We start from the raw sequence: 41,657 nt of genomic DNA on the forward strand, positions 1-41,657 counted from the left end.
GGGCGCTTTGCGGCCGCCCTGGAGCAGACGCCCCGGCAAACTCAGGTCGCGGCCGAAAACGACGCGACCAGCAGCCCGGTGTCCGGTAGCGAAGCCTATTGGCTGGCGAAGCGGCGCGCAGATACGAACGGCGCAGCGCTTGAGCCTGCGGCCTGGGCCCCCCTCGTTTCCGGCCTCTCTGTCGGCGATCGCATCACAATCTCCGGCGGCAAAGCCGAACGGATGCTCGAAGTCGTAGCCATCGCCAACGTCGAGCCGACGGCGGACTCCCAGAAACTGGCTGGCCACGTCGCGGTGACCTGCCGGGATCTGAGCACCCCCGATCACGCATTGACCACGTTTCTGGTCCCGGCCGGCTCCTCCCTGGGCGGCCTGAAGACCGCGCGCGCCCTCTGATCGATACCTGATCGGCAAGGAAGTCCACGGCCCGAGCCTTTTCGGGCCGTTGGCACGTCGCGTGGGCCCTCGTTGTTGCGTCCTGAACGCAGCCCCATGCCTAGCTGGTGCCGAACACTGAACGCCCGTTGCGCCCGGGTTCGCGCTGCCTATTATGGCGCGGCGACGACGGGGCGCAGCGTGCCCCGCGCATCGGGCACGCATAGGCCAGCGGCACGCACCGGTCAGCAGTGCGGCACGCACAGGCCAAAAAGGGAGTTCGCGGTATGAGGCTCAATCCCCCGACAATCGTGATCTTCCTGATCTCGTTCGTCCTCGCGACCTTGGCCCTGATCACCAAGCTCGGCTTCATTCCCGTGCCGCGCTACCTTCCGCACCAGGAATTCTGGCTGGCCATCACCGCCTATTTCACGCTGATGGTCGGCAATCTCGTCCGCGGCCTCTGAGCGCGCGATTTTCGCAACCGGTCAGGCCTTAGCCTCGGCTACCAGGCAATCGGCTTCCGGTCGCGGAAAAAGCCGCCCGTCGGCCCGTCGTCCGGCAGCGTCGCCAGCCATACCGCCGTATCCGCGCCCTCTTCCGGCGACCGGTCCGCATCGGCGCCGCCCATGTCGGTCCGCACCCAGCCGGGGCACATCGCGTTGACCTTGATGGGGCCGTTGCCGAGCTCGGCGGCCGTAATCCGCGTCAGCGCGTTGAGCGCCGTCTTCGACATCCGGTAGGCCGGATAGCCGCTGCTCATGTCGGAGAGTTGCCCCGCCCCGGACGACATGTTGACGATCCGCCCATAGCCTTGCTCGCGCATCAGCGGCACCGCGGCCTGGATCAGACGCACCGGCCCGAGCAGATTGGTCTCCATCGTCCGCCGCAACGTCTCCGGCTTGAGATCGAACAGGCTGGCTTTGAACCCGCCCGGCGCGTCGATCAGGATCGCCGCATTGTTCACGAGCACGTCGAGGCGGCCATAGAGGCGCTTGACTTCCGCAACGGCATCCGCCGCGCTGCCCTCCTGGTCGACGTCGAGAGCGACCACGGGAACGTCGAGACCTTCAGGCTGAAGCTTGGCCGCGGCCGCCATCCCGTCCTTGAGATCGCGCGCCCCGATCACCGCGACGATGCCGAGCCGCGCCAGCTGGCGGACGATTTCGAACCCGATTCCCCGGTTCGCGCCCGTGACAAGCGCGGTTCGTGTAACGCTCATATCGTGTCTCCGGAAGTCTCTCGGGCCGTTGTAACGCGCCGACTATACTGGTGTTCCGCTCAAGTCATACCGCAGATCCGGCCTGCCGCGCCCGGACTCAGGCACAAAAAAACGCGCCCCCGCCAGGAAGCGCGTTTCGATCTTGGACCGCCTGAAGCGATCAGCGCGGATAGAGCCAGCTCGGCCCTACGGATTCGGCGCGGCTCGGCGGCGAAGCCAGCCCGTTGTTGAACGCGCCCGGGCCGAAATCGAACTTGTTGCCCTGGATCGAGTTGCCGATCGGCGGCAGCACGGACGACGGATCCATCTCACCGAACCCGGCCTTCGGATCCGAAGCGTTCGCGGACGGCTGGGACGTGCCCTGATTTTCATACGTGAAGGCCAAGGCGCCGTGCGCGCCAATGATGGCCATGGCGCCGGCTACGGCGGCCGCGATCAATGATTTCATTGCCAATCCATCCCAAGTGTTCGGCTATGCCCCGAAGATGGTACATGAATCGAGGCAATCAAAGGGCAACGTTCCCGTTTCGCCGGCCTCGCGCCTGCAAAATTCCGCCCTGTTGCCGCACTGCAACGCGAAAGCCCCCGCAGGCGTGCTCAATGGGCTATTGGCGTGTGCCGCTTGGCTGCAATTTAAGCAGAACGTACCAGCATACCAGAACCCAGCACGAGCCGACTGCCCACCCCGCCAGCACGTCCGTGGGCCAATGAACGCCGAGGTAGATCCGGCTCAGGCCGACCGCGAGGGTGATCAGCGCGCACATGGCGAAAATGAACACCTTGGCCGGGTAGCTTGTCTCGACGCGCGCCAGCATCATGCCAAGCATCAGGTAGACGATGGCAGAATTGGCGGAATGGCCGGACGGGAAGCTTTCCGTCGAGACATAAGCCCCGTGCGCCACGATGTCCGGCCGGGGACGAGCGAAGCCGAACTTGAGCAGCCGGTTGATCAGCGCGCCAAGCGAAACCGCCGCGATCAGAAACACCGCCTTCTGCGGCCTGTCCTTGATCCAGAGATAGCCCGCCACGGCCACGACGGCGAAGGTCAGCACCACGGTGCTTCCCAGCGCCGTGATATCGCGCACCAGCTCCTCGAACCAGCGCGGCCCGATCGGGTCCGCCGGATCGGTGCTCACTCGCAAAGCCTGCAGCAGCCACGTGTCGAAGCCGCGCGTGTCGCCATCCATCACGGCGCCGGCGAACATCGCGAAGGCGAGCACCGCCCCCGCCAGAGCCGCAACGACAATCAGCGGCTTCAGTTCGAAGCGCCGCGCGTCCGACGAAACCCCGGAGCCCCCGCGCCCGGCATCGCTGCCTCCGCCCTGCCCGCCGCGGCCTTGATCGTCCGATGGTCCCGTCACGAACAGCGCTCCCCTAAGGCGGCAAGTCGGCGCCGCAGCCCCTGATAACGCCCGGACGCGCAACTATTTCCACGCCCGGCGGTTACCCCAACAGATCCGTATTATGCCCGGGAAGCCCGCCTTGAACAGCGATGCAATCGTTGCCAGCACCAGTACCGATACGGACGGGAACCGCCTGTCGGCCAAGCCGTCGCTGAAGGTCCGCGCCCTCGTCAACATGCGCGCCGGTGCCGCCATGGGCCTCGCGCACGACGCAATGCGCGATCTCATAGCCAATGCGTTCACGGCCGAGGGGCACCGAATCGAGGTCGACATCCTCCCGCCGGAAAACCTCGATCAGGCCATCGCCGATGCCGCCAGGAGCGACATCGACGTGCTCGTCATCGGCGGCGGCGACGGCACCATCCGCACCGCCGCGACGCATCTGATGGGCACCGGCAAAGCCCTCGGCATCCTCCCCCTCGGCACGATGAACCGTTTGGCCAAGGACCTCGAAATCCCGCTGGATCTCGCGTCCGCCGCCGCTTACCTCGCCACCGCCACCCCGAGCCGCATCGACGTCGCAAAGGTCAACGGCAGCATCTTCATGTGCAATTCGCTGATGGGTCTCACGCTGCGCTATTCGGTGGCCCGCGCACGCCTCCGCGGCAAACCGGCGGCCCAGCGCCTGCCGAAATACCTCGCCACTCTTCGCGATATCCTGTCGAGCAAGGACAAGATTTCGATCACCGTCGACAACGGCGAGGACCGCATGCGCCTGCGGGTGCTCTCCGTAGCCGTCACCAATAACGGCTATGACGAAAACCTCACGTTGCTGCGCCGCCCGCGGCTCGATGGCGGCAAGCTCACGATGTATGTCTCGAAGCACCGCAGCGGCTGGGGCTTGGCGGTGGCGGTCGGGCGCGCGCTTCTCGGCCGATGGGACGGCGACCCCGAAATGGCGAAGTTCACGGGCCAGAGTTTCGTGATCAATTCTCCGCGCCGCCTGAAGCGGCTCGCCAACGACGGCGAGATCAGCAAGTTCGAAACGCCGCTGCGCTATGAAATCTGCCCACGCGCGCTCGCCGTGATGACCCACGACACCCAGCCGCAATCCGCGCCGGCGTAGGGGTTCCGCAAAGCTTCCGCTTTTTTTGTGCTGGCCATCGACTCCGCTAGCTGTCGCCCGAACGACATACGTTCGACGCTATGACACAATGACTCACAACTGTTTCTTGCGGAACGGCGCGAAGCACTTGACAATGCAAGTCTCAATTCATCGCAAACCTCGTAGTCAATCGAGCACAGCGGAGCTATGTCATGATCGATCGCCGCTCCATCGCCCTCGATGCGACGTTCACGATTCTCTACATCGGCTATCTCGCCGCGATGGCGAGTCTCTCGCTGGTGCTGATCGTGTTCGCCGCACTCGATATCGAGCTCGGCTCGATCCAGGGCCACGCCACCGCATTCAATCTGTTGGGCTGGGCGGCACTGCCGCTTGCCCCGCTGCTCTACCGCCGTCTCGTCGGTTATCCGTTCTCCTGGCGCACCAATGGCGCGCTCGGCGGAGGGCTCGACGCCTGAAACCGGGACAGCAACGCCTGACGCAACGGCAAAGCGTGACGCCGCGGCAGCGGCAATGCTTGACGGCTAACAAGCCGGCTCAGCCGAGCAGCTTGGCGACGCGCGGCGCGAAGTAGGTGAACACACCCGACGCGCCCGCGCGCTTGAATGCCAGCAGGCTTTCGAGAATCGTCTTCTCCTCGTCGAGCCACCCGCGCTCGGCGGCCGCCATGATCATCGCGTATTCGCCCGAGACCTGGTAGGCGAGCGTCGGCACCTTGAAGGTCTCCGAAACCCGCCGCACGATGTCGAGATACGGCATTCCCGGCTTCACCATCACCATGTCCGCGCCTTCCGCCAGATCGAGCGCCACTTCGCGCAGCGCTTCGTCGCCGTTGGCGGCATCCATCTGGTAGGTGCGCTTGTCACCCTTCAGCAGCCCGCCGGAACCGACCGCATCGCGGAACGGCCCGTAGAATGCGCTCGCATACTTGGCCGCATAGGACATGATCTGCGTGTCCGTGTGCCCGCCGGCTTCGAGCGCGCGACGGATCGCGCCGATACGCCCGTCCATCATGTCGGACGGCGCGAGGATATCTGCCCCCGCCTCCGTCTGCACGAGAGCTTGCCGCACGAGCATGTCGATCGTCGCATCGTTGACGATTTCATTCGCGATCAGCAGGCCGTCATGGCCATGGCTCGTGTAAGGATCGAGCGCGACATCGAGAATGACGCCGACGTCGAGCCCCGCAGCCTTCACCGCCCGCGTTGCCCGGCACACGAGATTGTCCGGATTGACCGCTTCGCGCGCGTCGTCCGTGCGCAGCGCGACCTCCGTATTCGGGAACAACGCTATCGCCGGGATGCCCAGCGCCTCGGCATCGCGCGCGGCCTCGACAATGAGATCGACCGACAGCCGCTCGACGCCCGGCATCGAGGCGACCGGTTCACGCTGGCTTTTGCCCTCGATCACGAACAGGGGCCACACCAGATCGGCGGCCGAAAGCGTCGTCTCCGAAACGAGACGGCGCGACCACGGCGCACGCCGGTTACGGCGAAGCCGCACGGCCGGAAAGGCCCCGGCGGCGAGATGGGCGGCCTCTCGCCCGGTTTCGGACGATGGCCCGGTTTCGGAAGATGGTGTCTTGGGTCGTGTCACGCGGAGAGCCTCGAATTGAGCGCGCCCCGGCTCGTCGCGGCTGGGGCGGCGCGAACATCCCGCCTCCGGCGCCCGCACGCAAGCCCTTCGACGCTGTTGAGTGAACGGAGGCGTAAAGCCGGAAGAAACCCGGTCAGTCGCAGATCTTGCGCACCTTGCGCTCCGCCATATCGACGTGGAAATGGTTGCGGTGCGCTTCGTTGGCCTCTGGCCCGAGCGTGGTCCCGAAAATCCGGCAGCCGGCGGCATGCACGTCGTGCAGGAAGCGGGCATTCGCGGTCGATGGCGGCGGCGCGACCACATCGTCCAGCGCCTGGCCGCCCGGCAACGCCGCGACCGTCTCGTCGCCCTTCGACTTCTTCTTGGCGTCCTTCCGGTTCTTCTTGCCGGAGGCCTTATCGTCTCCCTCGTGCAGGGGACCGCCGAGACGCGTCGCGGCCACTTCCGCGAGCGGGCCGGTCTGATTGACCGACGCCGGCACCGCGAGGGGCGATACGTCCTTGCGTGGCGGCAGCCCCTCGACCAGCGACTTGCGCGGCAGCGGCGTGCCTGTGGTCTCCGCCTTGGCCGCGTACTCGGCCGCGTCGGCGCGCTCCATGGCTGCCTTCTCGGCGGCCACCTTCACCGCCTCCGCCTTTTCGGCCGCCGCTTTCGCCGCCGCGATCTGCTTGCGCACGTCGCGTTTCGTCTGCCCCCAATCGGAGAGCACGACCGCCTCATCGCCCTTCCGGGTCGTGAAGCTGCGAATATCGAGCGCATTGGCCTTGCCGTGCTCGGAGAGCTTGTTGCCGACGCGGCCGTACGCCATGCGGCACGAATAGTCGCTCATCGAGTCGACACGGATGACCTCCGCCTTGAGGTACTTGCGCGCCGCGGGCTGCACCTCGTCCTTCATCCACTTGACGAGACCCAGCACCAGATCGCAGGTCACGACCGGTTGCGGCGAGAACGTGATTTCCGGCGACTTTCCGATCGAGACCAATCTCACCGGCGCCATCGTTCCGCAGTCGCCCTTGCGGAACGGCGCTTCGGGAACAGTCACCGCATCGACGCCCTTGAGCAATTGCGTGCATCGCGCGCGTGCGAGTTCCACCTCGACGGCCGGCCATTCCGTCGGCGGACCGGCGTTCTTTGCCTTGGGGTCCGCCGCCTTGCCGTCCGCGGCTTTCGCCGCCGGGTCGGCGGGCGCTGCTCCGGGCTGCTGCTTGTCTTTGTCCGCGGCGTCGGCAGCAGCAGGCGCGCCACCCGCTTTGCCCTTATCGCCGTCGGTCTTTGCGTTCCCGGATTTGTCCGTGTCGGATTTCGCAGCGCCAGCCTTCGCTTTCGCGGCGTCAGCCTTCGCGGCTTCCTCTTTGCCCGTATCGGCGTCCTTGCGGGCCTTCTTCGATTTCTTGACCGTCTTCGGCGCCATCGCGTCTTGGGCGGCCGCCGTCGCCTTGGAGGCTGCGGCTGCGGCATCGATCACGATGGTCTCGAACGCCGTCGTCACCGACTGCGAAACGGACGCGTCGGCGCGCACGGAGGACATGGGCGTTGCGGCGAACAGAACCCCGAGGCCAGCCCAGCGCAGGGCGGCCCAAAACTGAATTGCACGCACGGGGTTGAGACTCATCGGGTTTCTTAACCTGCTGGCTGCGATGAATTGCCAGTCCTTCGGCGCCAGTCCTCAAATGAGAATGCGCGAAGGCGAGTGCGAATCACCGGCAGTTGTCTCACCGGGACCACTTGTATAGCCGCGAAATGTGGCTCAACAAAGCGGCCATCCCCACTTATCACATTGGTGGACCAAGGACGTTTTTCAATCCGGAGCACGCAACGAATGGCCGAGCCGACCGCCGAGACCGAACCGCTGAAGCTCGAGATCCGTGGCTCGGCTGCCATCCTGACGCTCGCGCGCACCAAGGCGCTCAACGCGCTGACCGCCGGCATGCGCGCCAGCCTGTCCACCCACCTCTGGTCCTTTGCGCGCGACCCGCAGGTCTACGCCGTCGTCATGCAGTCGGAGAGCCCGCGCGCCTTCTCGGCCGGCTCCGACGTCCGCGAAGTGATTGGCCTCGCGCGCGAAGACCTCGCCGCCGGACGCAAGACCTTCGCCGACGAGTACGCGCTTAACTGGCAATGCGAGTGCTTTTCGAAGCCGACGGTGCCTCTGATGAACGGCATGGTGATGGGCGGTGGCGTGGGCATCACGCAGTACGGCACGCATCGCGTCGCCGGCGAGAATTATACCTTCGCGATGCCCGAGACGGCGATCGGTCTCTTTCCCGACATCGGCGCCGCCCACGTGCTCGCGCGCCTCCCCGGTCATACCGGCCAGTATCTCGGCCTGACAGGACGCAGCATCGGCCGCGCCGACGCCTACGCGCTCGGCCTGGTCACGCACTGCATCGACGCCGAGCACTTCGACGCCATCATCGCCGACGTCGCCGACACGTGGCCGGTCGATCCCGCCCTCGACAACAGGCACAAGAACTGCGGACCGGGCGACCTCGCGCCCTACCGCGATGTCATCGACCGCTGCTTCTCCGCCCCGCACGTCGAGGAGATCGTCGTGCGGCTCCTGGCCGTCACCGGTGACGCCAAGGAGTGGGCGCAAGGCGTCGCCGCCGATCTCGCGCGCCGCTCGCCGCTGGCCCTCAAGATCACGCACCGCCACATCCACGAAGCAGCAGCGCTCGATCTGCGCCAGACGCTGCAGGTCGATTACCGGCTGGCGTCGCGCATCCTCGAAGCCAATGGCGATTTCTACGAAGGCGTGCGCGCGGCGCTTGTCGATAAGGATAACGCGCCCAAGTGGCAGCCGGCCCGCCTCGAAGACGTGACCTACGCGATGCTGGACGCCTATTTCAAGACGCTCGGCTCAGGCGAACTGGTGCTTCCGACCCGGGAAAACATGCAGGAAGCACGCGCGTAGGCCCGCAAAAAGCCCTCGGCGCACGCCCTGTCGCGAAACGCATTTTTACCCGCGGTTTACCCAACAGATTGAGCTAATTTTTATGGGTTTCCCGTAGCCTGTCCTCAGAACCGGAAAACGGTCGCGTCAAACAGGTTGTTGAGTAGGCAGGGTAATCATGAACACCGCTATCAAGACGGAGCGCCCCCGTGCGCCCGCTAATCAGGATCTCACACTAAGCTCCGAATATGTCCAAAGCCTTCACATGATCGAGCGGCTGCATCACCTGCTGCTCGACGTGATCAAGGACGAGTTCGACCGCACCGGCAGCTCGGATCTCAATGCCGTGCAGGCGCTGCTTCTGTACAATATGGGCGACAACGAGCTGACGGCCGGCGAGCTGAAATCGCGCGGCTACTATCTCGGCTCGAACGTCTCGTACAATCTGAAGAAGCTCGTCGAGATGGGCTACGTCGATTACGAGCGCAGCGAAACCGACAAGCGCAGCGTGCGCGTGTCGCTGTCGGCCAAGGGCCGCCAGGCCGCCGCCGTCGTCAACCGCCTCTACCAGCGCCAGCTTGGCTCGGTGGAAACGGTCGCTCAGGTCTCGGGCGAAGAGCTCAAGGGCCTCAACAAGGCGCTCGCACGCCTCGAACGGTTCTGGATCGATCAGATCCGCTTCCGCCTCTAGAAAATCACCGGCAGCTCTCGGGGGAGGGCTGTCGGCAAAATCAAGAAACGAAAGCGAAGGGCGCGGGGGATCGCGCCCTTTTGCTGTTGCGGCGGCCATCGCGCCGGCGAATTGTCCTGCGCCGGAATGCGCGGCCCGGAACCGTTCGCCCCGGAGGCCCGTTTTCGACCTGTCCCGAAAGCAACGACAGGAGGCCACATGCCTAAGATATCGAAAGCGAAAATTCTCATCCTGGCCACCGATGGCTTCGAGCAGTCCGAACTCGAGGTGCCGCGCGCCAAGCTCAAGGAAGCGGGCGCCCTGGTGCACGTCGTCGCCCCCAAGGAGCGCAAGGACAAAAAGGAAATCCGCGGCTGGAAGAACAAGGAATGGGGCCCCGGCGTGCCCATTGACCGCGAGCTGGCCGATGCCTCGGAAGGCTTCTACGACGCCCTCGTCCTGCCGGGCGGACAGATGAACCCCGATAGTCTCCGCGCCTCCCCCGAGGCGATGGCGCTGATCCGAAGCTTCGTCAATTCCGGCAAGCCGGTCGCCGCCATCTGCCATGCGCCGTGGCTGCTCATCGAAGCCAATGCGATCCGCGGCCGCAAGGCCACGTCGTACAAGTCGATCAAGACGGACCTCGTCAACGCCGGCGCCGATTGGCGCGACGAAGCGGTGGTGACGGACCAGGGCATCATCACGAGCCGAAACCCCGGCGACCTCGACGCCTTCGTCGCGAAGATCATCGAGGAGGTCGAGGAAGGCAAACACGACCGGCCGGAACTCGCCGCCTAGCCAACGCTCGGCTCGCCGCTTAGCCAACGCTCGCCACCTAGACCGCACGCGATCCGCACGGTGTCAACCGCCAGCGCCAAGCAACGGTGCTGGCGGTTTTGTTTTGAGGCCGATTAGCTCCCGCGCGGCAGCCGGACATGCATCTCCGCAATCGCGTCCGCGAGCGTCTGGTAATCCTCGCATTCCACTCCGCAGCGCTTTTCGATTTCGCGCAGCTGCACACGCGCATTCGGAAAATCGCCGTGCTGAAGATAGGCCTCGCCCATATACTGGCGCGTGCGCGTATCGGCCGGATCGATCGAGAGCGCCTTGCGATAGAACGGCATGGCGGCGTCCACGTCGCCCATCTTGCGTGTCGCGAAGCCCTTGACCCGCAGGATGCGCGGATCGTTCTCATTCTGCGCCTGGCCCGCGACGGCAAGCGCGTCGGCATAGGCCCCGCTCTTCGCGCTCCAGTACGCCTTTTCGTAAATCTGATCGTCTGTCATGGCGCCATTTTGCGGCGCACAGGCCGGCTTCCCGGCATTGGCCGGATCGGCGCAATCGATCGCCGGCCGCGGTGCCGGTTCGTCCATGGCTGCGAGGCTCGCATTCGACAGCGCACTGCTCGCGGCGGCAAACACCAGCGCCGCCGTCAAAAGTCTCTTCGGCATGAATAAGTCTCCATTCTGATAGAGCGCAACACGAAGCAGCGGAAATCGCGCCGCCGCCTGTGACGCCACCTTTTGCCCCATGCGCCGGCGGCCCGCTGTTCCCCGCGGTGCAAACGCGCCATGCGGAACACTGTCCAAAAGTTCAATACCCGGCGCGCCGATGTTGTCGTCTGATGAAATGGGGCCAGGTCCGCCTGGTCGAGGCCAATCAAAGCAAAATCAGCGCGTCTCGAAATGCGCGATCCTGGGGAAACGACAACGATGGAGCAACTCGGACCGGAAGTCCTGCTGGCGTTAGCGCTTGTGGGTGTGGCCCTGATTTTGGTCACGCTCTTCGTCACGCGCATGATGCGCGGGGCCGGCCGCACGACTGGCCCAGCCGAACAAAGAGTTGGCCAAGCCGAACAAAGAGCTGGCCAGGCCGGACAGGCGGCTTCCATGACCGTACCCGCTGCGCAGGTCACAGCCACGCCATCGGCGCCCACGGCAACGCCCAGTCCAGCGCATCACAAAGCGCCTGCAAATTTCAACGCACCCGCACCACCGGCTCCACAAGCGCACGCCGCCAAGCCTGCCCGCGAGCCGTCTTACACCGAGGTTGCGGTTGCGGCGGGAGGCCCGCGGCCCAGCACCCCCGCATCCACCCAAAAGCCCGTCGATTATTCGGACGCGGCGACCGGCGTCGGCACCGGGGCATCGTACACCGCCATCGCGGTGGCCGAAGTCGCGCGCGCAGCCCGAAACATGCCGCCACTCGCATCGGCAGCGCCGTCCAGAGAGTCCTCGCCATCGTCGACGGCCAACGACAACGCGCCGGTTCCCACGGGCCGCAATGGCGTCGGCCAATCCTATACCGCCGTCGCCCTTGCAACCGTCGGCGCGTTCACGCCGAAGCACACCGGCGCCGCGTCCCCGTCGCGCATCGACTACACGGGCGCGGCGGCGGAGACGACGGCGGCGTCGTCATACACCGCCATCGCCGTCGCCTTGGCGGCGCGCACCGCTTGACCCAAGCTTTAGCGGAAGAAGCCCATCACGCCGCCGACTTGGCGAGCGCGCCAAGCTCGGCGACTTCGGCGGCGCTGAGCTGAATGTTCACCGCGGCGACATTCTCTTCGAGATGCTTGACCTTGCCGGTACCGGGAATGGGCAGCATGACCGGGCTGCGCGCCAACAGCCACGCGAGCGCGATCTGGCTTGGCTGCGCGTTGTGCTTTTTCGCAATGGTGTCGAGCACGGAGCCCGGCTTCGCCAGCGATCCGGCCGCAAGCGGGAACCACGGAATGAACCCGATGCCCTCCTGCGCACAGTAGTCGAGCACGTCCTCGCTGCTGCGATCGGAGAGATTATAGAGGTTCTGCACGGTCGCGACTTTGAACACCGCCCCAGCCGCTTTGATCTCGTCGACGCTGACCTGGCTCAGTCCGACATGGCGGATCAAGCCTTCTTTCTGCATCGTCGCGATCGCCTCGAATTGCTCCGTACGCGGCACCGTCGGATCGATGCGATGCAACTGCCAGAGATCGATCCGCTCCACGCCGAGCCGCCGGAGGCTGAGCACGACCTGCTGACGCAGATATTCCGGCCGCCCGCACGGGATCCACTGGCTCGGCCCCGGACGCACGAGACCGCCCTTGGTGGCAATGACCACGCCTTTGTAGGGATGCAGCGCGTCCCGGATCAACCGCTCGCTGACCTCCGGGCCATAGCTGTCTGCCGTGTCGATGAAGTCGATGCCGAGTTCGGGAACGCGCCGCAGCGTCCGCAACGCCTCGGCCGGATCGGCTGGCTCGCCCCAGATGCCGTCACCCGTAATTCGCATCGCCCCGAAACCGAGACGCCGCACCTTGAGGTCGCCGCCGATGGCAAACTGGCCCGATTTTTTCGCTGAAACGTCCGTCATGCGTCGATCCTCATTGGCATAGGCGTCTTGGCCCAGGCGATATGTAGGCCGTAAGACGGGAACGACAATGCGGCGATCGATTTTGCCAGTCTGGCCAGGCTGATATTGCCCGGCCAAGCCGCCGCCGATCGAATATGCGACGAGGCCCGCGCGCTTACGTTCGCATGGGGCGGGCGTCTCCATAGCGACGCTGCAGCAGCGCATCGAGCGAAACAGCGCCAGGCCCCGCCACAGCCAGCCATCCGAACAGGGCCATGTAGGCGACCTCCTCGAAGCCGAGCAGCGTCTCGAGGCTATCGACCTGACCCCACTTGGCGGAAATGATCGCGACAATCATCACGACCACCAGCGGCGCGGCGGCAAGGCGCGTGAACAGCCCGAGCAGCAGCAAAAGTCCGCCGAGAAACTCGACGCCCGACACGAACGGCGTCGTGAATGCCGGGAACGGAATACCCCATTCGGTGAAATTCTGGATCATCTGCGGGAGGTTGTTAAGCTTCGCCCAGCCCGTCCAGAGGAACACCCAGCCCACGACGAGGCGCGCGAACAGCGGCGGCAGCCAGGCAAACACGGCCGACAGGCGCTCCGGCATGTCGATCATCCAATGAACGATTTTTTCCATGAAATCCTCGCGTTGATGAAATCGCCCGGCGCTGATGAAATCAGGCCGAAACACGGCCGCCCCGACGACGGCCCGTCCCAACCTTACGATTTTTCAATGCGCCAAGTTTCACGGCGCACGCGAGCCCGGCTGCACCACCCGGCTATTGCAATGCAACCAGTCGCCCCCCTTATGAATTGAGGGGGCTGGCACTGACTCGCGATCTGGAGATCATCACATGTTCGGGCCGCTTCGCTTCGTCATGATGTTGCAGAAGCTTTATCCGTTCTGGCGCAACCCGTCTCAAGTCGAGGCGAGCCAGCAGAAGCGGCTGCGGGCGATTCTCGCCCATGCTGCCGAAAACTCCCCGTACTATCGCCGCCGGTTCGCAGGTCTCGATGTCTCGCGCTGCGCGCTTTCCGAGCTGCCGACGCTCTCAAAAGCCGAGATGATGGAGAACTTCGACGAGCTGGTCACCGACCCCCGCCTTCGGAAAGCCGACCTCGCCGCCTTCGTCGACAACCCCGACAACCTTGGCCGCTATTACCTCGGCGACTACAGCGTCAGCCACACCTCGGGCAGCCAGGGCCAGCCGGCGCTGATCGTGCAGGATCGGGAAGCCGTCTATCTTGTCTTTGCGACGCAGTTCGCGCGCGGCACGAAGCTCAAGCGCCGCTTTCTCCCGCACCTCGGCCGTTTAATCAATCCGGCGCGCATGGCGGTGCTCACGGTCCAGCCGGGCTTCTACCCGAGCGCATCGGCCTTCGCCTATCTGCCGGCGTTCCTGAAACCTGTGTTCAAGGTTCTGCACCTCACCGTGTCGGATCCCATGCCGAGCAACATCAGAAAGCTCGAGGAATTTCGCCCCGACTACATCACCGGCTACGCGAGTTCTCTCGAAGCCTTCGGCCGCGAGCAGGCGGAGGGGCGCATGAACCTCACCGAGCTCGGCTGCCTGAAGCAGATCACGAACGTCGCCGAGCCGCTCTCGGACAAGAGCGCTGCGCGTCTCGAACAGCTCTTCGACGCCCACGTGACGGACGAATACGCGATGGGCGAATGCATGGTGCTGTCGTCCGGATGCACGGTCGGGCGCGGTGCGCACGTCAATTCAGACCTCGCCATTCTCGAAGTCGTTGACGAAAACAACCAGCCTGTGCCGCCGGGCACCGAAGGCAGCAAGGTGCTGCTCACCAACCTCTACAATCGCGTCCAGCCGATCATCCGCTACGAAATCGACGACCGCGTCACCATGAGCGCGAAGCCGTGCGGCTGCGGCAGCTTCCTGCCGCACATCGAAAAGATCAGCGGCCGCAGCAAGGACAAGCTGTTCATCGAGGCGGAAGACGGCAAGCGCCGCGAGCTGCCGTACTATCTGATCCTGACTGGCCTGCATCATGTGCTCGAAATGGCAGAGCATCAGATCGTCCAGACCGGTCCGCGCAATTTCCTTATCCGCGCCGTGCCGCTCGCCGGCCAGAAGCTCGATCCCGAGCGCATCCGCAGCGTCGTCATGGAACAGGTGGTTTCGGAAGGCCTCGATCGCCTGATCGATATTGAAATCGCCGTCGTGCCCGAGTTGCCCCGTGGCCCGTCCGGAAAGATCTCACGCGCCCTCAACGAGTACGCCAAGACGCAGGCGGGCAATAAACAGGCCGGCCAGACACAGGATAGCAAGACACAGGATAGCAAGACACAGGATAGCAAGACCGCCGACGTCAAACCGGCTGCAGCACCCGCGCCCGCCCAAGCCGCTGAGTAAACCTCCGCAGGTGCGATCCGCCACCGCCCCTGGCGCGTAAGCATGCGAAAGTCGGAGGTCATCCATGAAGCGGTTCGTTGCCGCGATAACTGCCACCCTCGCGGCGGCGATAGCGGCCGGCGCCGAAGCCCCGTCCACCCCGGCAGGAACGGCCGTCACGCTGCCCGCGCCGCTCCCCCCGCGCGAAGCCGGCGCGCGTTATGGACAGGCGCTCGGCGTGGCCCTGATCTGCTACGGCCTGCGCACGACTCCGGCTCTCGAACGCCTCCCATCCCAATATACGGGCGACGCCCGCACCGAGTTCGACAGCGAATCCGAAAAGGTCCTCGCGGCGTGGCGCGAGGCGGGATCGTGCAAGAAGGCGGGCGGCCCGAACGCTTGCCGCCTTGTCCACGCGTGGAGCTGCCGCGCCGCACTCAACGAAATCGGCCCTGAAGGCGCGATCCTGCCAGGCCTGGTGGAGCAAAAAACACCGTAAACTGACGCACCGCCCTGCCGGCGACGGCGAGCGACTCCGCGACGCGCCTCCGGGCTCACCTGGAGCCTGAGGTGTTGCCGCCGCACCATCGCTATTTTGTTCAGCGATGCTAAGGTTTGTATTGGCTTTGCGCTGGTGATATCGCTGGCGTTTTCAGCAATTCGTTTGGGAGGCTCCCCCGTGACCCGTCTTCGCTTCGCTGCCGTTTCGGCTGCAGCTCTCATGATGGCTGCGGCCGCGGCGCCTTCCAAGGCGGATCCCGGGTCGTTCGCCGCGCTGGATGGCGCATGGAGCGGCACCGGCAGCGTCCGTCTCGAAAACGGCAAGTCCGAGCGCCTCAAGTGCAAGGGTTATTACAATGCCAAGGGCGGCGCGACGCTCGGCATGGCCATCAACTGCGGCAACGCCACGTTCAAGATCAACATGCGCGCCAACCTGCGCTCCGCGGGCGGCAACATCACCGGCACGTGGGAAGAACGCGAGTTCAATCAGGCCGGCGCCGTCTCCGGCAAGCAGACGGCCGGCGGCTTCAGCCTGAAGTTCTCGGGCGCGCTCTCGGGGTCCATGCAGGTGGAAACGAGCGGCGCCAACCAGACAGTTTCGATTTCGACAGGCGGGCCCGGCTTCACCGGCGTGAAGCTGCAGTTCGCAAAAAGCGGTTGAACCCGCTCTGGTTCGATGGCGGCTGAACGGGCCGCCTCTCAGATTGTGTGCGATCGGCCGCGTGCTTGGCCTCAGGAGATCAGCATGACTCTCTCTTTCGACCGCTTGCGCGCTGGCGCTCACCGTAGCCGCCTTCGCCGCCCCGTCGGCTGAAGCCGGCCGTTGGCGCGGCGGGCCCGAACGCGACATCGCCGTGGCCGTCAGCAAGCATGGCAACGGCACCGTAGCCGGCCCCGTGCGCTCGACCAGCACGGGCTACGAGGTCCGCAAGCCGACTGGCACCTGGATCGCCTGCCGCGGCAGCTGCAGCGAAACGCTGCGCGTCGAGACGGTCGATATCTTCGAGAACAATGGCTCGATGTCCGGCTATGGCACCGCGCAGAACGAATGCGGCATCTTCGGTTGCCTGGAGCTGCGCTACCCGCGCTGACGCGTCGCTCTCGATCTGAGGGGCAGGCAGGACCTACGTCAGAAACGGGTTCGTCTGCCGCTCGTTGCCGATCGTGCTCGTCGGCCCGTGCCCGCAGATGAACGCGTAGTCGTCGCCCAGCGTCAGCAGCTTGGTCTTGATCGCGGTGATCAGCGCATCGTGGTCGCCATACGGGAAATCCGTGCGCCCGATCGATCCGCGGAACAGCACGTCGCCCATCATGATCAGCTTGTTTTCGCGATTGACGAGCACCACCGACCCAGGTGAATGCCCCGGACAGTGCAGCACCTCGAACACATGCCCGGCGATCGTCACCGTCTCGCCCTCCTCGAGCCAGCGGTCGGGCGTCACCGGCCGCGCCGGAATTCCGTAGGCCGCCCCCTGCTTCGCCAGGTTGTCGAGCAGGAAGCGATCCGCCCCATGCGGCCCCTCGATGTCGACGCCCAGCGTTTCCTTGAGTTCGGCCGCCCCGCCCGCATGATCGATATGTCCGTGCGTCAGCACGATTTTCTCGATTCTGATGCCAAGCTCCTCGATCGCCGCCTTGATCTGATCGAGATCCCCGCCCGGATCGACGACAGCGCCCACCTTCGTCGCATCGTCCCACAGCAGCGTGCAATTCTGCTGGAACGGCGTCACCGGGATGATGGCAGCTCTCAGTCCATTGTTTTCAGGCGAGGATTTTGTCATTTTCGAACGGACGTCCTTCGTGTTGGCTCGCCCCTGAATAGAAGGTTTTCGAGGACCCGGCCAGCCCGCCCGCGCTCGTGGCTGACGTTCCGCTTTCCAACGTGTAGGGTCCCGCTCCGCGGGGTTTTGGGGAAAACGCCCGCGCGGCGCGTCCGCCTCGGATTCCGGCCGCAAGCCGCGAGTAAGCCCGGGACGAAGCACGCAGTCGCCGTTTGCTCCGGGGAATGTCGGTCATGCAATTGAGACAAATGCGATACGCGCGCATCGACGGCACCGAGGTGCTGGTCGAGGTCACATCCGAAAAGGAAGCCCGCGCCGCCATCAAGGAGCTGAGGCACAAGAAAAAGGAGCTCGCTCTTTTGAAGCGCCGCCTGACCAAACAGGAGCAGACCGCGCGCCGGCTTGTCGAACGCGTCGAGGCGGCAGACCAGCGCGAAGCCCGCCAGCGCGGCCTGTTCGCCACCCTGCGGCGCGTCTCCCGGGTGTTCAAGAAGCGCAAGGCCCTGCCTGACCCGGACACCTTCCGCCGCGACCTCGATCAGGCCGATGAAATCCTGCATAATATCGACAGCTGCGTGATCCAGCTCGAAGGCCGGCTGCTGGGATGATCCGCCCTCTGAGTCGTTATTCGGCCACAGATGCCGCAAATACCCCAGGCTCAGGAATAACCCTCGGGAGGGTGCGTTGTATCCAATAGTCGCGGAGAGGGGACCGTGATGAACGAAATCCAGTCGCGGATGATCGAGCTTCTACCGCGCCTACGCCGGTTCGCGCTCGCACTGACCGGAGACAAAGACAAGGCCGATGACCTTGTCCAGGACACGTGTGAGCGCGCGCTCTCGCATCTCGATCAATGGCAACCCGGAACGAGTCTCGATAGTTGGATGTATCGTATCGCTCAGAACATCTGGATTGACCACCACCGCAGCCGCAAGAGCCACGGGGAGCAGCAGCAGATCGAAGACATGGCCGACTTGCCGGGCGTTGACGGCCGCCATTTCACCGAGATGCGTCTGACCCTCGCAGCAGTGACGGAAAGCATTTCCCGCCTACCTGCCGACCAGCAGGTGCTGGTGGCGATGGTGTGCGTGGAGGGCATTCCCTACAAGGAGGCTGCGGCCATTCTCGGCATCCCCATCGGCACTGTCATGAGCCGTTTGTCGCGTGCGCGCCAAACGCTTTACGCAGCGCTCACCGAGCCGCCGGCATCCGCGCCGGCCGCAGTTCGCGCGTCGATAAGGGAGCGCTGACATGATCGCGATTTCCGACGAAGACCTGATGCAATTTGCCGACGGCGAGCTGCCGCCAGCCGCTGCCGAGCCCATCGCAGCCCTGCTTGCGCATGACGCCGAACTGCGTCGCCGCCTGGACGTCTTCCTCGTGACGCGTTTGCCGGTCGCGGCCGTCTTCGACGACGTGCTGGCCGAGCCGGTGCCGGACCGCCTGATCGCCGCGATCATGCGGTCGGCTCCTGCGTCTCGCGCCGCGCCCAACGTGCCCAGGCAGACCGGCTGGATCGACCGCCTGCGCACCCTGTTGGACGGCGCCGTCGCCGCGCTTGCGCCCGCGCAATTCTCCCCCGCATTCGCCGCTGGTCTTGCGGCAGCCGTTCTCTCGGCAGGCACCGTCGGCTGGCTCGCGGGACGCGCATCCGCGCCCGCCCCCATGATCGCCGCATCTGAAACCGGCCTCGTGGCCTCCGGCGCGCTCGCACACGCCCTCGAAGCAACGCCGGGCGGCAAAACTTACACCGGCGACCGGGCGACAATCGTCCCCGTGCTGTCGTTCGCCACCGAGGCGGACGGCGTTTGTCGCGAATACCGGATCATGCGGACCGACGCAGGGCCGGACTATGCCGGTCTGGCCTGCCGCACGCCGGAAGGGGCCTGGCGCGTCGCGCTTCATGTCGGCACACCGAAATATCCGCTGGCAAGCCCGGACAAGCCATATCAAACGGCCGGCGGTCCCGCCGTTGCGGAGATCGATGCGTTGGTCGCGACGCTGATTTCCGGTGATGCATTCGGCAACGAGGACGAAGCCGAGCGAATCCACAACGCTTGGCGCGGGCCGGCATCCAAACCGGACCAACCCTCGACGCGGTAGGCACGCCATTCAGGGCGCGGCGCCGGCCCGCATCAGCGTGGTCGTCGCGCCCCACGCATCGTTTGCGGCCTCGACCGGCGGCGGCAACACCGGCACGCTGTCATCGGCTGCAACCGCGGTGCCGTCCCCGCACGTCGTGGGTGCCATCGCCAGGCCCGAACCGTACATGGGATCGCGCCCCGGCGGACCGAGATCGCGCAGCGAGAGATGCGGCATCAGCTTCGCCTTCGCGCCCGTGAAGGCGAGGTCGCCTTGCGTCGCCAGGATGGCCGTCACGAACGGCGCCGCGAACGACGTGCCGGTCTTGTAGCCCTGCTGCGCTTTCGGCAGAGCCGTCAGGATGTCCACGCCCGGAGCAGCGACATCGATGTGCGTCCCGCGGTTGGCCTTCGTATAGTTGTTGCCCTTACGATTGACGGCCGTCACCGCGATCACCTGCGGATAGGCGGCCGGATAGCTCGGTGGCGCGTTGGGACCCATGTTCCCGGCCGCCGCCACGAACACGATGCCCTTTTTGCTCATCCGCGCGATGGCCCGCGCGATCGCTGGATCTTGAGGGCCGGAGAAGCTCATGTTGACGATGTCGACGTTGCTCTCCTCGAGCCAGCCGAGCGCACCGAGCAGGCGCACGGTATCGGTGGACGCGTTGCCCGTGATGTCGCTCCGGAACGCCGTCGCCAGAACGTAATGAGCGTCCGGAGCGAGCCCGGGCGTGCTGGTATCCGGATTGCCCGCCAGCAGCGAGAGCACCGCCGTGCCGTGCCAGTCGTACGGCGACGGCTTCTCGCCATCGAGGAAGGCGCGGCTCGTGGCCTTGAGGTTCGCGAAGGCGGGATGCGTGGTATCGAACGAGGTATCGATAATGCCGATCTTGGCCGTCTTGGCGCAGGCGCCCGCAGCCTTGCTCCAATGGATGAACTTTCTGCCGAAACACACCGAGTCGGGGCACGGCTGCTGCGTTGCCGGCGCAATCGCACGCTTATCCGGGCCACCCGGATCCGCTTCGCCGAGAGACCCGAGGAAGATGCTGTAGGCGAAGTTCTGCATCACTGAGGTCTGCAGGGCCTTGTGCAGCTCACGCTCGGCTTCGTTCGCATTGTATCCAGTGCCGCGCACGCGCTGGACCGCGGCCTTGCCGCCCGCCGGAGTTGGCGCCGAAACGTCGAACCCGCGCTTCTTCAACTTCTCGACATCCGCGGGCGCAAGGGCCGGAACGAAGAACTCGCCCTGCCGTGACTTCGCAAACAGATCTGCCGGCAGCTCCGCGCCTTTGTCCTTGCCGGGGTAGGAGACCGGGAGAGGCGCCGCGGCCGGCGCGGGCGACCGGGCTTTCGGCGTCTCGTCCTTGCCGGCTGAGCGATCCACCGGCGGCGGCTTCACCCAAGGCGCTTTGATGTCCACCGGCGGTTTGACGGAAGGCGCCTGCGCCGGATCCTGCAGCACAACCGGAGCCGCAGCGCCGCTACCGGAATCAGGCTGCGGCGCCTGCCGTTCACGGTCGCGGTCACGCCGGGCACGGTCTGCGTCGGTCTTGCGCTGGTTCTCCTGATCGCGCGCCAGCTTCTCGGCGAGGCGTCGCTGCATGACCTCGAGAGCCTTGGCGCGGCCCTCGGCATCGCTCACGCCCGGGTCGGCATCGGTATCGGTGTCGGCATCGGTATCGGTATCGTTGCGCCGCGGTGAGTTGCCCCGGCGGTCGTCCTCCTGCTGCCCCTTCTGATCCTGCATCGCCTGCTTGCGCTGCTCCTCCTCGGCGGCCTTCCGCGGACGGTCCATGGCCTTTTGCGCGTCGCGCTCGGCGTCGCGCATGCGCTGCTCCTGCTCGCGCTGCGCGCGCTCCTGTGCTCGCTGGGCATCACGCATCGCGCGCTCCTGCTCGCGGCGCATGTCCCGTTCCATTTCCTCCTGGCGCATGCGCGCCTCGCGCTCGGCTGCCTTCTGCGCCTCTTGGGCGGCCCGCTGCATATCGCGCTGCTGGCGCTCCTGGTCGCGCCGCTGGCGCTCCATCTCAGCCTGCATCTCGCGCATTTTGCGTTCGAAATCGCTGTTCTGATTGCCTTTGTTTTTGTCGCGGGCAACGACATCCGGAACCGACACCGAGAAAGCTGCGCCCGCGAGGCAGACGAACAGCGCCAGGCGCAGAGGCGCGGCAGTGCCGAGGCGCCGAAAGCCCCATGCAGTCACGAACCGTTGCAACACGGCCCGCTGGAACACGGCAAAACGATCCATGTCATCAGCCCCCCACCACACGCGGCCCCCAGGCGAAGTGTGGTCCGACGAAACACAACAAGACGGGCGAGCGCCCCCTTTGTCTATGTCCCGGAAACGACACGAATAGACTTAAAAAGAGTCCGTCTTGCGGCTCGGCCTAATATTGCAGGGGAAATTTGTTCTGTGCTCACAACGAGAAGATTCAAATTTCGCGCCGTGCGTCTCGAAAGCGCCTGAAAAACAATTAAGGCGTCTTGCGGCCCGAGCGATCGGATCGAAAGACGCCTTAGAGATTTGCGGCGCGGAAACTGGGACGGCGCGAGTTAGGCGGCTGCGATATTCTCGTCACCCGGATTGCGCAACACGTAGCCGCGGCCCCACACCGTTTCGATGTAGTGCTGGCCGCCGGTCGCGACCTGCAGCTTCTTCCTCAGCTTACAAATGAACACGTCGATGATCTTGAGCTCTGGCTCGTCCATGCCGCCGTAGAGATGATTGAGAAACATCTCTTTGGTGAGCGTCGTGCCTTTGCGCAGCGAGAGCAGCTCGAGCATCTGGTACTCTTTACCGGTGAGGTGGACGCGCTGTCCGTTGACCTCGACCGTCTTGGTATCGAGATTGACCTTGAGGTCGCCTGTCTCGATGACCGACTGTGCGTGCCCTTTCGAGCGACGCACGATGGCGTGAATGCGCGCGACGAGCTCATCCTTGTGGAACGGCTTCGTCATGTAATCGTCGGCGCCGAAGCCGAGGCCGCGAACCTTATCCTCGATCTGAGCAAGCCCAGAGAGAATGAGGATCGGCGTCTGAACCTTCGCCACGCGAAGCATCTTCAGGACTTCGTACCCGCTCATGTCCGGCAGGTTAATGTCGAGAAGAATAATGTCGTAGTCATAAAGCTTGCCGAGGTCGACGCCCTCTTCGCCAAGGTCCGTCGTATAGACGTTGAAACCCTCGGACTGAAGCATCAGCTCGATGCTTTGCGCAGTTGCGCTGTCGTCCTCGATCAGAAGGACCCGCATGCTCATTCCCTCTTCCTTGCCCCATCACAAGGCGCGCCGCCCAAAATCTTAATGGAACGCTACAGTTACGCGAACAACCCATGCCAAACCGTAACGACAAAAGTAACAATCACAGGTTAACAAATCCTAATTTCCGTTTCGAAACATACAAAATGCCGTGCTGATCCATTTTTGCCCATGCGGGACATAATGGTCCCCACGCGCCGAAAGGCTCGGCGCGCCAAAATGACAAAAATACTGAATGGCCCTTCCCCCCCGAAGGACACCCGGAAACATGCCGTGCACGGCCTGGATCGCTGCGAAGCGAAGGACCGGTACGCCGGGATGCCGAACGACACGAATCAAGAGGTAACAGAATTCGCCCGCTAGCCCTAGGGCCCGAAAACAATTACAAAGGCGGGCGAGGTAAATAATGAACTAATGCAGATACGACGTTGCTTTACCGCAACTTAATGGGATCGTGGCATGGTAAAGACAACCGGGGCTCGGACCTCCGGTTCACCAGCGTACCCGCCACTGTATTTGGTCGGGATGGAAGCAGCTGAAGGCTCGTTCGGGGGACCGCCAAATGGCACGGTTCTTGAGAATGAGACTCCAGATGTTCTTGAGTAGGGGTAACGGACGATGAAGGCACGCGAGACAGCTTTGAGGCTGAAGCGCTTCGAGATGGATGAAAGGGCCCGCAAGGTTGCCGATCTCGAGCAGATGATCCGCGAATTCGAGACCATTGCCGGCGATCTGGACCGCCAGATCCAGGCCGAGGAAGATCGCACCGGGATCAAAGACCCGAAGCATTTCTCTTATTCGACATTCGCCAAGTCGGCGGCGCAGCGCCGCGACAACCTGCGCGCGTCGATCGGCGAACTGCGCGGCAAGCTCGAAGCGGCCCAGCAGGATTTCGACACGGCCAAGCAGCAGCTCGCCCGCTTCTCGACGGATCAGCCGCGCGAGTTGGGCCGGCCACGGCGCCGCCACGAGCGCACCAGCGGCCTTTCGCTCCGCTAGCCGAAGCGAAAGCCCGAATTGGGGTGCCGCCGTTTTCCCGGCTCGCGACGCGCGAGCCGACTTGCGTTCGCCCTTTTCCCGTGCCAATCCGCCAAGCGTGGGCGCGCCGCGCAATCGCGCGGGCCTGCCCGGATCTGGGGCCGGCGCACCGGACCCGCTCCAATCGGCCGATATGTCCGTCGGAAATCGTCGCCGGAGGGTATCGAGTGCGCCAGAAACTCATGCTCGGCATGCACACAAAGACGGTTGCAAGCATTTGCCTGCTGACGGCAGCGCTCTCAGGCTGCGCCGGCAGCGGACTCACGCCGCCGGTCATCGGCGAAGCCCCGGCTCCCGCCGAGGCGAGCGACCCCGCCGCCCCCTCCGCGTTGCAGAAGCTCCTGCTGCCGAAAGATGTGGTGATCGGAACCCCGACCGAGGTCTACACCCGCATCGCGCGCGGCGTCCTGACCTGCTGGTTCGGAGCCGAAGGCCCATTGAAAGCACAATACATTTATCACGCGGCGGCCGAACCGGCCTCGCGTGGGGGCAACTCCGAAATCAAGATCATGACGCGCGACATGGCGGCGGACGACCCGCGCGCCCTGCGCGCCTACCGCGTCGGCATCTCGCCGTCGCAGGACAAGACCCGTGTCGAGATCGAAAATGTCCGGCTTCCCGAGCCGCTAGCCGACCGCCTCAAGCTCGATGTCGAGCGCTGGTCGGCGTCCGAGGACAGCGGATGCGGCGAAGCGCCCGTCACGGCTGGATGGGCCGCCGAGCCGGCCATCGCCGTTCAAGCTGCGAAAAAAGAGAAAAAACAACCTAAGAAAACGCCATGACGCCGGCGCGCAGAGGATGATCCTGCGGGCCAAGCGATCTTGAGCGTCCGTGGGAACGGCGCTCAGCTTCTGTAGTCTTGGATCCGTGTGGCGCGAAGCCCGGGAAGACCATGCTTGTCGATAGACCGCTGCCAGGACAGGAACTCGTCCACGGTCAGCTTATACCGCTCGCAGGCTTCTTCGATGCTCAGCAGTCCACCCCGCACGGCCGCGACGACCTCCGCCTTGCGGCGGATGACCCAACGCTTCGTGTCCCGTGGCGGGAGATCTGCAACCGTCAGCGGGCTCCCATCGGGGCCGATGACATAGCGCACACGCGCTCTCATGTGATGTTCGGTCATGATACTCGATACTAACAATTGACCAGACCCGGACCTTAGCTTAATTCTATTAAACATAAGCTAAGCCATTGAGTAAACGTATCATAAAACTGGGTGCAGCGTCACGAGGTGAGCCCCGTTATGGTTGACGCGGGCCGCCGGGCGCCGGCCGGCGCCTAGGTTTCCTCAGCAACGGCAGCTTGCACAGTCAGCAAACACGCCATTACTATGCCCGGATAACGGGGTATCGGAGCGCTTCGCACTGCGATAAGCCTTGCCGCGGCTGCGTATAATTGCCCGCTGCATGAAAAGACGGAAAAACGACGTGTCAACGCAATCCCTTGAATCCCCCATTGGCGACGGCAAGCGCAAACGCGTTGTCGTGGCGATGTCGGGCGGGGTGGATTCGTCCGTCGTCGCAGGCCTCCTCGCCCGCTCCGGTCACGAGGTTATCGGCATCACGTTACAGCTTTACGATCACGGCGAAGCCGTCGGCCGCAAGGGGTCGTGCTGCGCCGGCCAGGACGTCGAGGATGCGCGCCGGGTCGCCCAGTCGCTCGGCATCCCCCACTACGTCCTCGACTACGAAAAGCGGTTCTCGGAAGCGGTGATGCAGTCGTTCGCCGACAGCTATGTCGCCGGCGAGACGCCGATCCCGTGCGTCACCTGCAATCAGAAGATCAAGTTTCAGGACCTTCTTCTCACGGCCCGGGACCTGGGCGCCGACTTGCTCGCCACCGGCCACTACGTCCAGCGCGGCCAGGGTCGGGACGGCGCGGCCCTTCTGCGCGGTGCCGACGCAGCGCGCGACCAGAGTTATTTCCTTTTCGCCACCACCCGCGAGCAGCTCGAGAGCCTGTGGTTTCCGCTCGGCGGCATGCCCAAGAGCGACGTCCGCGCGCTGGCCCACGACCTCGGCCTTCTCGTTGCGGAGAAGTCGGACAGCCAGGACATCTGCTTCGTGCCGAAAGGCCGCTACAGCGATGTCATCGAGCGCCTGAAGCCCGGCGCGCTCCAGCCTGGCGACATCGTCCACGTCGACGGCCGGCGCCTCGGCCGCCACGAGGGCATCATCAACTACACCATCGGCCAGCGCCGCGGCCTCAAGATCGCATCCGCCGATCCCCTCTTTGTGCTTCGCCTCGATGCCAAGCGAAACGAAGTGGTGGTGGGACCACGTGCCTTCTTGCACACGCGCACGCTTGTTCTTAGAAACGTCAACTGGCTCGGCGACGGCTCGCTCGAAGAAGCTGTCAACGGATCGGGGGCGGAAGTTTTCGCACGCATCAGGTCCTCGCAGGCGCCGCAGCCTGCCACGGTGTCGTTGGATCACGACGGCATCGTGCGTGTCGCGTTGCGGTATGGCGAACAGGGTGCGGCCGCGGGCCAAGCCTGCGTTCTCTATGCCGATGACTCACAGGAAGCCCGTGTATTAGGCGGCGGATGGATTGCAGAGGCCGTCAAGGCCGATACAATGGATACGTTGGAATCGCCCGCATGACGGCGGATCGACAAAGAATTTTCCGAAGCCGTGACCGGAACTCTTCGGCCCATGGGACCAAGCTTCGGCTGGAGATGGACGTGTGCAGAATATGAAGCCCCAGATGAAACCTCGCTTGCGTGTCGAAGACCTTGAGCGTTCCAATGGCCGCATCGTCGGCATCGGCCGCATCGAAGAGGACGTCGTCAGGACGGCCTACCGCCGTTGGGCACCGATCTACGATCACACGTTCGGCCGCGTCTCCACCGAGGGCCGCAAGCACGCCGCCGAGGTCATCAACTCCAGCATCGAGAGCGGCCGCGTTCTTGAAGTGGGCGTCGGCACCGGCCTCGCGCTCGGCGACTACGGCCGCCACCTCGAAATCATCGGCATCGATCTGTCGCCCGACATGCTCGACAAGGCGCGGGAGCGCGTCGCCAACGAAGGCCTGGATCACGTCACCGGCCTTCATGAAATGGACGCCGGCGACCTCAAGTTCCCCGACAACTCGTTCGACATCGTCACCGCGATGTTCGTCATGACCGTCGTGCCGGAGCCCGAGCGCGTGATGCGCGAACTCGCTCGCGTCACCAAGCCAGGCGGCGAAGTGCTGCTCGTCAATCACTTCAGCCAAACGGAAGGCGTCCGCGGCTGGGTCGAGCGCCGCATGGCTCCGTTCGCGGAAATCATCGGCTGGCGTCCGGTTTTCGATCAGTCGCGCGTCATGGTCTGCGACGACCTGACCCTGGCCGAGCGCCGCGCGCTGCGCCCATGGGGCATTTTCACGATGATGCGCTTCCGCAAAGTGGAGCAGGATCAGCAGCCCATCGCCGCCGAATAAGCGGTCACGGGCCCGTCTCAAGAACGGCCAAACGCACGGAGACGCTTGACGGCGCCCCGTGCGATTCTTATAGACACACCTCGTGGCGGGATAGCTCAGTTGGTTAGAGCGGCGGAATCATAATCCGTAGGTCCCCAGTTCAAGTCTGGGTCTCGCTACCACCATTCTCATACCTTGATCCCATCCCGTTCCGGCTCGTTGGCTGAGCCCAAAACGCAAAATGGGCCTTCACCCGGGAGCGAGATCCGCGGCAGGGGGCTTGTCCGCGGATGAGCATCCAGGCCCGGCGTCAAACGACCTCATGTGTGCCCCCGCCAGTGGCCGATTAGAGCGTCACGGACTTCACGCCCGCGGCTTCGAGTGCCCTGAGCCGCCGCGTGAGCACCACCACGTAGTAGAGCATGTAAAGGTATTGGAACGTCTCCACCACCTCGCTCGGACGGGTGAAAATGAAATCGCTGAGCACGTACTTGCCGAGATCGTCGACGACCTTGAAGCTGAGCGCGATCAGCGCGGCCGGCGCGATCGCCAGCGGCGGCGTCAGCAGCGCCAGCAACGGGCTGCGGAAGTATCCGGTCCACCCTTGGATGAACGGCACGACGAGGCCGCCGATGAACATCGCGTTGTCGAAAATCAGCTTCGGCCGCTGATTGAACCAAGGCGACGTGTTGTGCAGGTTCGTCTCTTGCTGCCGATTGATCTCGGACCAGTAGGCGGGCGTGTTCCAGTTGAAGAAATGCTGCCCCCAGCTGTGCTCTTCACCGGCGATATAGAACGCGGCGAGCGCGAAGAACACGATCGCGATCCAGAGCAGCGTGCTTCCCTTGACGACGCCGAAGCGCAACGCACGCGCCGACAGGATCGCGGCCGCGGCGGCGAGGAAGAATTGCGACAGCTCGAGAAAGCCGAACCCCTCGGGCAGCACGTGCGCCACGTAGAATTCGCGAGCAACGGTATGAATGACGAGCACGCCCGCCAGCACCGCAAGCGGGAGATAAGCCGACCACCACAGGTCTGCGCCGCGCGGCGCCCATTGAGACGCCGGAATGACGTCCAATGGAGCAGGCGGCACGAATTGACGAGAGGTATCATTCGGCGAGTTTGCGCTCATCAATTCACTCCCAGGCCCTCCAAGGCCGAACGGTACGCTCCCGCGACATTTTTCGAGCAATGACAAATTTATGTCGTGCGAACAAGACCGCAAAAGTCAGAAAATGTCCGATTTGCGCGACCCGCGCCGCGCCCGCAACACCGCGCGCGTCACGTTTTACGCAGACATGCACGATGCCCACCGGACGCACCATGACAAATTCGTAAGTTGAGTGCAGTGCGTGTCATCCCCTATTGAAATCGCCGTTGGCCTTGCAATCTACGCTCCCGCAACCCTTTGCAATGGCGTCCAAAAGCGTGACGGCAGCCGTAAGTATCGGCTCAGGAATGGCAGGAGCGTGATAAGGCTGAAGACAATCGGCCGGCCACGAAGAGCCGGCTGCGGGGAGATAGGACAACGATGGCAGCGCTCATAGAAGCCGTGGGACTGCAAAAAACCTTCGGACCGATCAAGGCCGTCGACGGAATTTCACTCAGCGTCGAAAAAGGCGAAGTGCTCGGATTTCTCGGGCCCAACGGCGCCGGCAAATCTACGACGATGAAAATGATCACCGGATTCCTCGAGCCGGATGCGGGCACGGCCAGGATCTGCGGCTTCGATGTGCTCACCAACCCGAAGGCTGCAAAGTCGCGGCTCGGCTATCTCCCCGAAGGCGCGCCCGCCTACGCCGACATGACGCCCGCGAGCTTCCTGTCCTTCATCGCGGAAATCCGCGGCTTCAACGGCGACGACGGCCGCACACGCGTCGCCGCCGCGGTCGCAAAAGCCGGTCTCGGCGGCGTCCTCGACCAGCGCATCGAAACGCTCTCGAAGGGCTTCAAGCGTCGCGTCGGCATCGCCCAGGCCATCCTGCACGACCCCCACGTTCTGATCATGGACGAGCCGACGGACGGCCTTGACCCGAACCAGAAGCACCACATCCGCGAGTTGATCCGCGAGATGGCCGCTCACAAGGCGATCATCGTCTCCACCCACATTCTGGAAGAAGTGGAAGCCGTCTGCACCCGCGCCGTCGTCATCGACAAAGGCCGCATCGTCGCCGACGGCACGGCTGAGGATCTGCTGCGCCGCGCCCCCAACCACGGCGCCGTCGCCGTGCGCCTCGCGCGCGAGGATGCTGATGGACTGAAGACGGCCATGGCCGCCCTGCCGAGCGTCGCGCGTGTCGAGATGACGGCCGGAGCCAACGGCACGGTGCAACTGCGGGCGATGCCCAGGAATTCCGCCGCGCCGCTCGAGCCGATCGCCGACCTCCTGCGCCGCGAGCAGATTTCCGTCGAAGAGATCTATGTCGAGCGCGGCAGGCTCGACGACGTCTTCCGCGAAATCACAACCCCAGTCCAAGCTTGAGCGGAACGTTCATCATGCGCGACTTCCTGAAAACTTCCGCGATTATCGCCCGGCGCGAGTTCGCCGCCTATTTCTCGACGCCGTTGGCGGCCGTCTTCATCACGATCTTCGTCGCCGCCACCGGCGCGTTCGCCTTCTTCATCGGCGGCTTCTTCGAACGCGGCCAGGCCAACCTCGACGCCTTCTTCGTCTATCACCCCTGGCTCTATCTGTTCCTCGTGCCCGCCGTCGCCATGCGGCTCTGGGCGGAGGAACGCAAGAGCGGCACCATCGAGCTGCTGATGACGCTGCCGATCTCCCCGGCTGAGGCGATCGTCGGCAAGTTCGCCGCCGCGTGGGCCTTCGTCGGCGTCGCGCTCATCCTCACCTTCCCGATGTGGATCACCGTCAACGCGCTTGGCGACCCGGACAATGGCGTGATCTTAGCGAGCTACCTCGGCAGCTTCCTGGTTGCCGGCGCCTTCCTGGCGGTCGGCGCGTTCATTTCCGCGCTGACCAAGAACCAGGTGATCGCTTTCATCCTGTCGGCAACCGCGTGCTTCCTGCTCGTCACCAGCGGCATGGACATCGTCCAGAACACGTTCCGCCTCTGGACGCCGCAGTTCGTCTCGGATGCGGTGTCCAGCATGAGCGTGCTCTCTCATTACGACGAGATCACGCGAGGCGTCGTCAGCCTCGGCTCCATCGTCTTCTTCGCCTCCCTCATCGCATTCGCATTGTTTGCGAATGCCGTCGCCGTCACCCAGAAGAAATCCGCCTGAGGCCCGCAAATGACATCGCCTCTCATGGAAACTGTCCGCAACCGCCTCTCCGGCGCCTTTGCCGCGCTCGTCTCATTCGCCTCCCGCATGAGCCCTGCACGCCTTGCCTGGGGCGGGCTCGCGCTTGCAGCCGTGATGCTGCTGTCGGTCAACCTCATCTCGTCCGAGCTGTTCGGCGGCTGGAAGGCCGATCTGACGGAAGACCGCCTGTTCACGATCTCGCCCGGCTCCGCGGCTGTCCTCGGCGCCATCGAGGAACCGATCAAGGCGCAGCTCTACTTCTCGTCCAAACTCGGTGAACGGGCCCCGTCGCTGGCCGCATATTCAGGCCGCATCCGCACCATGCTCGAGGAATTCCAGCGCCTGTCGAACGGCAAGTTCCAGCTTGAAGTCGTGGATCCCCAGCCCTTCACCGAGGTCGAGGAAAAGGCAGTTGGCGCGGGCCTGCGCGGCCAGCGCCTCAATGCCGAAGGCGAGATGGGATACTTCGGTCTCGTTGCCACCAATGCAACTGACGATCAGCAGGTGATCGCGAGCCTCTCGCCGGATCGCGAAAACTTCGTCGAGTACGACATCACGAAGCTGATCCACTCGCTCTCCAATCCGAAGAAGCGCCTCGTCGGCCTCATCAGCTCGCTCCCCCTCGACGGCGGCGAGAACCCGATGACCAAGCAGCCGACGCAGCCGTGGATCATCATGAGCCAGATCCGCGAGTTCTTCGACGTCGAGACGCTCGATCAGGCCGTGACCGAAATTCCGGCCCGCATCGACGTGCTGCTCGTCGCCAAGCCGACCATGCTCACGCCGCAGGCCGCCTATGCCATCGATCAGTTCGCGCTCAAGGGCGGCAAGCTGCTGGTCCTCGTCGATCCGATGGCCGAAGCGGCACAACTCGAGCTGTTGCAGAAGAAGGGCGAAGGCAACGAGCAGATCGCAGCGCTGCTGAAGTCCTGGGGCGTGGAGTTCGACGGCAAGAAAGTCGCCGCCGATATCCGTCATGCCCGCCGCGTGCAGTTCGGTCGCGGCGAAGAAGGCTCGGTGACGCAGTACGTCGCCTGGCTCGGCCTCGACAAATCGAACTTCGATCCCGGCGACATCCTGTCGAGCGGCATCGAGACCCTCAACGTTGCATCGCCCGGCATCCTGACGCCCATCGAGGGGGCCACGACGCGCGTCACGCCGCTGCTGACGACCTCATCCGACGCAATGGAGATCAAGACCGAACAAGTGGGTATGAGCGCCGACCCGGTCGCCCTGCTGCGCAATTACGTGCCCGGCGGCAAGAAGCTCGATCTTGCGGTGCGCATTTCGGGCGACGCCAAGAGCGCCTTCCCGGCCGGTGCGCCGAAACCCGGCGAGAAAGCCGGCGACAAGAAGGATAACCCCGCAGCGGCGCCCGATGCGAAGCCCGCCGACGCGACAAACAAAGCCGACGAGGCCAAGCCCGCCGCTCCAGCAACGCCCGGCCCCGGCCATGTCGCAACCGGACGCATCAACGCCATCGTGGTTGCCGACACCGACTTCCTCGCCGACCGCTTCTGGGTGGAAAATCGCGACATGCTTGGCCAGCAGTTCGTCGTCCCCTCCGCGGGCAACGGCGCCTTCGTCGTCGGCGCGCTCGAGAACCTGACCGGCAGCGACGCGCTGCTCGCGCTTCGCGGACGCGGCATCAAGAACCGCACCTTCACGCTCGTCGAAAACCTCCGCCTCGATGCGGAACGCCAATACCGCGAGAAGGAGGAGGCGCTCACCGCCAAGCTGAAGTCGGTCGAAGCCGAGTTGCAGAAGCTCCAGACGGCGGCCGCGACCAACAACATTATCGCCGACGAGCAGAAGACCGCTGCCATCGAGCGCTTCACGTCTCAGATGATCGAAACGCGCCGTGAGCTTCGTCAGGTCAAGCTGGCGCTCGGCCAGAGCATCACCAGCCTCGACGGATGGCTGAAGTTCGCCAACATCGCCCTCGTGCCGCTCCTGATCGCGGCCGGAGGCATCGGCTGGAGCGTCTGGCGCGCGCGTCGCGCCGGACCGAAGGCGTGACGAGATACGTGGGAAGCTGACACCATGACACCGAAGCAATTCGCATCCCTCGCCGCCGCGACCGGCCTCTCGCTGATCGTCGCCATCGCCGTTCACGCGGCGCGCCAGCCATGGGCCCCCGGAGCGTCCGGGACCACCAAGCTGTTTCCCGATCTCGCCGCCGAAGCGGGCAAGATCGCGCGCGTGTCCGTCACGCAGGGCGGCGACACGCTGACGCTCGAAAAATCCGGCGACACCTGGCTCATGAAGAGCCAGGGCGGCTATCCGGCCAGCACCGACAAGGTCCGCGCACTCATCGCCGCGTTGGCCGACGCGCGTCTGCTTGAGACGAAAACCCGCCTCGCCACGCGTCATGCCGCTCTCGAACTGGACGACCCGGCCGGCAAGCTGTCGCGCGCACGCCTCGTCCGCCTTGAGGACACAAGCGGCGTCCTTTTGGCCGAAGTCATCGCCGGCAAATCGAAACCCGCGGCCCACACGTCGGGAGCCGGCGCGGAAACCTACGTGCGCCGCCCCGGCGACGATCAGAGCTGGCTCGCCAGCAGCGACATCGCCGGCGACGCGAAACTGAAAAGCTGGGCCGAGCCGAGGGTGTTTGAACTAAAAACGGAAACGGTCAGCAGCCTCACCGTCGAGCTGCCCGGCCAGCCCGCCTACGTCATCAAGCGCAGCGACGACGGCGCCCACACGCTGGCGGATATCCCGGCCGGCAAACGCGTCAAATACGTGAACATGATCGACAACATCATCGAGGCGGCGACGTTCCTCGACCTGGAGAAAGTGCGCAAAGCATCCGCAACGCCGGGCAGCGACGCGGGCACCGTGAGCTTCGAGACCGACGCCGGTCTCAAGATCACGCTCAAGATCCGCCGCGACAAGGACGACACCTGGGCCACCATCGAAGCCAAGGGCGAAGGCGAGGCCAAGCAGGCCGCGGCGGACATTGCGGCGCGCGCCGGGGGCTGGGAGTTCGCCATCCTGCCATCCAAGGCCGACACGATGCTCAAGAAGCACGACGACCTGCTGGAAGATGCGGCGTCATAGCGTTGTCGCCACGACGTAACGGGCATTTCCGTCAGGACACGCTTCGCGTGGCGATCTCGAAATCTTCCCAAGTCGGGCTACCGAAGCGCTCGACGAGAAAGTCGATGAACACGCGCGTCTTCGCCGCAAGGAAACGGTTCGGCGCGTAGAGCGCATGGATCGTGACGTCCTGCGGCGGATAGCCGGGCAGCACGACGGCAAGCTTTCCGTCCGCAATATCGCAGCCGACGAGAAAGCTCGGCAGCCGCGCGATGCCGATGCCCTTCAGCGCCGCCTCGCGCAGCGCGTCTCCGTTGTTGGAGCTGAGGCACGCCGCGATGGGCACCGTCATCGGCACGCCGTTGTCGGTGATCTGCCAGCGCGGCACGGTCGTCGAATGCCCGTAGTGGAGACAGCGGTGACTGACGAGATCGGTCGGCCGCTCCGGCGCACCGAACGCGGCGATGTACGCCGGGCTCGCCACCAGCACCACGCGCACCGTCGAGATCCGCCGCGCGATCAAGCTGGAATCGACCATCGCCCCGATACGGACGGTCACGTCCACGCCCTCTTCCAGCGGATCGACCATGCGATCGGTCAGCGTCAGCTCGACCTTGAGGTCGACATAGCGGGCCATGAAATCCGCAATCGCCGATCCGAGATAGAGCGTGCCGAACGACATCGGCCCGTTGACCTTCAGCACGCCGCGCGGCTCCTCGTGCAGCCGCGAGATCTGCGCTTCGGTTTCGTCCACCTGCGCGAGAATGGCGAGGCAGCGCTCGTAGTACGCGAGCCCCGCCTCCGTCGGCACCACCCGCCGCGTCGTCCGGTCCAGGAGGCGCGCACCCAGCGCCTGCTCGAGTTGCGTGATGGCCTTGCTGATGGCGGAGCGCGTGACGCCAAGCCGGCGCGCGGCCTCGGCGAAGCTGCCGGTCGCCACCACCTTGACGAGCACGTTCATCGCGTCGAGCTTATCCATCGGGGCGATCTCGAACTGGCTGGGTAACATGGCCCGCGCGCCGCGGGCCACACGCTCAAATCAGCGACTTGAAATTCTTATAGAGCGTGCGCGCAACCGACGTATAGCCCGCCAGGTTCCGCGCGACGTCCGCCGCCACCCGTTCGACGGCGCCCGCTCCCAGCGCGGTTTCGAGCGCACGCGCATATTCCGGGATCGCCGCCCAATCCGCCACCGTCTCGCCCGTGACCTCCACATGACATTGCAGCCCGTAGGCGTAATCCCCGTAGCGCAGCGCCTGGATTTCGCACGCGTCGGAGCGCGCGAGCTGCACCGCACCCGCGGGCAGCGTCTTGACCTCGGCGCCATGCCACTGCAGCACCTCGATGGGATTGGGCACGCCGTCGAACAGCGGATCGCGCAACCCCTCCTCCGTCTGCGAGATGGTGAGCGCCCCCACCTCGGGCCGCGACCCGGGGCCGACCTTGCCGCCCAGCGCATCGGCCAAGAGCTGATGGCCGAGGCAAAGGCCGAAATAGGGCCGCCGCATGTCGGCAACGAACCGGCGGATGGCCGCCTTCTCGGGTTTGAGCCAGGGGTATTCGTCTTCCTGCCAGACGTCCTGCGGTCCGCCCATCACCATCATCACGTCGAACGGCTCGAGGTCCGGAATGGTCTCGCCCTCATCGACCTCGACCGTCGTCCAGGTAAACCCGTCTTCGTTGAGGAAGTCCCGGAACACGCCCGGATGCTCGACAGCCAGATGCTGCAAGACCAAAACTTTCATGCGCCCCTATCCCTCATCATCCCAGTTTCAATGCTGATTTTCTTCGGCGCCCAATGCCCGCTCCCTGGGCCTTAGGCTCACGGATTGGGCAGTCATGACCCCACTCCGATGCATCCGGCAACCGGCGCCCCGCCCCTCGACAACACCCCTCGAAACCCAGATTCGGCGGGCGTTTGCGGGCGAAACGCACGGCTCCATTAAACCGAGTTTCACTTCTGGCACAAGAGTTGCCTCATAGGAAAATAGCTCAAGACGCGGGCAGCTACGTCGGGGCGTAGCACGAGGCTTGCGGAGCAAGGCGACACTGGGCGTAGCAGGGGAGACTGACATGGCCGATCAAGCGACAGGCATGTTGACGATATTCACGGAGTTCTACTTTTTCTTATGCATCGTTCTGATGTTCTTCATCCACATCGGCTTCTGCATGTACGAAGTCGGCGTGGCGCGAACGAAGAACGTCCAGCACACCCTTCTCAAGAACGCGATGGCGATTCCGGTCGTCGGTCTCGCGTTCTTTCTGTTCGGCATGTGGATCTACATCGCGCTGCAGGCTTGGCCGGTGGGATCGCCAACCGTGAGCTTCGCGACCGGCTTTGAACCATGGTCGGACAAGCTCGCGCCGAATTTGTCGGACCGCATCTCGGGTGTCTTCTGGGGCGCCTTCGCGCTTTTCGGCATGACGGCGGCGTCGATCGTTTCGGGCTCCATCATCGAGCGCTCCAAAACCATCGGCTTCCTCATCATTGCCGTCTACGTCGGCGCGATCGCCTGGGTGCTTCCCGCTGCCTGGGGCTGGGCCGGCAACGGCTGGATGGTGCAGTACCTCGGCTTCCACGATCAGTACTGCTCCGCCGTTCTCCACAGCGTGTCGGGCTTCGCCGCGCTCGGCGTCCTGATCAACCTCGGCCCCCGCATCGGCAAGTTCGCGCCCGATGGCGAGCCGCGTGAGATCCCGGCGCACAATCCGTGGATGGTCACCATCGGTCTTTTCCTGATCTATGTCGGCTTCTTCGGCTTCTATGCGGCTTGCCATATTCCGCTGGCCAACATCGCCGCCGAGGGTCAGCCGGCTTACTGGACGGCCACCAACATTTACGGCTTCCCGATCACGCTGTCGGGCGTCACCATGAACTTCTTGCTGGCGCTCTTCGCCGGCATGATGACGGCCTACATGGTCTCGGGCGGCAACGCGTTCTGGACCTTCTCGGGCGGTCTGACCGGCCTGATCAGCGCCAGCGCCGGCAACGACCTCTACCACCCGGCAATTGCCCTCGTGATCGCCGCCGTCGGCACCGCGATGGCCTACTACCTTCACAACTGGGTGGAGAAGAAGTTCAAGCTCGACGACGCCGTCGGCGCCGTCGCAGTGCACGGCTACTGTGGCGTATTCGGCGGCATCGTGGCGGGCTTCGCCCTCTGGGGCTATCCGGCCATCTACCCGAGCGCCGGCACCCTCGTCGCGTTGTCGGAAGGCGCCGGCTGGTTTGGCGTCAACGCCGAAGGTCTGCCGATCATCACGCCGATGGGCAACGCCATCTGCACGATGATCTTTGCGATCGGCTTCGGCTTCCTGCCGGCCTACTTCCTGAGCTTGCTCCTGAAGATGTTTGGCCTGCTGCGCGTCGATCCCAAGGTCGAGCTGACGGGCCTCGACGGTGAAGTTCAAGGTTCCACGTACCCGAACATTTCCGGCGCCGAAGCGGCCTTCGAAAAGCTGCAGCTCAAGGAAGGCCGGGCGAAGATCTAATCACCTTTCACACCTGAAGGAGTTCGAACATGAACACCGGCATCACGACCCTCTCGAAGCTGCCCGAGGTCACGGCTCTCTATCCCATGCATGGAATGGAAGTTCCGTTCGCCCTCGTGACGCTTGGCTTCTTCGTCTTGTTCCTTGGCTGGCAGCTCGTCATGGAGCGCAAGCACCACAAGGCGATCATCGGCAACTTCACCGCGAGCCCCGCCGAGTAACGGCCCACACCGTTCCCGCCGGCTGGCCGAGCACCCCGGCCGGCGGAGCGAACCTCGAGGCCCAGGCCACATCGGCCCGGGCCTCGAGCATTTTCGGCTAGAGTGCTTCCGGAAAAGTGGGAACCAGGTCATGGCGAAGCCATGCCAGCGACAGTGACCGATAAGAAGCACGACAAAACAAAGGCCTAGAGTCGTTCCGCGATTCCACTTAAAGCGGAACGACTCTAGCCGCCCGAGATGGCCGTCAGCACATGCACCCGGTCGCCGTCCTTCAATGCCGTGTCAATCCGCGCACGCTGGCCGTCGACGACGACATTGATGTGCCGGCGGATGCGAGGCGTGGAATCGCACAGCCTGTCCCGCATGCCGGGCCACCGCGCATCGAGCGCCGAGATGGCTTCGCCCACCGTCGCCGCAAAAAGATCGACCTCTCGCTCCGCGTCGGGAAAGAGCGACAGCAAGGCGCGCGGCAGCACGAGGCAGACCTTCGGGAGCGAGGCCGCAGCTTCGCTGGTCCCGCCGCCGCCCGGAGCCCCACGCTGCTCGCCGCCACGATCCATCAATCGACCACCAGCGTTTCCACCGACGAGATCGCCGGCAAATGCTCCGCCAGGCACGCCCAGCTGTCGCCCTCGTCAGCGCTTGCGAACAATGCCCCGCCGCCGGTGCCGAAATAGACGCCCGCAGGCGCCAGCCGATCAGTGCTCAGCGCCTGGCGCAGCACACCGAAATAAGCATTCTGCTGCGGCAGGCCGTTGCGCATGGCGGACCACGTCGCTCCCGCATCGCGCGTACGCCACACGGCGGCCTTCGCGTCCGGCATGTAGCGTCCCTGAATATCGCCGTTGAGCGGCAGCAGGAACAGCGTATTGGGATCGCGCGGATGCGCCGCCGCCGGAAAACCGAACGTCGACGGCAGCCCCTTTTCGATGCTGATCCATTCCCGGCCGCCGTCGTCGCTGCGGTACATGCCGCAATGGTTCTGCTGATAGAGCCGGTCCGAACCGCCCGGCGCCATCACCAGGCTGTGCACGCATTGCCCGATCTCGGGATAGCGCTGGTCTTCGGGCATGTAGTCGGCGCGCGTGCCACGGTTGCGCGGCTCCCACGTTTCACCGCCATCGGCCGAATGAAACACGCCGGCCGACGAAATACCGACCCAGAGCTTTTTCGGATCGTCGGCCTGGGTCACGATGTGGTGCAGGATCAGCCCGCCGCCGCCCGGCTGCCACTGCGGCCGCGAAGGATGGGCGCGCAGCCCGGAGACCTGCTGCCACGTCTCGCCGTCGTCCTCGCTCTTGAAGAGCCCTGCAGGTTCGACACCCGCATAAAGCCCGTCCTGCCCGACGGCCAGGCTCCACGCATTCGCGATCGGCTCCTCGCCTTCGTCATAGGCAAGGCCGGCGCTCGAATGCGTCCACGTCTCGCCCAGATCCGTCGACTTCCACACCGCCGGTCCGAACCACGCATTGCCGCCGGCCGCGTAGATTGCCTTCTTCGCCGGATCGGCGATGACGTGCTGGATCGGCCACGTTTCGCAGAACGGACCCTTGATCGTCCAGCTCCGGCGCCCATCGCTGCTTTCGAAAATGAAAGCACCTTTCTTCGTGCCAACGAGAACGAGCACTTTGGTCATGGCATCACCCCCTAGCTAGCGTTGCAACCGAGCTTTCAGCAGCCGACTTGAGGTTTGCAAGTCCGGTTTCGAACTCGCCGCCGCACATACGCTCCATGTCGATAAACAGGTGAATGACTTTCGCGAGGAGCGGCACCGTCCCCTCCATTGCCCACGTCACGGTCGTCATCCCGGCCTCGGGCACGAGCGAGAACGTCACCTCGTTGGTGGCCTTCATGGGCTTGAGCATATTGAGACCCATTTCGACGCGCGACGGCTCGGCGGAATTCAAAATCTCAAGCCAGCCCTCGCCGATCTCGCTGTTGCCCTTCCAGTCATAACGCTGGCCCGCACCGCTCGCCGGTCCGCTAAAAACCCGCGACATGTTCGGGTCCTTGTTTTCGAACGGCGACCAGGTGGCGAACGCTTTGAGGTCGTTGATCAGCGGAAAAATTTCGCCCGGCGGCGCCGCAATTTTGACGCTGCGCGCGGTTGTGAAGCGATCCGGCTTGGTTGACGCGTAGACAACGACGAGTGCCGCTGCCAGGGCGAGCGCAAGCGCGATATATCCCAATATCTCGAGCATCCCAGTCCTCCTGTCTTACCCGTTGGCCCGCTTTTCGATCTTCTCGCGCAAGCGCTCTTCCTGCTCCTGCAGCTCGGGCGTAAACGCCTCTCCGAAATCGGCCGCCTCGAACACCGGCCGGATTTCGATCTCGCCGTGCACGCCATCGGTATTCGGGCAGCGCCGCGCCCAGGAAATTGCTTCATCCATCGACGAGACCTGCCACATCCAGAACCCGGAGACTGTTCCGGTGAGATCGAACGGTCCGTGCGCCACGGCCGTCTTGTTGCCCGAAAACGCAATCCGCGCGCCCTTCGCCGTCGGGTGCAGACCCTCGCCCGAGAGCATGATGCCCGCGTTGACGAGCTCCTCGTTGAATTTCCCCATGTCCGCCATCAACTGCGTGCTCGGCATCTTCCCGGCTTCGCTGTCCGGCGTTGCTTTCATCAGCACCATGACTTTCATTGGCGTTCTCCTTCATGTGAGCGTGGTTGGCTTATGGATTTAAGACGATCCGGGCGGCCTCGAACCGACACCACACCCCTACTTTTCTAAATTGACCTCACGGGCCGCCTTGCCCGCCGCCTTACGTTTTGCGTCGCCAGTCTTTTCGATGCTGCTCTTTTCGATGCGGTCGAGATGCAGACGGATGTGCGCCGCCTCCTGCGGTGTGCGGGCCAGCGCAATCGCCCGGTTGAACGTGTCGCGCGCCTCGTCCGCACGGCCCAGTTCCAGCAGCAGCGCACCCTTGAGACCGTAAAAGTGGAAGTAGCCGGAAAGTTTCGGCGCCAGCGGTTCGATCATCGCGAGCGCCGTGGCCGCGCCCTGCACTTTGCTCACGGCGACGGCGCGGTTCAGCGTCACCACAGGCGACGGTTGCAACTGCTCGAGTCCGGAATAGAGGCCGTCGATCTGCACCCAGTCGGTCGCGTCGAAGTTCGGTGCCGTGTCGTGCAGTGCTGCGATCGCGGCCTGGATCTGATAGGGCCCGGGCCGGCGATGACGCATCGCCTTGTCGATCAGCGCTTCGCCTTCCGCGATCAAATCGCGGCGCCAGCGCGCGCGATCCTGATCCTCGAGCAGCACGATGGCCCCCGAAGCGTCCAGTCGCGCGGGCGATCGCGCGTGCTGGAACAGCAGCAGAGCCGTGAGCCCCAGCATTTCGGGCTCGGACGGAAACAGCGTCAGCAACAACCGCGCGAGCCGGATGGCCTCCTCGCACAGCGGCAACCGCAAATGCGCCTCTCCGCCGCTCGCCGAATAGCCCTCGTTGAAGAGGAGATAGATCATCGCCGCGACGGCGCCGAGACGTTCGCTACGCTCGACCGCGCCCGGCGTCTCGAAGGCAACGCCCGCATCCGCGACGCGCCGCTTGGCCCGCGTGATGCGCTGCTCCATCGCCGCGTCGCTGACCAGGAACGCACGCGCGATTTCGCCGACCGTGAGCCCTGACACGACGCGGAGCGCCAGCGCGATCTGCTGCGTGCTCGGCAGATCCGGATGGCAGCAGATGAACAACAGCCGGAGAATGTCGTCGCGATAGTGCGCGTCGTCGAGCCGCGAGACCAGCGCACCCTCCGCGTCCTCGGTATCGGAAACCGCGTCCTCGTCGGTCAGCGCCTCAGACTTGCTCTCGCGGCGCAGCGCATCGATCGCCACGTTGCGGCCCACCATGATGAGCCACGCGGCCGGATCGCGCGGCGGCCCGTTCTGCGGCCAGGACTTGAGCGCCTTGAGGGAGGCTTCCTGGAAGGCTTCTTCCGCCCGGTCGAGATCGCGGAAGTAGCGCATCAGCGCCGCCACGGCCTTGGGCCGCGCGCTTGTCACCGCCGCATCGAGCCAGGCGAGATCCGTCACGTGGCGGCACTCCAATCATGGAACAAGCCGATCGGACGCACTTCGTAAGCGCCGCCCGGATTGGCCTCGGCGAGCTCACGCGTGAACGCGAGCGCGTCTTCGAGGTTGTGGCAATCGACGACGAAAAAGCCGAGCAGCTGTTCTTTGGTTTCTGCGAAGGGCCCGTCCAGCACCACGGCCGGCTCGTTGTCCTTGCGAATGGTCGTGGCTGCCGTCGTGGGCATCAGGCGAGCGACGGGGCCAAGCTGCCCCATCTTCGCGCGCCGCTCCTGCACGGCGCCAAGTTTCGCCATCACGGCCTCTTCGTGCTCGCGGCTCCAGGCACAGACGACATTTTCGGCGTGATAACAGAGAATTGCGTACTTCATTCGGGTCTCCTGAAGTCTCACTGAACCAAGGACGCTTGAGAGTATGCGATCCCGACCGCCCACGTAAAAAAACACGGGCCGCCACGACGCGCCCGGCCGATGGTCATTTTTCCCATTTTTTCGTTTTTTGTGAGCTGGTTCCGGGCGGAACAGCGGGCGCGGGCGTTCGGGGCGAAAGTCCTCGCAACAACCCCGGCGCCCGAGCGGCGCGCTTCACGTCATGTCGAAGACGTGCCAGCGAAAGTGGA

The 41,657-nt window shown here is 64.5% G+C and carries 46 protein-coding genes and 1 tRNA gene (1 of these 47 only partly in view); 26 read left to right on the forward strand and 21 right to left on the reverse strand.

The genetic code is table 11. The annotated features are described in order from the left end of the window. Window positions 1-396, forward strand: partial view of a hypothetical protein gene (locus ACTIFK_RS05415; RefSeq protein ID WP_439542023.1) — the 3' portion only. Its footprint begins 120 nt before the window's first position; only the last 396 of its 516 coding nucleotides appear in the window; its start codon lies beyond the left edge, outside the window; the stop codon is at window positions 394-396. Window positions 397-662: 266 nt separating this feature from the next. Continuing rightward, window positions 663-842, forward strand: a complete 180-nt coding sequence (locus ACTIFK_RS05420) for a hypothetical protein (RefSeq protein ID WP_291150791.1) — start codon at window positions 663-665, stop codon at window positions 840-842. A gap of 38 nt (window positions 843-880) precedes the next feature. On the opposite strand, the gene ACTIFK_RS05425 is transcribed toward ACTIFK_RS05420, so the two are convergent. The 3 genes from ACTIFK_RS05425 to ACTIFK_RS05435 form a co-directional block, all read right to left on the reverse strand. Further along, the gene (locus tag ACTIFK_RS05425) at window positions 881-1,597 is read right to left on the reverse strand and encodes an SDR family oxidoreductase (protein ID WP_439542024.1); all 717 of its coding nucleotides are present in this window, start codon (window positions 1,595-1,597) and stop codon (window positions 881-883) included. A gap of 160 nt (window positions 1,598-1,757) precedes the next feature. Then, window positions 1,758-2,045 carry a hypothetical protein gene (locus tag ACTIFK_RS05430; protein WP_439542025.1) on the reverse strand — a complete coding sequence of 96 codons (288 nt, stop codon included), beginning with the start codon at window positions 2,043-2,045 and terminating at the stop codon, window positions 1,758-1,760. Window positions 2,046-2,202: 157 nt separating this feature from the next. Beyond that, on the reverse strand, window positions 2,203-2,958 hold the full coding sequence (locus ACTIFK_RS05435) for a phosphatase PAP2 family protein (RefSeq protein ID WP_439542026.1): 756 nt from the start codon (window positions 2,956-2,958) through the stop codon (window positions 2,203-2,205). A gap of 121 nt (window positions 2,959-3,079) precedes the next feature. On the opposite strand from ACTIFK_RS05435, the gene ACTIFK_RS05440 reads away from it, so the two are divergent. Continuing rightward, window positions 3,080-4,066 (forward strand): diacylglycerol/lipid kinase family protein, encoded by a 987-nt coding sequence (locus ACTIFK_RS05440; protein WP_439542027.1) that lies wholly within the window; start codon window positions 3,080-3,082, stop codon window positions 4,064-4,066. Window positions 4,067-4,257: 191 nt separating this feature from the next. Then, a complete protein-coding gene (locus ACTIFK_RS05445) occupies window positions 4,258-4,524 on the forward strand; it encodes a hypothetical protein (protein WP_439542028.1) in 267 nt (88 codons plus the stop codon). A 79-nt stretch (window positions 4,525-4,603) separates the two neighbouring features. On the opposite strand, the gene hemB is transcribed toward ACTIFK_RS05445, so the two are convergent. Together hemB and ACTIFK_RS05455 are read right to left on the reverse strand one after the other, a co-directional pair. Continuing rightward, window positions 4,604-5,662 carry a porphobilinogen synthase gene (hemB, locus tag ACTIFK_RS05450; RefSeq protein ID WP_439542029.1) on the reverse strand — a complete coding sequence of 353 codons (1,059 nt, stop codon included), beginning with the start codon at window positions 5,660-5,662 and terminating at the stop codon, window positions 4,604-4,606. Window positions 5,663-5,795: 133 nt separating this feature from the next. Beyond that, a complete protein-coding gene (locus ACTIFK_RS05455) occupies window positions 5,796-7,274 on the reverse strand; it encodes an extensin-like domain-containing protein (protein ID WP_439542030.1) in 1,479 nt (492 codons plus the stop codon). Window positions 7,275-7,481: 207 nt separating this feature from the next. Here ACTIFK_RS05455 and ACTIFK_RS05460 point away from each other — a divergent pair, with 207 nt between their 5' ends. From ACTIFK_RS05460 to ACTIFK_RS05470, 3 genes are all read left to right on the forward strand, one after another. Continuing rightward, window positions 7,482-8,576, forward strand: coding sequence for an enoyl-CoA hydratase/isomerase family protein (locus ACTIFK_RS05460; RefSeq protein ID WP_439542031.1), 1,095 nt, complete (start codon window positions 7,482-7,484; stop codon window positions 8,574-8,576). A gap of 157 nt (window positions 8,577-8,733) precedes the next feature. Beyond that, window positions 8,734-9,246 carry a transcriptional regulator LdtR gene (gene ldtR / locus ACTIFK_RS05465; protein WP_439542032.1) on the forward strand — a complete coding sequence of 171 codons (513 nt, stop codon included), beginning with the start codon at window positions 8,734-8,736 and terminating at the stop codon, window positions 9,244-9,246. Window positions 9,247-9,444: 198 nt separating this feature from the next. Next, a complete protein-coding gene (locus ACTIFK_RS05470) occupies window positions 9,445-10,023 on the forward strand; it encodes a type 1 glutamine amidotransferase domain-containing protein (RefSeq protein WP_439542033.1) in 579 nt (192 codons plus the stop codon). Window positions 10,024-10,136: 113 nt separating this feature from the next. On the opposite strand, the gene ACTIFK_RS05475 is transcribed toward ACTIFK_RS05470, so the two are convergent. Then, window positions 10,137-10,676: a tetratricopeptide repeat protein gene (locus ACTIFK_RS05475; RefSeq protein ID WP_439542034.1), complete on the reverse strand. Its 540-nt coding sequence runs from the start codon at window positions 10,674-10,676 to the stop codon at window positions 10,137-10,139. A gap of 261 nt (window positions 10,677-10,937) precedes the next feature. Here ACTIFK_RS05475 and ACTIFK_RS05480 point away from each other — a divergent pair, with 261 nt between their 5' ends. Further along, a complete protein-coding gene (locus ACTIFK_RS05480) occupies window positions 10,938-11,684 on the forward strand; it encodes a hypothetical protein (RefSeq protein WP_439542035.1) in 747 nt (248 codons plus the stop codon). A gap of 25 nt (window positions 11,685-11,709) precedes the next feature. On the opposite strand, the gene ACTIFK_RS05485 is transcribed toward ACTIFK_RS05480, so the two are convergent. Both ACTIFK_RS05485 and ACTIFK_RS05490 read right to left on the reverse strand, forming a co-directional pair. Then, complete coding sequence (locus ACTIFK_RS05485; protein WP_439542036.1) at window positions 11,710-12,579, reverse strand: aldo/keto reductase; 870 nt, start codon at window positions 12,577-12,579, stop codon at window positions 11,710-11,712. A 154-nt stretch (window positions 12,580-12,733) separates the two neighbouring features. Then, complete coding sequence (locus tag ACTIFK_RS05490) at window positions 12,734-13,201, reverse strand: DoxX family protein (protein WP_439542037.1); 468 nt, start codon at window positions 13,199-13,201, stop codon at window positions 12,734-12,736. A gap of 217 nt (window positions 13,202-13,418) precedes the next feature. Here ACTIFK_RS05490 and ACTIFK_RS05495 point away from each other — a divergent pair, with 217 nt between their 5' ends. From ACTIFK_RS05495 to ACTIFK_RS05510, 4 genes are all read left to right on the forward strand, one after another. After that, window positions 13,419-14,942, forward strand: coding sequence for a phenylacetate--CoA ligase family protein (locus ACTIFK_RS05495; RefSeq protein ID WP_439542038.1), 1,524 nt, complete (start codon window positions 13,419-13,421; stop codon window positions 14,940-14,942). A 64-nt stretch (window positions 14,943-15,006) separates the two neighbouring features. After that, a complete protein-coding gene (locus ACTIFK_RS05500) occupies window positions 15,007-15,420 on the forward strand; it encodes a hypothetical protein (protein WP_439542039.1) in 414 nt (137 codons plus the stop codon). Between the two features lie 180 nt (window positions 15,421-15,600). Then, window positions 15,601-16,083, forward strand: a complete 483-nt coding sequence (locus tag ACTIFK_RS05505; protein WP_439542040.1) for a hypothetical protein — start codon at window positions 15,601-15,603, stop codon at window positions 16,081-16,083. Between the two features lie 193 nt (window positions 16,084-16,276). Next, on the forward strand, window positions 16,277-16,513 hold the full coding sequence (locus ACTIFK_RS05510) for a hypothetical protein (protein WP_439542041.1): 237 nt from the start codon (window positions 16,277-16,279) through the stop codon (window positions 16,511-16,513). 33 nt (window positions 16,514-16,546) lie between these two features. Here ACTIFK_RS05510 and ACTIFK_RS05515 read toward each other — a convergent pair whose 3' ends face one another. Then, entirely contained in the window at window positions 16,547-17,203 is a 657-nt protein-coding gene (locus ACTIFK_RS05515) for an MBL fold metallo-hydrolase (RefSeq protein ID WP_439542042.1), read from the reverse strand. 233 nt (window positions 17,204-17,436) lie between these two features. Here ACTIFK_RS05515 and ACTIFK_RS05520 point away from each other — a divergent pair, with 233 nt between their 5' ends. The 3 genes from ACTIFK_RS05520 to ACTIFK_RS05530 all read left to right on the forward strand — a co-directional run bounded on the left by ACTIFK_RS05520 (window position 17,437) and on the right by ACTIFK_RS05530 (window position 19,306). Continuing rightward, entirely contained in the window at window positions 17,437-17,811 is a 375-nt protein-coding gene (locus ACTIFK_RS05520) for a hypothetical protein (protein WP_439542043.1), read from the forward strand. A gap of 108 nt (window positions 17,812-17,919) precedes the next feature. Next, window positions 17,920-18,453, forward strand: coding sequence for an RNA polymerase sigma factor (locus ACTIFK_RS05525; protein ID WP_439542078.1), 534 nt, complete (start codon window positions 17,920-17,922; stop codon window positions 18,451-18,453). Window position 18,454: 1 nt separating this feature from the next. Beyond that, window positions 18,455-19,306, forward strand: a complete 852-nt coding sequence (locus ACTIFK_RS05530; protein ID WP_439542044.1) for a hypothetical protein — start codon at window positions 18,455-18,457, stop codon at window positions 19,304-19,306. Window positions 19,307-19,315: 9 nt separating this feature from the next. On the opposite strand, the gene ACTIFK_RS05535 is transcribed toward ACTIFK_RS05530, so the two are convergent. Both ACTIFK_RS05535 and ctrA read right to left on the reverse strand, forming a co-directional pair. Further along, window positions 19,316-21,535 carry a S8 family serine peptidase gene (locus tag ACTIFK_RS05535; RefSeq protein ID WP_439542045.1) on the reverse strand — a complete coding sequence of 740 codons (2,220 nt, stop codon included), beginning with the start codon at window positions 21,533-21,535 and terminating at the stop codon, window positions 19,316-19,318. Between the two features lie 305 nt (window positions 21,536-21,840). Next, entirely contained in the window at window positions 21,841-22,539 is a 699-nt protein-coding gene (ctrA, locus tag ACTIFK_RS05540) for a response regulator transcription factor CtrA (RefSeq protein ID WP_439542079.1), read from the reverse strand. Between the two features lie 624 nt (window positions 22,540-23,163). Here ctrA and ACTIFK_RS05545 point away from each other — a divergent pair. Together ACTIFK_RS05545 and ACTIFK_RS05550 are read left to right on the forward strand one after the other, a co-directional pair. Beyond that, entirely contained in the window at window positions 23,164-23,544 is a 381-nt protein-coding gene (locus ACTIFK_RS05545) for a flagellar export protein FliJ (protein ID WP_439542046.1), read from the forward strand. Window positions 23,545-23,750: 206 nt separating this feature from the next. Then, window positions 23,751-24,365 carry a hypothetical protein gene (locus ACTIFK_RS05550; RefSeq protein ID WP_439542047.1) on the forward strand — a complete coding sequence of 205 codons (615 nt, stop codon included), beginning with the start codon at window positions 23,751-23,753 and terminating at the stop codon, window positions 24,363-24,365. 62 nt (window positions 24,366-24,427) lie between these two features. On the opposite strand, the gene sciP is transcribed toward ACTIFK_RS05550, so the two are convergent. Continuing rightward, window positions 24,428-24,706 (reverse strand): CtrA inhibitor SciP, encoded by a 279-nt coding sequence (gene sciP / locus ACTIFK_RS05555; RefSeq protein ID WP_291150845.1) that lies wholly within the window; start codon window positions 24,704-24,706, stop codon window positions 24,428-24,430. A gap of 283 nt (window positions 24,707-24,989) precedes the next feature. On the opposite strand from sciP, the gene mnmA reads away from it, so the two are divergent. The 3 genes from mnmA to ACTIFK_RS05570 all read left to right on the forward strand — a co-directional run bounded on the left by mnmA (window position 24,990) and on the right by ACTIFK_RS05570 (window position 27,167). Further along, window positions 24,990-26,186 (forward strand): tRNA 2-thiouridine(34) synthase MnmA, encoded by a 1,197-nt coding sequence (gene mnmA / locus ACTIFK_RS05560; RefSeq protein ID WP_439542048.1) that lies wholly within the window; start codon window positions 24,990-24,992, stop codon window positions 26,184-26,186. Between the two features lie 103 nt (window positions 26,187-26,289). Beyond that, entirely contained in the window at window positions 26,290-27,006 is a 717-nt protein-coding gene (locus ACTIFK_RS05565; protein ID WP_439542049.1) for a class I SAM-dependent methyltransferase, read from the forward strand. A gap of 84 nt (window positions 27,007-27,090) precedes the next feature. Beyond that, window positions 27,091-27,167, forward strand: a tRNA-Met gene (locus ACTIFK_RS05570). A 164-nt stretch (window positions 27,168-27,331) separates the two neighbouring features. Here ACTIFK_RS05570 and ACTIFK_RS05575 read toward each other — a convergent pair. Next, a complete protein-coding gene (locus ACTIFK_RS05575) occupies window positions 27,332-28,117 on the reverse strand; it encodes a hypothetical protein (protein ID WP_439542050.1) in 786 nt (261 codons plus the stop codon). Between the two features lie 399 nt (window positions 28,118-28,516). Here ACTIFK_RS05575 and ACTIFK_RS05580 point away from each other — a divergent pair, with 399 nt between their 5' ends. Genes ACTIFK_RS05580 through ACTIFK_RS05595 form a run of 4 tightly spaced genes read left to right on the forward strand, consistent with a single transcriptional unit; the run spans window position 28,517 to window position 33,312 of the window. Then, window positions 28,517-29,467 carry an ABC transporter ATP-binding protein gene (locus tag ACTIFK_RS05580; protein ID WP_439542051.1) on the forward strand — a complete coding sequence of 317 codons (951 nt, stop codon included), beginning with the start codon at window positions 28,517-28,519 and terminating at the stop codon, window positions 29,465-29,467. A gap of 14 nt (window positions 29,468-29,481) precedes the next feature. After that, window positions 29,482-30,228 (forward strand): ABC transporter permease, encoded by a 747-nt coding sequence (locus ACTIFK_RS05585; protein ID WP_439542052.1) that lies wholly within the window; start codon window positions 29,482-29,484, stop codon window positions 30,226-30,228. A gap of 9 nt (window positions 30,229-30,237) precedes the next feature. Next, window positions 30,238-32,268, forward strand: a complete 2,031-nt coding sequence (locus ACTIFK_RS05590) for a GldG family protein (protein WP_439542053.1) — start codon at window positions 30,238-30,240, stop codon at window positions 32,266-32,268. A gap of 24 nt (window positions 32,269-32,292) precedes the next feature. Next, on the forward strand, window positions 32,293-33,312 hold the full coding sequence (locus ACTIFK_RS05595; RefSeq protein ID WP_439542054.1) for a DUF4340 domain-containing protein: 1,020 nt from the start codon (window positions 32,293-32,295) through the stop codon (window positions 33,310-33,312). 31 nt (window positions 33,313-33,343) lie between these two features. Here ACTIFK_RS05595 and ACTIFK_RS05600 read toward each other — a convergent pair whose 3' ends face one another. Beyond that, on the reverse strand, window positions 33,344-34,270 hold the full coding sequence (locus ACTIFK_RS05600; protein WP_439542055.1) for a LysR family transcriptional regulator: 927 nt from the start codon (window positions 34,268-34,270) through the stop codon (window positions 33,344-33,346). 55 nt (window positions 34,271-34,325) lie between these two features. Then, on the reverse strand, window positions 34,326-35,036 hold the full coding sequence (locus ACTIFK_RS05605) for a type 1 glutamine amidotransferase (RefSeq protein ID WP_439542056.1): 711 nt from the start codon (window positions 35,034-35,036) through the stop codon (window positions 34,326-34,328). A 328-nt stretch (window positions 35,037-35,364) separates the two neighbouring features. Here ACTIFK_RS05605 and ACTIFK_RS05610 point away from each other — a divergent pair, with 328 nt between their 5' ends. Further along, window positions 35,365-36,783: an ammonium transporter gene (locus ACTIFK_RS05610; RefSeq protein WP_439542057.1), complete on the forward strand. Its 1,419-nt coding sequence runs from the start codon at window positions 35,365-35,367 to the stop codon at window positions 36,781-36,783. 29 nt (window positions 36,784-36,812) lie between these two features. After that, window positions 36,813-37,004, forward strand: coding sequence for a hypothetical protein (locus ACTIFK_RS05615; RefSeq protein WP_439542058.1), 192 nt, complete (start codon window positions 36,813-36,815; stop codon window positions 37,002-37,004). A 224-nt stretch (window positions 37,005-37,228) separates the two neighbouring features. Here ACTIFK_RS05615 and ACTIFK_RS05620 read toward each other — a convergent pair whose 3' ends face one another. The 6 genes from ACTIFK_RS05620 to ACTIFK_RS05645 form a co-directional block, all read right to left on the reverse strand. Further along, on the reverse strand, window positions 37,229-37,564 hold the full coding sequence (locus tag ACTIFK_RS05620; protein ID WP_439542059.1) for a MoaD/ThiS family protein: 336 nt from the start codon (window positions 37,562-37,564) through the stop codon (window positions 37,229-37,231). After that, a complete protein-coding gene (locus ACTIFK_RS05625; protein WP_439542060.1) occupies window positions 37,564-38,640 on the reverse strand; it encodes a WD40/YVTN/BNR-like repeat-containing protein in 1,077 nt (358 codons plus the stop codon). Before ACTIFK_RS05625 ends, ACTIFK_RS05620 begins: the two co-directional genes overlap by 1 nt. Window positions 38,641-38,644: 4 nt before the next feature. Next, on the reverse strand, window positions 38,645-39,205 hold the full coding sequence (locus tag ACTIFK_RS05630) for an SRPBCC family protein (protein ID WP_439542061.1): 561 nt from the start codon (window positions 39,203-39,205) through the stop codon (window positions 38,645-38,647). 15 nt (window positions 39,206-39,220) lie between these two features. Continuing rightward, complete coding sequence (locus ACTIFK_RS05635) at window positions 39,221-39,649, reverse strand: YciI family protein (RefSeq protein WP_439542062.1); 429 nt, start codon at window positions 39,647-39,649, stop codon at window positions 39,221-39,223. A 78-nt stretch (window positions 39,650-39,727) separates the two neighbouring features. Next, entirely contained in the window at window positions 39,728-41,041 is a 1,314-nt protein-coding gene (locus ACTIFK_RS05640; RefSeq protein WP_439542063.1) for an RNA polymerase sigma factor, read from the reverse strand. Next, window positions 41,038-41,409 carry a YciI family protein gene (locus ACTIFK_RS05645; RefSeq protein WP_439542064.1) on the reverse strand — a complete coding sequence of 124 codons (372 nt, stop codon included), beginning with the start codon at window positions 41,407-41,409 and terminating at the stop codon, window positions 41,038-41,040. The genes ACTIFK_RS05640 and ACTIFK_RS05645 overlap by 4 nt, the downstream gene beginning before the upstream one ends. Between the last annotated feature and the right edge of the window lie 248 nt (window positions 41,410-41,657).

It is taken from the genome of Hyphomicrobium sp., assembly GCF_051860585.1.
Lineage (GTDB): Bacteria > Pseudomonadota > Alphaproteobacteria > Rhizobiales > Hyphomicrobiaceae > Hyphomicrobium_C.

Bases quoted from the DNA above. Each gene is read 5' to 3' on its own strand.
- ldtR (WP_439542032.1), top strand. From the start codon at position 8,734: ATGAACACCGCTATCAAGACGGAGCGCCCCCGTGCGCCCGCTAATCAG.
- ACTIFK_RS05575 (WP_439542050.1), bottom strand. From the start codon at position 28,117: ATGAGCGCAAACTCGCCGAATGATACCTCTCGTCAATTCGTGCCGCCT.
- ACTIFK_RS05535 (WP_439542045.1), bottom strand. From the start codon at position 21,535: ATGGATCGTTTTGCCGTGTTCCAGCGGGCCGTGTTGCAACGGTTCGTG.
- ACTIFK_RS05480 (WP_439542035.1), top strand. From the start codon at position 10,938: ATGGAGCAACTCGGACCGGAAGTCCTGCTGGCGTTAGCGCTTGTGGGT.
- ACTIFK_RS05515 (WP_439542042.1), bottom strand. From the start codon at position 17,203: ATGACAAAATCCTCGCCTGAAAACAATGGACTGAGAGCTGCCATCATC.
- ctrA (WP_439542079.1), bottom strand. From the start codon at position 22,539: ATGCGGGTCCTTCTGATCGAGGACGACAGCGCAACTGCGCAAAGCATC.
- ACTIFK_RS05485 (WP_439542036.1), bottom strand. From the start codon at position 12,579: ATGACGGACGTTTCAGCGAAAAAATCGGGCCAGTTTGCCATCGGCGGC.
- ACTIFK_RS05590 (WP_439542053.1), top strand. From the start codon at position 30,238: ATGACATCGCCTCTCATGGAAACTGTCCGCAACCGCCTCTCCGGCGCC.
- ACTIFK_RS05545 (WP_439542046.1), top strand. From the start codon at position 23,164: ATGAAGGCACGCGAGACAGCTTTGAGGCTGAAGCGCTTCGAGATGGAT.
- ACTIFK_RS05475 (WP_439542034.1), bottom strand. From the start codon at position 10,676: ATGCCGAAGAGACTTTTGACGGCGGCGCTGGTGTTTGCCGCCGCGAGC.
- ACTIFK_RS05620 (WP_439542059.1), bottom strand. From the start codon at position 37,564: ATGGATCGTGGCGGCGAGCAGCGTGGGGCTCCGGGCGGCGGCGGGACC.
- ACTIFK_RS05625 (WP_439542060.1), bottom strand. From the start codon at position 38,640: ATGACCAAAGTGCTCGTTCTCGTTGGCACGAAGAAAGGTGCTTTCATT.
- ACTIFK_RS05495 (WP_439542038.1), top strand. From the start codon at position 13,419: ATGTTCGGGCCGCTTCGCTTCGTCATGATGTTGCAGAAGCTTTATCCG.
- ACTIFK_RS05580 (WP_439542051.1), top strand. From the start codon at position 28,517: ATGGCAGCGCTCATAGAAGCCGTGGGACTGCAAAAAACCTTCGGACCG.
- ACTIFK_RS05615 (WP_439542058.1), top strand. From the start codon at position 36,813: ATGAACACCGGCATCACGACCCTCTCGAAGCTGCCCGAGGTCACGGCT.
- ACTIFK_RS05530 (WP_439542044.1), top strand. From the start codon at position 18,455: ATGATCGCGATTTCCGACGAAGACCTGATGCAATTTGCCGACGGCGAG.
- ACTIFK_RS05565 (WP_439542049.1), top strand. From the start codon at position 26,290: ATGAAACCTCGCTTGCGTGTCGAAGACCTTGAGCGTTCCAATGGCCGC.
- ACTIFK_RS05595 (WP_439542054.1), top strand. From the start codon at position 32,293: ATGACACCGAAGCAATTCGCATCCCTCGCCGCCGCGACCGGCCTCTCG.
- ACTIFK_RS05635 (WP_439542062.1), bottom strand. From the start codon at position 39,649: ATGAAAGTCATGGTGCTGATGAAAGCAACGCCGGACAGCGAAGCCGGG.
- ACTIFK_RS05520 (WP_439542043.1), top strand. From the start codon at position 17,437: ATGCAATTGAGACAAATGCGATACGCGCGCATCGACGGCACCGAGGTG.
- ACTIFK_RS05645 (WP_439542064.1), bottom strand. From the start codon at position 41,409: ATGAAGTACGCAATTCTCTGTTATCACGCCGAAAATGTCGTCTGTGCC.
- ACTIFK_RS05525 (WP_439542078.1), top strand. From the start codon at position 17,920: ATGAACGAAATCCAGTCGCGGATGATCGAGCTTCTACCGCGCCTACGC.
- ACTIFK_RS05455 (WP_439542030.1), bottom strand. From the start codon at position 7,274: ATGAGTCTCAACCCCGTGCGTGCAATTCAGTTTTGGGCCGCCCTGCGC.
- sciP (WP_291150845.1), bottom strand. From the start codon at position 24,706: ATGACCGAACATCACATGAGAGCGCGTGTGCGCTATGTCATCGGCCCC.
- ACTIFK_RS05600 (WP_439542055.1), bottom strand. From the start codon at position 34,270: ATGGATAAGCTCGACGCGATGAACGTGCTCGTCAAGGTGGTGGCGACC.
- ACTIFK_RS05490 (WP_439542037.1), bottom strand. From the start codon at position 13,201: ATGGAAAAAATCGTTCATTGGATGATCGACATGCCGGAGCGCCTGTCG.
- ACTIFK_RS05630 (WP_439542061.1), bottom strand. From the start codon at position 39,205: ATGCTCGAGATATTGGGATATATCGCGCTTGCGCTCGCCCTGGCAGCG.
- ACTIFK_RS05605 (WP_439542056.1), bottom strand. From the start codon at position 35,036: ATGAAAGTTTTGGTCTTGCAGCATCTGGCTGTCGAGCATCCGGGCGTG.
- ACTIFK_RS05500 (WP_439542039.1), top strand. From the start codon at position 15,007: ATGAAGCGGTTCGTTGCCGCGATAACTGCCACCCTCGCGGCGGCGATA.
- ACTIFK_RS05430 (WP_439542025.1), bottom strand. From the start codon at position 2,045: ATGAAATCATTGATCGCGGCCGCCGTAGCCGGCGCCATGGCCATCATT.
- ACTIFK_RS05445 (WP_439542028.1), top strand. From the start codon at position 4,258: ATGATCGATCGCCGCTCCATCGCCCTCGATGCGACGTTCACGATTCTC.
- ACTIFK_RS05420 (WP_291150791.1), top strand. From the start codon at position 663: ATGAGGCTCAATCCCCCGACAATCGTGATCTTCCTGATCTCGTTCGTC.
- mnmA (WP_439542048.1), top strand. From the start codon at position 24,990: ATGAAAAGACGGAAAAACGACGTGTCAACGCAATCCCTTGAATCCCCC.
- ACTIFK_RS05460 (WP_439542031.1), top strand. From the start codon at position 7,482: ATGGCCGAGCCGACCGCCGAGACCGAACCGCTGAAGCTCGAGATCCGT.
- ACTIFK_RS05425 (WP_439542024.1), bottom strand. From the start codon at position 1,597: ATGAGCGTTACACGAACCGCGCTTGTCACGGGCGCGAACCGGGGAATC.
- ACTIFK_RS05610 (WP_439542057.1), top strand. From the start codon at position 35,365: ATGGCCGATCAAGCGACAGGCATGTTGACGATATTCACGGAGTTCTAC.
- ACTIFK_RS05585 (WP_439542052.1), top strand. From the start codon at position 29,482: ATGCGCGACTTCCTGAAAACTTCCGCGATTATCGCCCGGCGCGAGTTC.
- ACTIFK_RS05470 (WP_439542033.1), top strand. From the start codon at position 9,445: ATGCCTAAGATATCGAAAGCGAAAATTCTCATCCTGGCCACCGATGGC.